We start from the raw sequence: 57,671 nt of genomic DNA, 5'->3' as shown, positions 1-57,671 counted from the left end.
ACGCTGAAATTATGCTGAAACTCAAAGAAAGGCAAGAGAAGAGGGGGAGTTAAGGGAGCAGCCGACTTTTCACGGGATCTGGAAAACCCCTCTCCAAACCTCTCCCCTACAAGGAGAGAGGCTTTGATTTCTCCCCCTTCCCTTGTAGGGAAGGGGGCTGGGGGGTTAGGTTTTCCGTTGGCTTTTCCACATGACGTGAAAACTCAGGATTGCTTCCCCGTCAGTAGGCTTCCACTCTGACGTACATAGATCAAAGATAAATAAAGTAAAGTCACAGATCGCAACGGCTTAAAAAGAATTTCTTTCCAAAAGGGGTAGGCTAAAAAATAAATTATTAGTACACTAATGTTTAGTTTAACTAATATTGCGCTTATCTAATTAGAATCGATCGCAACCAGCCATTTTGCGGAAGATGCGATGTCTAAAGACAAGCTAGTATGTGTCTGTGCTTCCCCTTTCCCCCAGATTGTTGATATGCGCTGTTTAGCTCCTGTTCAGACGATAAAGCCTTCGTCTTTGGCTGCTGAAACTGTTCCTCGTTTTCAGAGCATTATTCAAAGAGGGCAGTTTTCGCTACTTATATTAACTCTAGCTTACTTGTGTAGTGCCTGTAATGCTTCCGAAGCCCAATCAAGTGGCAAAGAAGCAGGAAAAAAACGAGCCGTGCCAGTGGTGGTTGCTACTGCGACTCAAAAAACGATTCCAATACAGCTATCGGCGACGGGAACGGTGGAATCATATTCTACGGTATCTGTCAAGTCTCAGGTGGGCGGTCAGCTTACTGGTGTCTATTTTCAGCAAGGACAGAACGTTAAAAAAGGAGACTTGTTATTTAAAATTGATTCTCGCCCTCTACAAGCTGCGCTGATGCAAGCTAATGCTGCCAAAGCGAAAGATTTAGCCCAGGTGAAACAGGCACAGGCAAATGTCCTCAAAGCGATCGCTCAAGTGAACCAGGCAAAAGCGAATGTAGTCAAGGATAAAGCCCAGGCAACAAATGCAGATGCACAAGCGCAACGTTATAGTAGTTTGCTCAAGCAAGGGGCAATCAGTAAAGAACAGGCCGAACAGTATCAAACCAGTGCTGATGCTCAACAGGCGACAGTGAATGCAGATCGAGGTGCAGTAGCAAATGCTCAAGCAGCAGTGGCGGCAGCCCAAGCAGATGTCCAAAATGCTCAGGCAGTAGTAGCATCAGATGAAGCTGCGATCGACAATGCCAAAGTTCAGCTTTCTTATAGTTCTATTTACTCCCCAATTGCTGGACGCACAGGTAGCTTGAAGCTAAATCAAGGGAACTTGGTACAGGCGAATGCTACCGATCCGCTGATTACAATCAGCCAAATTCGCCCGATTTACGTCAACTTTTCTATTCCCCAGCGATTGCTGCCAGATATCAAGAAATACAGTGCAAATAACGGCAAGTTAGAAGTCGATGCTTTACCTCCTAAAGATGCAGGGCATCCGGTACGGGGTGAACTCACCTTTGTTGATAGTGGAGTCAATACCCAAACAGGCACAATTCAACTTAAAGGTACTTTTGCCAACGCTGATGAGCGCCTGTTTCCGGGGCAGTTTGTCAATGTAGTACTCAAACTCAGCGAAGAACCAAATGCCATTACTGTTCCTTCTCAGGCAGTACAGAGTGGACAAAAGGGGCAGTTTGTGTATGTAGTTAAACCTGACAAAACAGCAGAAATGCGTTTAATTACCGTCGGCGACACCGTTGGGAATGAAACGGTAATTAAGCAAGGCTTGAAACCTGGCGAGCAAGTAGTTACTGATGGACAATTCAACCTCGTACCTGGTGCCACAGTCCAAGTGAAACCGGAAGTGGGAAGCAGGGGGGCAGAGGGGCATGAGGGCAGAGGGGCAGGGGAGCAGAGGGGCAGAGGTGATGGAAAAGATGACCAATGACAAATGACAAATGACCAACTACTAAGATGAACATTTCCGAGCTATTTATCCGGCGTCCAATCATGACGACTCTAGTTATGGTTGGCATTTTGATATTTGGGCTGATCGCTTACCAACAGCTACCCGTTAGCGACTTACCCAATGTAGATTATCCAACACTCCAGGTAACAGCTAATCTGCCCGGAGCTAGTCCCGAAACGATGGCTGCCTCAGTTGCAACTCCCTTAGAGCAGCAGTTTTCTAGCATCGCGGGAGTGAGTTCGATGAACTCTACCAGTTCTTTGGGTAGTGCGCAGATTACGCTGCAATTTGACCTAAATCGGGATATAGACGGGGCAGCCCAAGATGTGCAATCTGCTATTTCTAAGGCAGCGAAGCAGTTGCCTACGAATATGCCTAATCCGCCATCTTATCGAAAGGTAAATCCGGCGGATCAACCAGTGCTTTATATCTCCCTGAATTCGTCTATTCTGCCCCTGTCAACTGTAGACAAGTATGCTGAGACATTGCTGGCACAACGTCTATCAATGGTAGATGGGGTGGCGCAAGTGCAGGTTTTTGGTTCTCAAAAGTATGCGGTACGAATTCAGCTTGACCCCGAATCACTTAGTGTAAAGGGAATAGGAATTGATGAAGTAGCAACTGCGATCGCTAACGGAAATGTCAATCTACCTACTGGGACACTTTACGGTAAGCAGCAGAATTCTACCATCCAAGCCAACGGTCAACTCAACGATGCCGCCAGCTATCGTTCTCTAAATGTGGCTTATCAAAACGGCGCACCAGTGCAGTTAGGTGAACTAGGTCAAGTTCTGGACAGTGTGGAAAATGATAAGATTGCAAGTTGGTATTTTCCTGTTAAGAAGGAGAGTAGGGGAGCAGGGGAGAAGTCGCAATCTAAAGTCCAAAATTCTGGCGTGCGGGCGATCGTTTTGGCAATTCAGCGGCAACCGGGAACTAATACTGTTCAAGTCGTGGATGCAATCAAGAAACTATTACCCACCTTTCGGACACAGATTCCGGCGGCTGTGAACATGGATATTCTCTACGATCGCTCCCAGTCAATTCGCGAGTCGGTGGATGATGTACAATTCACGCTGTTACTCACTATCGCTCTGGTGGTGTTGGTAATCTTTCTGTTTCTCCGCAATATCTCTGCAACAGTCATTCCCAGTTTGGCAGTGCCGCTTTCGATCATAGCGACTTTTGGGGTTATGCTGTTGCTAGGCTTCTCCCTCGATAACCTATCGCTGATGGCGTTGACTCTTTCAGTCGGTTTCGTAGTTGATGATGCCGTAGTCATGCTGGAGAATATTGTCCGCCACATGGAAATGGGTGAAAGCCGTATGGAAGCAGCCCTAAATGGTTCTAAAGAAATTGGTTTCACAATTTTATCTATGACCATTTCTTTAGTAGCAGTATTTATCCCGATACTTTTCATGGAAGGCATTCTGGGGCGACTGTTCCGCGAGTTTGCTGTGACTATTAGCGTTGCAATCTTGGTATCTGGCGTAATTTCCCTCAGCTTAACGCCAATGCTGTGTTCCAGATTCTTGAGTCCACCTCATCATGAGGAAGAGAGTGAGGGAGTAGGGGAGCAGGGGAGCGTAGGAGTATGGGAGCAGATGAGTATGGAAGAAATTCTTAATTCTCAGTCTCCAGTCTCTAATTCCTTATCCCCAGAGGAGGCTCCACCTTCTCCAGCCCCTAGTCTTCAGTCCCGAATCAAAAATTTCAACCGTCGTCTTTATAACTTTTCAGAAAATATTTTTAATGTGATATTGGGCGGATACGATTGGAGTCTGAAGAAATCACTCAAGTATCACCGCACAACGATGGTGATTTCGGGAGCGATTCTTGTAGCGACAGTGTATCTATTTATCATTGTGCCTAAAGGGTTTGTTCCCAACGCAGATGTCGGACAAATTACGGCAACTACTCAGGCATCAGAAGATATATCCTTTGATGAGATGGTAAAACATCAACAGGCTGTAGCTGCGATCGCTTATCGCGATCCGAATGTCGATTCTATCAACTCTAGTGTCGGGGCTGGCGGGCCAAATGCTTCTGCTAACGCAGGACGACTTTTAATTGAACTCAAGCCTCGCCATAAGCGCCGTCTCAGCGCTGATGAAGTTGTCCAGGAACTCCGACCGAAGTTATCAGTTGTGCCTGGAATTAAGGTATTCTTACAAAATCCCCCAGCCATCAATGTGGGTGGACAACAGACAAAAGCGCAGTATCAATTTACTTTACAAACTCCCAATATTCAGGAACTTTACCAGTATGCTCCAGCTTTAGAAGAGAAATTGCGATCGCTCTCAGATTTACAAGATGTCAACAGCGATTTGCAAATCAAGAACCCCCAAGTCAAAGTAGACATCAACCGTAACCAAGCTTCGGCTCTAGGTTTAACCGCAAATCAAATCGAAACTGCCCTGAGTAATGCTTATGGCACTCGCCAAGTTTCTACCATCTACGCCCCCGATAGCCAATACCAAGTAATTATGGGCGTGGAACCAAAATATCAGCAAAATGCCAACGCCCTAGATTTACTCTCAGTTCGTGCCCCTAGTGGACAACTTGTACCTCTTAACGCTGTCGCAACCTTGAGCAAAGATGTGGGGCCGCTGACTATAAACCACAAAGGGCAACTAGCATCTGTCACCTTCTCCTTTAACCTCAAGCCAGGAGTTTCACTGGGTAACGTCACTGGGAAAATTGAGCAACTCGCCCGTCAAACACTGCCGCCTACTATTAGTACAGCTTTCCAAGGTTCGGCGCAAGCATTCCAATCTTCAATTCAGGGTTTAGGATTGCTACTACTAGTGGCTATTTTGGTGATTTATATCGTGTTGGGGATTCTCTACGAGAACTTCATTCACCCGCTAACAATCCTTTCTAGCTTACCCTCTGCTGGATTTGGGGCAATACTAACCCTGTTGCTGTTTCAAGTTGACTTGAATATTTACGCCTTCGTCGGCATTATCCTGCTAGTTGGGATTGTGAAGAAAAACGGGATCATGATGGTTGACTTTGCGATTATTGCTCGTCAAAACGGTAAAACGCCTTATGAAGCTATCTATGAAGCCTGCTTAGTGAGATTCCGTCCAATTATGATGACGACAATGGCAGCACTTATGGGTACGCTACCCATCGCCCTTGGTTTAGGAGCCGGAGCAGATACACGCCGTCCTCTTGGTTTAGCTGTAGTTGGGGGGTTAGTGTTCTCGCAGTTTCTCACACTTTATTTGACGCCCGTTTTCTACACCTACATGGAGTCTTGGCAAACCAAGCTGAAAAAACGCAACTGGCGCAAACAGCCAATTTGAAACTCCCCCGACTGAACAAATAACGCTTGGTTCATTTGTTCAGTCGTGTTTCAACGATTCATATCAAGTTCGGGTGATTACTTATAATAAAACTTATCAATGTAGGTTGGGTTGAACGGCAGTGAAACCCAACATGAACAAGGATCAAGCGTTGGGTTTCGTTCCTCAACCCAACCTACAGATATTATAAGTATTTAACCGAACCTGATATCATTCTGGGGAAAATAGAATTTTTTTATTAAGCCTTTATTAAATATTTGCTTAACTGTCTTAATTGTCTTATCTGTCCTTGCATTTGCATTATGAAAGTCAGAATATAACATCAAGTATTCCAGTATCAATAAAAACACACAAAAAGTAGGATTATGAAGAATACAATTATTAAGTTAGTAGCTGTAGCTACTCTCGTTTTCTCTCTTGTCTTTTCGTGGGCCCCAACCCCTGCTTTTGCTTTTAATTTCAGCAGTTTGAATACGCTGATGGCAATAAATAGCGATGAGACTGTAGATAATACGATTTACAGAGTTGTAGTAAATCATGAGGAGCAGTATTCAATATGGCCAGCTGAGCGAGAGAATCCCCTTGGTTGGCGGGATGCTGGCAAAACTGGCTCAAAAGCAGAATGTCTGGCTTACATCGAAGAAGTTTGGACTGATATGAGACCACTTAGCCTTCGCAAGAAAATGGAAGAAGCTGCTCGTAACCAGTCTTAGCGCATTTCCTAGCTAGTTCTATCCTTACAACCCATTTACAAACTAACAAAAGCTCCCTATAAGTTATTCTAAAACTGTAGGGGGCTTTTGATATAGGCAGAAGTTGCTACAGACTGTGCAAAACACCGAAACGTGAAGGCAAAAGTTGCTACAGGCTGCGCAAAACACCGAAACGTGAAGGCAGAAGCTGCTACAGGCTGCGCAAAACACCGAAACGTGAAGGCAGAAGTTCTTACAGGGAAGACGGAACCTGCTACAGGCTGCGCGAAACACCGAAACGTGAAGGCAGAAGTTCTTGCAGGGAAGACGGAACCTGCTACAGGCTGCGCGAAACACCGAAACGTGAAGGCAGAAGTTAATTTTTAACTTGCTTAACTTTACTATAATTGCGATCGCCTGGGTTGGGTGCTTGGTGCGATCGCGAGGATCAAAAAAGTCGGGGAGCTTCTTTGTCACAATTGATTTAAGATTGCGATATCAGTTTTGCTTTGAGGAATAAAACCATGACTCAAGCCTTACGCAAACTAGTTACATTCGATGAATTTGTTGCTCAATACCCAGACAACCCACAACGACATTATGAACTTCATGATGGAGTAGTTGTTGAGATGGCACAACCCACAGGCGACCATGAAGAGGTTACAGGATTTTTGGTCAGAAAACTGAGTGTAGAATTTGACCGCTTAAATCTTCCCTATCTCATCCCAAAAACAGTATTCGTCAAACCACTTGAAAACGAATCAGCTTATTCACCAGATGTCCTTATACTAAATCAGCCTAATTTAGTAAATGAACCTTTATGGAAAAAAGTATCGACTGTAAGCCAAGCTACATCCATTCCTTTAGTGGTGGAGGTAGTGAGTACTAATTGGCGTGATGATTACCACAAAAAATATGCTGACTATGAACAAATGGGAATTCCTGAATATTGGATTGTGGACTATGCCGCATTGGGCGGTAGGGAATTCATTGGCAAGCCAAAACAACCTACTATCTTAATTTGCTGTTTGGAAGAAGGTGAGTATCTAATTAATAAATTTCGAGGTAATGACCGTATCCAATCACCAACTTTCCCAGAATTGAATTTAACCGCAGAACAAATTTTTTGCGCTAGTGTGGTCAGCTAAATTTCAAGTCTCTATTAAAATTACATTAAAATTCAAGACTCACAAAAGAACACACGCGCAGCTGTTTACGCCAATCCACTTAAAATTATGTCTAATGACGCAATTATTCAATCTGAATTATTAGAACACAAAGCTGATAAAGAGCAAAATATCTGTAAAATTCTCAGTGTACAAGAATTAAGTCTTCTAAACGATCGCTCCAATAGCAAAGGACTAGTTCAACTGATTTTACACCTTACAGTCATGGGTTGCAGTGGCTACTTATGGGCAACAAACTTGGGTAATTGGTCAGTGGCTATACCAGCACTGTTAATCTACGGCTTCAGTCTGGCTGCGATGTTTGCACCGATGCATGAATGCGTTCACAGAACGGCTTTCGCTAACAATCGTTTGAATGATTTTGTAGCTTGGTTTTCCGGCTTACTTTCATTTTATAACAGCACATTTTTTCGCCGCTATCATAAATGGCATCACCGTTACACTCGTGTTCCTGACAAAGATCCAGAATTGACCGATCCCAAACCGAGCAATCTGGGCAAATACTTATTGATAATTAGCGGTTTACCGTGGTGGTGGGGTAAAATAAGCGGGCATTTTCAAGTTGCGACTGGTCAATTTGACAATTTTCCATTTGTGCCAGAAGCAGCACGAGTCGAAGTTATTCATTCTACACGTTGGCAACTAGGTATTTATGCAGGTGCGATCGCTCTTTCAATTGTAGCTAATCAGCCTTGGTTTATCCTCTATTGGCTGCTTCCCCTACTTGTCGGTCAGCCGATTCTCCGGTTTATTCTGCTAGCAGAACATACAGGTTGCACTCTTGATGCAAATCTGCTCACCAATACCCGCACGACGCTCACACTCTGGCCTGTACGATTTTTTATGTGGAATATGCCATTTCATGCAGAGCATCATTTGTATGCATCAATTCCGTTCCACGCGCTACCAAAAGCACATCAGCAATTGAGCAAACACTTTACTCACATTGAACCTGGCTATCTAAAAGTCAACTGGAATATCTTAACTAATCCGTAATTCGTAATTGGGCATTGCTTATTTCTCCTTGTCCCCCACTCTCTACTCCCCATTCCCTTTAATTTTAATTTGCTCTAAACTCGACCTGAACGCACCTTTATCAGATCATGAAGAATGATTAAGAAAAACGAGTATAGACAAACATGATAAAAATGCTAGCTGAAAACTTGATGGGAATTGAGACAAGCTTACAAATTAATTGGGTTTGGCTAAATGCCAGCTTAGAGTTTGCTAGTTGGGCACTCTTCTCACTTTTACTTGCTGAGATATTGAGAGATAGTTACCATGCTTTGTGTCACCAAGTCAATTGGCTTGCTAAATGGCACAACAAGCACCACATGGCTTATCGCCGGGATTTATCGATAGTTTCCCTAAAAATTTACCAAGAATCCCAGCTTTATCACGACATTTTAGAATCGAGTCTATTGCTGGTGGTATTGGTAGTCGTTGCTTTAATTGTCCAGCAAATGGGGTTATGGCTGGGCGTAGCTTATGGTTGTACCTTTTTGTATGGCGCGTCTGTGCGATATTTTCAGGGAAAAATTGATACGGATTACAACCACCTACCCGGCCCTTTAGAGACAATACCATCTATTTGGTGGGTGAATCGGTCTTACCATTGGCGGCATCATTTTGATGATGTCAACGCTTACTACAGTGGTGTCTTTCCTCTAGTGGATAAAATTCTGGGTACAGGACTGTCTCTCAAAGGTAAAACCATCGCTTTAACCGGAGCATCAGGAGCGTTGGGGCAAGCGTTGGCGGCTGAACTTGTCAAGAATAATGCTAAAGTCGTGGCATTAACCACTAATCCAGAAAAATTAGTCGAGCAAGTTGGGGTAAAGGTGGTTTCCTGGCAGTTGGGCAACGAAGCCAATCTGAAGGAGAGTTTAGAGAAAGTAGATATTTTAATTATCAATCACGGAGTCAATGTCTACGCCAGCCGTACATCGGAAGCTATCAATTCCTCTTATGAAGTGAATACCTTTTCAGCATTGCGGTTGATAGATATATTTTTGACAACTGTAACAGGCCCACAAGCAAAAGCAACGAAGGAAATTTGGGTAAACACTTCTGAGGCTGAAGTTTCTCCAGCACTGAGTCCGCTTTATGAACTCAGCAAAAGAGCGCTAGGAGATATTGTTACACTCAAGCGTTTGGATAGGGATTGTGTAATTCGCAAGTTAATTCTTGGCCCGTTTAAGAGTCAACTGAATCCTTATGGAGTGATGTCTGCACAGCAAGTTGCTCGTGCGATCTTATTTTTGGCACGGCGCGACTTCCGAAATATTATTGTGGCAATAAATCCTCTCACCTATCTGCTGTTTCCCTTAAAGGAAACTAGTACGTCACTATACTATCGAGTCTTCAGCCGGACAGCTAAAAGTGAACAGGACTTACGCAAACAATAGTCGAAAAGAATGATTTTGAGGTAGTAGTTTTTCAAGTTTAAATTGATAGATAAGCAAGTTTGTAGTAAGGACTTTAATCCTTATTTTCTAAGCCTGAAGTGCTTACTACAAACCCTCAAAAGTGAAAGTGAGTGCCTTAGCCTTGCAATAGTTTTGACAAGCAAGGGCGCAGGCGATCGCTAAATTAAAACAGAATTTGGATAAACTTGAGCAAGCGATCGTTTTTTAATAGCCATCATCCTAACTCCACCATTAGGAGCAAGGGTAAATCCACGTCGTTGCAGTTTAATAGGTTTATTTTCTACTAAGGTAAGTTGATAATTGGATAAAACTGTTGCGAGGACTAATTTGATTTCTAACTGAGCCAGGGCATATCCTAAACAGCGCCGAATTCCACCACCAAAAGGAATAAATTCCCAAGGGGAATACTGGCGTTTTAAAAAACGTTCGGGATTAAATTGTTGAGGATTAGGATATAAGTCTTCCCGGTGATGCAGAAGGTAGATACTTGGCATTAAAGTTGTATCAGGAGGAAACTCATATCCTGCAATATTTATGGATGATTTGGTAATCCGTGGGAAAAGCACTGGCAGGACTGGATACATCCGCAGGGTTTCTTGGCAAACTGCGCTTAAGTAAGGAAGTTGGGCAATTTCCATTGGGTTTGGATTTTCTCCCAAGCTGTCGAGTTCCTGCTGCAATTTTAAGAGAACATCTGGATTTTGGTGAATTTGATAGAAAGCCCACGCTAGGGTTGTTGCTGTAGTTTCATGTCCAGCAAATAAAATTGTGATCAATTCATCTTTTAATTCATCGTCGGTCATTGCTTGCCCATTTTCATCCCGTGCTGCCATCATCAAACTCAGAACATCACCTTGGCTCTGATTGTTCTTTGTTCTTTTCTCTGCAATTTCTGCTTGAAGTAGCTCATAAATATGGCTTTGTCTACTTTTCATCTGTCCCCAAGGAGTCCATTTTCCCCAATCTTGTTGTAAGAATGGCAAAAATAGCATACTGGAGCGCAAAGGAGAATCAGTCATATCCAACCAACTAGTAAGTAGAGGTAAAATTAGTTGATAGCGTTCCCCTTCACTTAAACCAAAGACAATTTGTAAAATGACTTCTAGACTAACTTTCTGCATAGCAGAACGAGCCACAAAAGGTTGATTGATTTGCCATTGGCTGGCGATTTGCTCAGTAATTAAGCAGATTTGTTGAGCATAAGTCTGTAGCCTTTCTCCATGAAAGGGGGGCATTAATAATTTTCGTTCTCGTCGATGGCGGGCACCATCTATTAACATGAGAGAATTTCGCCCAATCAAAGGTTCTGCAATTTTATTACCACGACCAATATCAAATTTAGAATCTTGACTGAAAATTTCTTGAATGGCTTGGGGATGGCTAATAATTACATAAGAACCGAGTCCACTCAGTTGCATGGAAAAAATATCTCCATATTTTTGACTATACTTTTGCTGAAATCCAATCGGATCGGCAATCCACCCGATCAATTGCCACCACGAAGGACTAGTAATGTAATTGGGTAATTGACTAAGCATAATATTTACCTGTGATTTCACTTCATAATCTCAAACAAATACACCCATTATCCCTGAGTAACCGTATTTAGGGACTGGCTCATGACCGCATTTATTAAGCTATCTAGCAAGCGATCGCGTGATAAAAATGTCAGTTCTTTTCCATACAACATTTCTTGTACAATCACGTAGGATGCCAGCGAACCAAAAAAAATATGAGCCATTGCTTCTGGGTCGTTGATTCCTAATTCTGGATGAGATGCGAAATACTGACTTAGGATTTGCCGACCGCGTAGCACAACGGTTTGGGTATAAAGTTTGGCTAGTTCTGGAAAGTTTTGTGACTCGGTGATAATCAAACGCAACAATGCCAAATAATCGGGATTATCAGCGACTTCGGTTAAATAAATTTCAGCAATTTGACGCAAAAAAATCGCTGGTTCATCATGTAATTTTTCGGTGCAAAAAATACTTTGAAAACAAGCGATAGTCAACCGTTCTATCAACGCTTTAAACAGCCCTTCTTTATCTTGAAAGTGACTGTATATTGTTTGCTTAGATACTCCAGCCGCCGCACTAACACGATCCATACTTGTTCTAGCGTAACCCTCCTTCAAAAATACCTGTATAGCTCCTTGCAATATTTTCTCCTGCTTGGGAGCGATCGCAGGTAAAGGATTTTCTAGTTGAAAAGTAGGGTCTATGGGCATGAAGAGTAAACTTTTTTACGTAATATCTTGTATTATCATACTAGACAGTCTAGTATATGACACTGAATTCAAAATTTTCAATTTACCAAATATTTTTCAAAATCCAGGGTGATACCATGACTCAGACTATCCCAACATCCCCGGAAAATCTCAAAGATGCAGTATCAAAGCAGAAAAGCCGCAAGAAACCGATCCTTTTAACGATTGGGGTGCTGTTAGTGGCTGGTGGTATTGGCTACGCGGTGTGGCGCTCTCAACCGCAAGTATCGGCAAATATACTGCAAGTTAGTGGACGGATTGAGGGTTATGAAACCGAGATTGGGATCAAGCGTTCTGGAAGAATTGAGACAATTGCCGTGCGTGAAGGGGCAGCAGTTAAAAAGGGGCAAGAGTTAATTAAGTTAGACGACACAGACGATCAATTACTGCAACAACAACTACTTGGTACTCAAGCGAGAGTGACATCTGCTAGATATGATGAACAGCAGGCAATTTCAGATGTAGAGCGAGTCACTAGAGAAATTCAAGAAATTAACAGCCAAATTAACGAAGCTAAACTTAATTTGCAGCAGTCTCAAGGGGATACCCAAGGAAGAATTGAGCAGGCACAGGCAAATGTAGCAGCAGCTAGAGCCACATTAGTGCAAGCACAAGCGCAAGTTAAACAAGCAGCAGCAGAAGTTAATTTAGCAAAAATCAACCGCGATCGCTATGCCCAATTGGTAAAAGAAGGGGCGGTAAATCAACAACAATTCGATCAAGCCCAAACTACTCTAGATACCGCAATCGCAACCCTAGAAGCACGACAGGCAGCAGTGAATGCCGAACGCCAGCAATTAAAGGCGACATCAGGAGCGTTAACTCAAGTTAATACTACAGGTTTCAATCCTGACATTCGCAACGCCCAGTTAACAGCTTTAGTCAGAAAGCAGCAACAAAGTTATGCTCAACTTAAATCTGCACAGGCAAAAGTCAACTCTGCCCGTGCCAAAGTCAAAGATGCCCAAGCATCAAATCAGCAAATCCTCACCCAGATTGCAGACTCCAAAAAAGATGTAAATGTAGTTAGTCCTTTAGATGGAGTAGTGACAGCCCGGAATGTCGAACCAGGTGCAATAGTTAGCAATCAGACTAATATTTTGACAATTGTTGACCCCAAAACAGTGTATTTTAGAGGTTTTATTCCCGAAGGCGATATTGGCAGAGTGCGTCTAGGACAAACAACAAAAATCTTCATTGATTCTGCACCGGGGAAACCATTAGAAGGTAAAGTAATTGCCATCGATCCACAAGCTTCATTTACACCAGAGAATATTTACTTTCAAAAAGATCGAGTCAGACAAGTAGTAGGAATTCGGATTAAAGTTCAAAACCCTGATAGCTGCTTTAACCCCGAAAAACCTTATAGGGAATCAGATTTACCGTGCGCCAAAATGGGGATGCCAGCAGATGCCGAAATTAGTTTGAAGGCAGGGGGCAGGGGGCAGGGGGCAGAGGAGCAGGGGAGTAGAGGAGCAGGGGAGCAGAGGGGCATACTTCTCTACGAGAGGCTGCGCCAACGACTGCGCTCAGTAACCGGGGGAGCAGGGGGGGAGGATAGCGCAGTGGTAGCGAGTCCGCGAACAGTGGCAGGAGGTAGAAGGGAATGAAACAGCAAATTACTACTTTCTCTCGAAACTTACCGCTATCATCTAGTTTGCCAACCACAGCAATTGAAGTTCGCGGTTTGCACAAGCACTATGGAAACTTAGCTGCTGTGCGGGGAATTGATTTGAGTGTCTACAAAGGTGAAATGTTTGGATTGATTGGCCCTGATGGTGCGGGGAAAACTAGTACATTTCACATTTTGGGTGGTGTGATGGAAGCAACGGCGGGGGAGGTGCAAATATTGAATCAACCTACACGAGATGCCCGATTAATCACAGGTTATCTTACTCAACAGTTTTCGCTGTATTTGGATTTGAGTATTGATGAAAACTTGCGTTATGCAGCAGGGTTGCGGCAAGTAGCAGATGATTTGTTAAGGGAACGCCGCCATAAATATTTAAAATTAATGAATTTAGAGCGATTTGGCGATCGCTTAGTGGGACAACTTTCTGGTGGGATGAAACAAAAACTGGCGCTGTGTTGTGCTTTAGTTTCGCAACCAGAAGTATTGTTACTAGATGAACCTACCACAGGTGTCGATCCAGTTTCCCGGCGGGAGTTTTGGGATGTGCTGGGGGAATTATCAGCCGAGGGGATGACAATTGTAGTTGCGACACCATACTTAGACGAAGCTGAACGCTGTCACCGCGTGGCTTTGATGTACAGTGGGCAAATTCATGAAATTGGTACACCCAAAGAGTTACGGGCTAACTTAGGCTTGCATCGTTTGGAAGTGCGAACACCCAACCTGGAAGCGACAGAAGAAATACTCTCCCAGGCTACTCAGAAAAATATAGTAGATGTGCAAACTTTTGGCGATCGCTTGGATGTCCTCGTTGAAGATATAAATTCCGGCGAAACCCAAGTCCGCGAACTACTGCAACAACATCACTTACCTTCTCCCAGTATCGAACATGGCGAACCCACATTAGAAAACGTCTTTGTCACGCGCCTGCGACAACAAGGTTCCGCGCCGCAGTTTTTTCCATTTCCTCGTTATCGGAAGAGGGGAGCAGGGGAGCAGGGGAGCAGGGGAGCAGAGGGAGTATTTAATACTCAGCACTCAGCGCTAGCGATATATGCTCGCAACCTCAGCCGTGTTTTTGGCAAGTTCCAAGCCGTTAAAGATGTCAACGTCGAAGTGCGCTATGGGGAAATCTTTGGGTTGTTAGGTGCTAATGGTGCTGGAAAAACCACCACCATTAAGATGCTGTGTGGATTACTAGAAGCAAGTGGCGGTGAAATTTCCTTGGGTGGTGAAACCGGAAATCTGCGTAGTGCAGACTTACGGCGACGCATTGGTTACATGAGTCAAAAATTCACTCTTTACGACGATTTAACTATTCTGCAAAATCTCGAATTTTATAGCGGCGTTTACGGCGTACCTCACAAACTCCGACGGGAAAAAATTGATTGGGTAATCGCTACCTGTGGCTTAGAAGGACAAGCAAACATGATTACAGGGCAGCTACCAGGTGGTTGGAAACAGCGAGTTGCTTTCGGTGCTTGCGTAATGCACGAACCAGATATTTTATTTTTAGACGAACCAACATCAGGAGTAGATCCGTTGGCGCGTCGCCAGTTTTGGAAGTTGATTAATGACTTCGCCCGCAACGGTACAGCCATTTTAGTGACAACGCACTATTTAGAAGAAGCTGAACAGTGCAACCGGATGAGTTTTATGGTTGCAGGAGAAACCGTTGCCGAAGGTTCACCCAGTTCTGTCAAAGCATCGCAACCGGGACAACTAATAGAAATTATGGTCAATCAAAACCAAGTAGCCTCCAAGATACTCAAACAACACTTCGAGTCTTGGCGCGTCTCGATTTTCGCTGATAGTTTACATGTTGTTCTCGATCGTCCCGAACAGGAAATAAATCAACTAGCTCAACTTTTAAAATCTAATCAAATTACCATCACTTCTTTACGTCCGATTCCTTTTTCTTTAGAAGATGCCTTTATTGGTATAGTACAGCGATCGCAAGAATAGAAAAAGAGTATGCAGCAAATTATCCTCCCAAAACCTCTGCGTTACTCTGCGCTAACCTCCGCGTTCCTCTGCGTTTAAAAACACTCTGATTTTTGCCAAAGCCGTACTTAATATATATGAAACGAATTATTGCTCAATGTGTAAAAGAAATAGCTCAATTCCGCCGCGATCGCCTGACGTTGGCACTAGCTTTTTTATTGCCATTCATAACTTTAATAATTTTTGGCTTTGCCATTAGATTGGAAAGTAAAGATATTCCCTTAATTGTGCAAGATTTCAACCGCACAAATTTAAGTAACAGCTATATTGAAAGACTGTATGCTACCAATCAATTTGTGCCTAAAAAATGGTCTGGTGGCAATCCCACACGCGATGCTATAGATAAGGGAATTGCCAAAGTCGCAGTCATTATTCCACCGGAATTTAGCCGTGATATTCAAGCAGGTAGAAGTACAAATGTGCAAGTATTAATCGATGCCACTGATGTTAACAATGCCCGTGTAATTAGAAATAGTATTCAGAGAGTGACAAACTTTTTCATGCAAGAGCATGGATTGCTACCTACTACTAATAGGATTACAGCACGAATGCGCCTATGGTTTAATCCTGGGAGATTAGAATCGCTGTATATTGTGCCAGGAACTTACGGAGTTGTACTGTGGATTTTTCCTTCATTGCTTGCTGCGATCGCAATGGTACGGGAAAAAGAAAAAGGGACAATTTTACAAGTCTACGCTTCTAGTATTAGTGCCACTGAGCTATTACTTGGTAAAGGATTAGCATACCTATTAATTGCCATCGTCGAGGCATTAGTAGTTATGATATTAGGCTCAATTATTTTCCAAGTCGGCATAGTTAACAACCCCATAACATTAATATTTGGCACTTTACTATTTCTGACAGATAGCGTTTTTTTTGGGTTGCTTTTAGGAGTCCGTAGTAGTAACCAAAATGCTGCTGTTCAAGGCGTTTCCCTCGTAGGCTTTATCACATCATTATTACTCTCAGGTTTTATTTATCCTCTCAACAATATTCCTTTCCCCTTATCACTACTACCTAACATAATTCCGGCGCGTTATTACATCGATATCACTCGTGATGCCTTCGTGCGTGGTACAGGATTTGGCGGAGTTTGGTTTGATTTGCTCATGCTTGCAGCTTTGGGATTAGTGTTTTTCAACGTATCACGCCGAGTTTTAAGCCGAATGCAATTATCAAATTAATCTATCTAGCTTTTGTACGGTTTAATAAAAAGGAATTTTATGAAACTTATTCAGCGATTATTTGATAGTCCATTTTGGGCATTAATGCGGAAAGAAATTAATCAAATTCTCCGCAATAAGCAATTAATTGTTTTGTTAGTTGTCCCGCCAACAGTCCAATTATTGCTGTATGGCTTCATCCTCAATCCCGACGTTCATAACTTACGATTAGGTGTCATTGACTATGCCAACGTCAGCGCTAGTCGAGAGTTAGTTTCAGCCATGACATCAAATCGAATTTTCACCTTAGAATCTGTACCAAGCAGTGAAAAAGCATTGAGTCGTCAGGTAGAAGAAGGAAAATTAGATGTCGGGGTAGTAATTCCTCCCGATTTTCCGCGTCAACTGGCACAAAAATCAGCAGAAATTCAAGTATTTATCGATGCTGTAAATGCTAATACAGCCGGGATTGCCGGAAATTATATGAATCAAATTATCCAGCAATATAATCTACAATTAGCCCAAGGTAAATTAAATCCCCCAGTTGCACCTGAAGTTGTATTCCTTTACAATCCCGGACTGACAAGTAGTTGGTTTTTTGTCCCAGGAGTTATGGGTTTAGTTTTAACATTAATTGGCACATTAGTATCAGCAATTACTGTTGTTCGAGAAAAAGATACCGGAACTTTAGAACAATTATTAATGACTCCAGCTGCTAACTGGCAAATATTACTATCAAAAATCGTCCCTCTAGCATTTTTATTGATGGGAGATGTTTTATTAGCTATTACTTTAGCAACAGTAATATTTCATGTACCATTTCGAGGTAATTTTCTGCTATTTTTGGCTCTATCAAGTATGTATGTATTTGTCGGGATTAGCTTGGGTATTATGTTGGCGACTGTGAGTAGTTCGCAACAACAGGTAGTTTTGACATCTTTCTTTATTAATTTACCAATGGTACAAACTTCTGGAGCGATCGCACCCATTGAAGCCATGCCACCTTTGTTTCAAACCCTATCGCTACTCAATCCCCTGCGCCATTATATTGCGATCGTTCGAGGTATTTTGCTCAAAGGTGTTGGCTTAGATGTATTGTGGATGAATGTTTTGGCTTTAGTCGCTTTTGCTGTTGTGTTATTAACTATTAGTGTTAGTAAGTTTCGCAGTCAGTTAAGCTAAAAGACAGGCTAACTTGAAAAGAGTTTATATCATGTCCGGCTAATAGTTATGATTACCAAATCTATGCAGAAAGCCCAAAAACCCTCCCTTCTGCACCTCTATAGTCTTAATGATATAGCAATCCTAAATCATTTGTGAAAAATTAGATCCCCGACTTCTCGAAGAAGTCGGGGATCTGGACACCGCGCATTTTCACAAATCAAATAGGATTGCTATAAGTCTTTAACCAGACATGATATCACAGGTCATTTTTAGGAATTTCCTCACGAAATTCTATGACCAATTGCATAGTTTCCACTACTAAATCGCGTAAATCTCGATTGAGCGCTACAGAGCCTTGAGACCCAAACCAACGGTCAAAAATAGTGACATATCGCTGATTACCATTGACGAATCCTTGCATGAACTTAACCAGAGAATAGTTGACTGTATCCAAGAATTTAGAGTTATTTTCTGGCACCATGCAAGCGATACCTTCTCGTGAATAGGGGCGATCGGGTACGATCGCAAAAGCATCTGGATTTTTTTGCTGTTGCAGCCATCCCTCTAAAAGAATGCTATCGGATGAGAAAGCATCAATAGTATCTTTTTCCAAAGCTGCGTATCCCTCTGCCCTAGTTTTAAAATATATCAGTTTAGCTTTGGGTTGTACACGAGCGATCGCTTGCTCATTTGTGGTTCCTGCCAGCACACCAATTCGCTTACCAATAAGTGATTCAGGAGAACCTAGATTACTTCCTTTCTTAACTAATAATTGGGTTCCAGTCGCACCGTAGCTGACAGAAAAATCTACTTTTTTATCTCGCTTCCATGTAAAACTACTAGCATCACAGACAATATCAACTTCTTGATTAACTATTTTAGGAATCCGCTCAGATGGGCTAAGACCAACTAATTGCAGTTTAATTTTTTTCCCTGTTTCTTTTTCTAATTGCTCTTTAATCAGAGTCAGCATGTCTACAGAATAGCCATTTAACTTTCCTTGACTATCCACATAGGCAAAAGGTAGCGCATCTCTACTAGTACCAGCTGTTAATACTCCTGTTCTGGCGACTTTTTTCATTACAGTCTCAGCAGCTACCACATTAGACATGAGCGTTGCAAACATGAGACTTAAAATAGGAATAGCAATTTTTTCATACATAAGCTTTAAGAGTAGGTAATTTTTTGAAAAAATCAAATCTGATTTACAGCGTATTTCTGGTACAAGCGATCGCACTAGTACAGCATGGCGTAAATAAACATACCATTCCAAACGGCGCAAGAAGCTCGGAATATAATTCTTTTAACTTTTGACTTCCGCCTTGCGGTACTAGGCTCAGGCTGGAGAGTTTCACCATCTTCAAGACGCTACGCGATAGTGCAAAGCACTCGCCAAAGGCGATGTCTACGCAAAACTACATAATTCGGTAAAATTGGGTAAAGCAATTTTTGCGCTCGTTAAACAAAGGTATCAGCAAACCCATGCAACTGAAACTCAGTGCATCTCGACTTCCCTTCGCCTCCCTGTTGTTAATCGCCCCCTTTTTCCTATGGGGGACGGCAATGGTAGCCATGAAAGGAGTCATACCCCATACCACACCGCTATTCATGGCAGGTGTGCGTCTGATACCAGCAGGGATGTTAATTCTGATTGCAGCAGCATTTATGGGTAAACCCCAGCCGAAGGGTTGGGTTGCATGGCTGTGGATTGCCTTATTTGCCCTAGTAGATGGAACACTGTTTCAAGGCTTTTTGGCGGAGGGATTAGTCAGAACTAGTGCCGGATTAGGGTCTGTGATGATTGACTCGCAACCTTTGGCTGTTGCCTTGCTGTCGTTGTGGCTATTCCAAGAACACATTGGTTTTTGGGGATGGCTGGGGCTAGGCTTGGGAGTCACGGGCATTAGTTTAATTGGCTTACCTGATGAGTGGATTTTACATTTTTTCAACTCAGGCGCGAATATGACAATGGGCAACTGGCAAGATTTGTTTGCTAGTGGCGAGTGGTTAATGCTGTTAGCAGCATTATCAATGGCAGTGGGAACAGTGTTGATTCGGTTTGTATGCCGACATGCTGACCCTGTAAGCGCTACAGGATGGCACATGATTTTGGGCGGATTGCCACTATGGGGAGTTTCATCAGTTGTTGAATCCCAGCAGTGGGAGAATCTGGGAGGAGCTGATTTCATCGCCTTGGGTTATGCTACCGTATTTGGCAGTGCGATCGCTTATGGGTTATTCTTCTACTTTGCCTCTAGTGGCAGTCTTACGAGTCTTAGTTCTCTCACCTTTCTGACACCCGTCTTTGCGCTACTATTCGGCAATCTTTTCCTCTCAGAAGTCCTCAGTCCGTTGCAGTGGGTAGGAGTATTTCTCACTTTAATCAGCATCTATCTCATTAACCAACGTGATACTTTAGGAGGACAAAACGACACAGTTACCGTCGGCGAGATAGCTAATATACAGCAACCAGTTTTAGAAGCATCTGCTAAAAAATTGAACCCCATAAGCCTAGCGGTTAGAGAATCGAAGCCAGAAATTTTACCTTAACTTGTTAAAATAATTCTTAATTAGTAATTGAGTAGGAGATGAGGGAGAAATCAATTCAAAATTTAAAATTAAACAACTTCTGCCTCCTTTTTCCTAATGCCCCATGCCCACTTGCCCTGAGCGAAGTCGAAGGGATGCCCCATTTTCAATTAAAAATGACAGTTAACATTTGGTCGTCTAGAATCTATTGTGGTATCGAAGATTTGAAAAGCACGTTCAGGCTGGAACTTGCAATATGAGGCTATGCCGTTCCTCAATTCTGATATTTACCTGTTTGTCTTGCGTGGGTTTTTACCCAAATCGCTCAAGCGCAGCCACACCTAACCTAGCACCTGAAATTTTAGAACTTGCACAAGCTAGTTCGACAATTACTGCTAGCCCGGCTGTTTTGAGATATGGTAGTCGAAAATCAGATGTGCAGAGACTACAAACCCAATTAACGCAGTTGGGATACTACAGGGGCGTAGTAGATGGACAGTATAACGCTAGTACGGAAATCGCTGTAGCTAAATTCCAGAAAGTAAAAGGTTTAAAATTAGATGGGATTGCTGGCCCGGCGACTCAGGAGAAACTGCAAGTAGCAATAGAGGCTAAAAAGCAGTTTGTCACCTCTCCAAAAGTTACCTCTCCAAAAGTTACCCCCCCAATAGTTACCTCTATTGCTCAGACTTCTGCAAATCCCAAAGCATCCGAGAGAGGTTTTATCTGGTGGTTACTATTTGCCATTGGAGTTTTAGGATGTAGTGGCGCACTTTTTTTTCTACTGAGGTCATTTCAGAAGGGAAAGCAAGTGCAAAAGTCCGAAATATCAGAGCCTAAAAGTTTGAGTGAAGCTAACAAAGAACCGATTACACCACCTTTCCTGGAGACTGTCACTACTCTACAAACCCCTCCACCAACATTTTCCACACAATTATTGCTACCAGAAAAAACTTCTCGTCTTGCTAAACTCAATATCGTGGAGGAATTAATTCAAGATTTACGCAGTTCTGACCCAACCAAGCGGCGCAAGGCTATTTGGGATTTGGGTCAGCAGGGAGATTCACGGGCAATTCAACATCTGGTTGACCTGATAATTGATGCTGATTCTCAAGAAAGCAGCTTAATCTTGGCAGCTTTGTCAGAAATTGGCATCCGCACACTCAAACCAATGAACCGTGCTTTAGCAATTTCAATTCAAGATGAAAGTCCACAAGTGCGGCAAAATGCGATCCGTGACCTGACGCGCGTTTATGACATGATGGGTCAAATGAGTCAGATGTTGCACCATGCGCTACAAGACCCAGATGCCGATGTGCAAGCAACAGCACGATATGCTTTAACTCAGATGAATCGAATACGAATACGTGACTTGCCGGAGCAACAGAGTCTACAGGAAGATTCAGACAATGATTCACAACATTGACACTCCCCCGCTAACCGCCAAGCGGTGTAGCGGGAGATTCTGGTTTCACGGAAACTGAATCTGCTATCAGCTTAAAAGTATTTCAACTGGATTTGGATATTGGTATCTGGCCCTGCCACTAAAAATGCTGCTTCGCTAAATTTGGGCGCTCTTGTGCGAATTTCTGGGTTGCTGGAAAATCCAAAACCTTCGCTTGGTATACCAAAAATATTGCTATTGAGAGTGCGGTCATTATTTTGATCGTGGAAGACAGCAACGGCGTAACTACCTGCTTTCAAGTTATCAAAGGTAATTGGTAAGGGATTTTCAGTAATCTTGGTACACTGCTTTTGTAAGACGCGATCGCGATCGCTAGGAAATCCTTCACTGCTAGCAAATATACTGGCACAGACTTGTCCTTGTTTATTCTTCAAGCCATCAATTTCCACGGTGAGTTTGCCGTTAAAATTTGCTTTGGCACTAAATGACCATGCCAAATTTCCCATCACTGCCAATAGCAGCATACTAACTCTTAAGCCTTTAAGCATAAAATTTTCACAAGGTAAAATGCGATCGCTAAATTATTGAAGGAGTCAGGGAGCAGGATAGCGCAGCGTTTTTCTTCAGGGGGAGACACTACGCGAACTGTAGGCTTGTCTGCGTCACGCTATGCGAGCTTGCTTCCCTGTAAGGGTACGCCAACGGCATAGCTTTTCTACCATATGCTACCGACGAGGAGCGTCGGGCAATTTTCCTCCTGCCTCCTGCCTTTCTTGATAAAGCACTAATCAGACAAAAAGTAGGAGGTATAAAACCCCCTACTTCTCTCTGCTTGGATAGAGAATTTTGCGGAATCAGTTCAATCTACTAACGGTGTCTTGGTAGCTCATATCAAGAATATGCCAGAGGATGAACCAAAGAAATATTTCCCCTAAAGTCTCCCAATTGAGCCTTGTTCATCAGAAAATCCAGTTGCATCACCTTCTTTGAGAAATCCACTGTAGGCTTCCATACCGTGTTCGCCGATATCCAAACCTTCTAATTCCTCTTCTTTGGATACTCTAATACCTAAAGTCGCTTTTAGTGCCAACCAAAAAATACTACTGAGTAAAACAGTGAAGCCACCTACTGAGAGAACGCCCAGCAACTGAACACCGAACTGTCCAAAGCCACCACCTGAAAATAAACCTTTTTCTGGGCCAAGTGTATACCAAGTAAAAACACCAGGGCCAACAGACCATAGACCAACTGCTAGGGTTCCCCAGATACCACAAACTAAGTGAACTGAGGTAGCTCCCACTGGGTCATCAATGCCAAGCTTGTCAAAGAATGTTACAGAGAAAACTACTAGTACTCCAGCAATGAAGCCAATTACTAAAGAACTAACGATACCTACGTAAGCACAAGATGCTGTAATCCCAACCAAGCCAGCCAAAATACCATTGATAATCATTGACAGGTCTGGTTTACCTAAGTACAACCAAGCTGTGATGGTGGCGGCAATTCCACCGGCAGCAGCAGCCATGTTAGTGGTTAGAGCAATATGACTGATTGCACCAGGATCGGCAGCCATTACAGAACCTGGGTTGAAACCAAACCAGCCCAACCACAGAATCAAACAGCCCAAGGTAGCAATACTCATGTTGTGACCGGGCATTGCTACAACTTGCTTGTCTTGATATTTACCAAGACGGGGCCCAAGAAATGCTGCCCCCATCAAAGCTGCCCAGCCGCCTACAGAGTGAACCACTGTACAACCGGCAAAATCCCAAAAGCCTCTGTCTGCTAGCCAACCACCACCCCAAATCCAATGTCCGGTAATGGGATAGGCAATGCCTACGAGTAAGAGGCTGAAAATTAGGAAGTCAATAAACTTAATCCGTTCGGCTACTGCACCAGAAACGATTGTTGCTGCTGTTCCAGCAAACACTAGCTGGAATAAAAACTTAGCTGCTAAAGGTACACCAGCCCAATTAAGGGCACTGAAGATCCCTTTATAAGCGTCTGCTGTGGCGGGACTGTTATCTGCTCCTTTTAAGAAAAACCCATTCAATCCAATGAAGTCATTGCCATCACCGAACATTAAGCCAAAACCGATGACCCAAAAGGCAATGGTAGACAGAGCAAATACAATCAAGTTTTTGGAAAGAACATTGACAGCATTTTTCTGGCGACAGAAGCCAGTTTCTAGCATACCAAAACCAGCGTTCATGAAGAACACTAAAAAAGCAGCGATCGCAACCCACAGGGTGTCAATAGCAATTTTGAGTTCTGCTGTCGTTGGCCCTGCGGCTGGAGCTTGGGCAACTGCGGCATAACCCCAACCCAACACAATCAGACAAGCGATAGGTAAACAAGCTTGCCAACTAGGAGAAAGTCGCTTAATCAGATTAAATAGCTTGACGTTGGAGTTGGATTGTGAATTGACAGCATAATTTCTTGCAGACAAATGCCTCTTTTTTGTTTTCGATTTTTGTTTGTACATGAATTTAAGCGTCATCCTCTAAAACCATCCTCAAAAAAAGAAAAAAACAGGTTAATCAGAAAAAACTGTTGTCCGAAGTTAGATCCAGTGGTTTTTGATATTTTTCTTTTAGACCACTTGTTTAAAAACCAGAAACTCAAATAACCTTAGTAGGAGTTTAAGAAACTATTGGCACATTTGTAAATATTTTTTATAGTTCTTCGTAAGAAATTTATGATGTATTTTCTGAAATAGTCAAGTCTTCTTCACTTAATCTTTAATCTTTGAAAAAAGTTGGCTGAGAAAGTGCCCAAAATTGTCTTGAATAATGTCAATAAAAAATCAGGTAGAAAGTAGCAATGAATCTGTGAAATATACATTATGACTACCGTAAAATGGCTTTTTTCAGCGAAAAGTGTGATTATTGGCTCTATTCACTATCGAGAACACCGATTCCTGGAGTCTGAGTCTGATTTTTGTCTTCTTCTGCAATAAATTGCTCGATTGTATAAACATCAGGCCATACTGACGCGCCGTGTTCGTAGGCATCGATCCCAATGCGATCGGCTTCGGGAGCGACACTTAAGCGTCCCAGCGCTTTTAGACCAGCCGACGGTGAAAACTGCGATCGCTACTACACCTAAAATTTGTATACCTCATAAATCAAAGCCGCCACCTAAAAATAACCCTGCCTTTTTGTTAAGGGTTACTTCTGCTTGACCTAAAAAGCCAACACAGAAACCATGAAACTAGTTCCTGATTTTACTTTGGTAAACTTATGCCTCAACGGATAAATTTGACTGATTGTCTATTTAGTCAAACCAAAAAACTGTATTATAAAATACAGTTTTTTGGTTTTGGTGATGAAATATAACTCATTGATGCAACAAAAAAGCAACTATATCTTTTCTAGCTAGATATTTCCGACATCATCATCAATTGGACAATTATGGATGTTGTTAACTTTTTATACAAAGAGTTAATTATTTGTGACTTTAAAGGTATGTCAATTTATCACTACACTCAAAGTTTTGTATTAAAAGCAACGCAGATTTTCCACTCTTATCCTGAGATGGCAGCTTGGTCGAGCTATTTATACAAGATACAGCGTTTTGCAACTACATGACTGACATCGAATTGTTACAACAAGGCTAACAAACCTAATTTCCTGAAAAAAACCGGGTTTAGAGTGCCTTTAATATGGGAAACTTGGCAATATTCCCTATAAATCAGATTTAAGATGAGTAACACAATTTCGGATATTGCAGTCAAGACCATCAACGGTGAAGATAAGCAATTAAACGACTACACTGGTCAGGTACTCTTAATTGTAAATGTGGCTTCCTTCTGTGGTTATACTTCTCAATACGAGGGGTTAGAAAAGTTGAACCAAAAGTATGGAGAAGCAGGTTTACGTATTTTGGGGTTCCCTTGTAACGATTTTGGAGCGCAGGAACCAGGAAGCAATGAGGAAATTGTGCAATTCTGCACGAGTAAATATAGTGTTACCTTTGAACTATTCGATAAAGTTCATGCCAAAGGCTCACAGCAGCATCCACTTTATGAGCGACTTACTAAAGCTGTTGAGCCAACGGGAACTGTTGCTTGGAACTTTGAAAAATTTTTAGTTAATAAGCAAGGTGAAGTGGTAGCTCGATTTAATAGTAGTGTCCAGCCAAATTCACCAGAGCTAATTGCCACAATTGAGAAGGAATTAGCAAAATAGTCATTAGATAAAAAGTTCTGTACTATTAATGATTGACTGTTAGCTCTGGACTGTTAAAATTATTTACTTCTAGAGAATTAATTGAGAAAATCGTCTCAATGAGTAGTTTAATTTATTTGTGTCTAATTTGTCATGAACGTTGCAATCATTGGTTGTGGTTATGTTGGTTATAAAGTTGCTCAATATTGGCAGCAAGATATGAATTTTGTTGTCAGTGTAACCACAACTTCGCCTGAGCGTGTCCCTGCCCTACAATCAGTATCTCAAAGAGTTGTAGTTACCTGTGGTAATGACATAGATAGTCTAAAATCAGTTTTGCATAATCAAGATGTTGTACTTTTGAGTGTTGGGGCAAAAAATAGCGAAGTTTATGAAGAAGCTTACCTACAAACTGCCCAAACTTTAGTTTCGTGCTTACAACAGATTAAGAGTGTAAAACAATTAATATACACAGGTAGTTATGCAGTATATGGTGACAGAAATGGTGTATGGGTAGATGAAGAAACACCGCTTGCGCCTCCTAATTTAAATGCCCAAATTCTCCGAAAAACAGAAGAGGTGTTACTATCAGCATCTAGTGAAAATCTCCGTGTTTGTATTTTCCGCTTAGGAGGGATTTATGGAACTGGTAGAGAACTGTTGAAAATATTTGGTAGATATTCTGGTACAACCCGTCCGGGCAATGGTGAAGATACCACAAATTGGGTTCATCTAGATGATATTGTTGGTGCGATAGAATTTGCCCGTCACCGTCGTTTGCAAGGAATTTACAATCTGGTAGATGATGCACATCTCACCAGCCGAGAATTGCTAGATAGCTTATTTGAAAAACATAATTTACCCAAAGTAGAATGGGATACATCTATCAAGAATACTCGGCCATATAATGCTTGGGTATCGAATGAAAAGCTCAAAGAAGCTGGATACCAGTTGATTCATCCACAGATAATTTTTTAGCAAGTATTAAAAACTAGGAATTATGCAACCATCTGCTGTAGCTAACACAACTAATCTGACAGCATCTCCTAGCCAGTTTTACAGTTGGCAGAATTATCGTTGCGCCTACGAAGTTCATCAACCAATTAATACAACATCTGAAGGCGTTCCCTTACTGTTAATTCATCCGATTGGCGTGGGATTGTCGCGGCGATTTTGGCAACGATTTTGTCGCGAGTGGTATAATTCAGGTCAACGTAATTCAATTTACAACCCTGATTTACTAGGATGTGGTGAAAGTGAAATGCCCCGTATAGCTTACACTCCTAGTGATTGGGCAGAACAGTTGCAGTTCTTTTTACAAACAGTAGTCCAAAAACCTGTTATTCTAGTAGTGCAAGGTGCTTTATTGCCAGTTGCTATCCAATTAGTCCAAAAGGAATCAAATTTAATTGCCGGACTGGTACTTTCTGGGCCGCCAACGTGGGCTTTGATGACAACTAAACCACCAGAATGGCAGGAAAAATTCCTTTGGAATGTGTTAGATTCGCCTTTTGGTAGTGCTTTTTATCGCTATGCACGCACCCCAAAATTTTTACGTTCTTTTTCGATTCGTCAACTCTTTGCTTCTGAAAGCGCTGTGGATGCAGAGTGGTTAAATACATTGCTTGCAGGTGCAGAAAATCCTGCTACTCGCCATGCAGTGTTTTCTTTTTTAGCAGGGTTTTGGCGAGATGATTATACTAGTTTGATTGCCTCGATTCAGCAACCAACATTAGCGGTTATGGGCGAAACTGCATCGAGTATTAGCCAAGACAATAAAAAAGAAACGCCAGACGAACGCTTGGCTCACTATCTTGCTTGTTTGCCTGAAAGTCAAGGTATGAAAATAAACGGACGTAATGTTTTACCCTATGAATCAACCGCTGAGTTTGTAGCAGCGATCGCGACCTTCATTAATAAAGTCTTTTAGCTGATTGATAGTTACATTGTACCAGTTCTCCCATGATAGGTTATGACTGGAATTGATTACTAAAGGCAAGCAAAATTATGTTACCCAATCATCGAGGACAAAGAGTACCCAATGTCACTTTTCATACTCGCAAGGACAACCAGTGGGTAGATGTGACAACCGATCAGTTATTTGCTAATAAGACAGTAGTTGTCTTCTCTTTACCGGGTGCTTATACTCCGACTTGTTCATCCACTCATCTCCCTGGATACAACGAATTGGCCCCGGTTTTCAAACAAAATGGTGTCGATGAGATTATCTGTATTTCTGTTAATGATGCCTTTGTGATGAACGAATGGGCAAAGGATCAAGAGGCAGAAAATATCACACTAATTCCTGATGGAAATGGTGAATTTACTGAAGGCATGGGTCTATTGGTAGATAAATCAGACCTGGGGTTTGGGAAGCGATCGTGGCGGTATTCTATGCTGGTTAGAGATGGTGTAATTAACCAGATGTTTATTGAACCAGAAGAGCCAGGAGATCCCTTTAAGGTATCGGATGCTGAGACAATGCTCAGATACATCAACCCCCAAGCAGTAAAGCCCGAAGTAGTTTCTCTGTTTGCGAAAGTGGGTTGTCCCTTCTGTGCCCGTGCTAAGGCAATGCTCAAGGAACATGGCATCAACTACGAAGAAATTACCTTGGGTAAGGATATCACCACGCGATCTTTACGAGCAGTTGCAGGTGCGACAACAGTTCCCCAAGTATTTATCGATGGTAAATTAATTGGTGGTTCTGAGGCATTAGAAGCCTACTTCGCTGCTAAATAGGTTTCAGAAATATGTAGGTTGGGTTGAGGAACGAAACCCAAGATTTAGTAGGGTTTGTTGGGTTTCGCTATTGCTCAACCCAACCTACGAATATTCTTAAACCTAGCAGTATTAAGTAGAGTTGCACAGCCATCAACTGTTTCAACTTTAGGTGAAAGTCATGATATTTTTGACTGTAGCCTGATTTTTGAGAATTGAAAACCACAAATCCCCGACTTCTCGAAGAAATCGGGGATTTTGTTTTTCGCCAGCAGTTAACAAATCTTCAGATCGATAGATGTATTTTTGTCCAGCTATTCACTAATGATCGGATAAAATTGATTCGGATTAAATTTACATTTATTTAAAAGATAATATGTTTGCCAGAATTCGCCGAATTTTGAATCAATTTTTTAGTAATTCAAGAACAATAAACAACGAACCACTGAATAAAGTCAGTTTAATTGTCATTATTATAATTGATATTTTTATCTTAATTAATGTTTTTACCGGACTCGATGATATTAGTAGATGGCATATCAGTCCGACTGAGGCTTACCCATGTTATTCAGAGTGGCAAAATTACCGGACAAAAACTACTAAAGATAAAGACTATGAAATTGTTAGACTTTCATTGCCATCTTACACCAACAATCAACTCAATTTTCGGCGGAACTATCAACAAGCCGAAGCAGGACATCTGGGTAAGGTTTCTCAAACTTGTTTGCAATATGCCGATTACAAAGATAAGATTAACAATCCTGAAAAGCAGCAAATTATTAGAACTATCGATCAAAAACAAGCAAAAATTAGTAGACTTCAACAAACCAATGGCACTATTAAATCTCAGTATGACTCAACGCTATTAGAAAAAATAGCCGGTCAAGGTCGCGAACAATCAATTAATCAAGTTAGTGCCGAAAAAGCTAAACAGGCATTAGAAGAAAATAATCGCCAAATTTCTACTCTTCAACAAGAAAATTCTACTCTTAAAAATGAACTACTTGCCAAACCGGAAAGTATTAGTTTTATAACATTTATTAAAGATGATAATCGATTCCAAGAAGTTGACAAAGGCTATCAGCAGGCATCATTTTGGTATCCAAGTATTCAGCTTGGTTTTCAGTCTCTCTTTCTTTTACCACTGATTCTCATTGCTTTATTAGTTCATAAATTTGCCCAAAGAAGAGGATATGGACTCGTCTCGCTAATTAGCTGGCATTTGCTAGTTATCTTTTTTATCCCATTAATCGTTAAAATATTTGAATTTCTGCAAATAGGTGCAATATTTAAATTTTTATTTGATATAGTCAGTGCCATTTTTGGCGGTTTACTTTTCCTGATAAATTATGTTTATATCTTGCTGATTCCAGTTATTGGTTTTGGAATTATCCAGTTTTTTCAAAAGTTTGTCTTTAACGCTAAAGTTCAAGCAGCTAGCAGAGTTCAAAAATCAAGATGTGTCAATTGTGCCAAGAAAATTCGACATCTTGATACTTACTGTCCACACTGCGGTTATTATCAGTACATTGAATGCCATAACTGTCATAATCTTACTTATAAGCATTTGTCGTACTGTAAACATTGTGGAACTTCTCAAGTTTCCAGTAGTTTGTAATTCGTGAAGTCATCGATCGCCCTTTAAATTTAGACATGGAAAAAGAGAAACAAATCAATAAAGAGAGTCAATCGCCGCTTGATTTTCTGAAAAACCTGTTGATTGCTCGTTGGCGATCGCTCTTACTCCTTTTGATCGGAGTCTATTTACCTTTGCAGATATTTGAAATCCTGACAGTGAGGATATGGGAGAATCAAGCGGGCTTTCCGTGGGATGTGCCGATTCTGTTAGCAGTTCATTCTACAGCAAACCCACAGTTAGATGTTTTAGCTGTCACCCTAGCTACAATTGGGTTGCCTTGGACGGCGATTCTAATTTTGGGGGCGATCGCACTAATATTACTACTTCAAAAACGCTGGCGATCGCTAGCTTATTTACTCACCGCCTCAGCAGGAAGCGTCATCATCAACCGCACAGCAAAGCAATTAATGCATCGAGTGCGTCCACAATTGTGGCAATCCATTGCACCTGAGTCTAGTTTTGCATTTCCCAGCGCTCATGCGATGACGAGTGTAACGCTGGTAGCAATTTTGCTGTTCTTAACTTGGGCTACCTCTTGGCGCTGGTTAGTTCTCATATTTGGCAGCTTATACATCATCGCGATTGCGTGGTGTCGTCTCTATCTGGGAGTTCATTTTCCTAGTGACATTCTCGCAGGTTGGATGGTTGCATTAGGTTGGACAATTGGTGTCAGTCTGATTATCAAACCCTATAGAACTATAGCCAAATCCGTAGATGGCGAAGGTACTAAAGATGAAACTACCTTACTACCAGAAGAAATAAAGTCGATAAATGAGGAGTAATATCAGCCCTCACCCTAAATCCCTCTCCCAAAGGAGAGGGACTTTGAAATTGCCTCTCCTTCTCGCAATTTTGGGAGAAGCAGGGTGGATAGGAGTACAGGGGCGATCGCCTCTACGGATCAACGCTCGTATCCGTGCTTGCAGTTCTTCTAAATCTAAAGGTTTGATCAGATAATCGTCTGCACCTGCATCAAGTCCCTGAATCCGCTCTCTACTACCGTCTTTCGCCGTCATCAGCAGAATCGGAGTGAAGCAACCACCAGAACGCAATCGCTGACACAATGTAATTCCGTCCAGTTTCGGTAATCCGACATCTATTAGTAATAGGTCATCGTTTGTACTTTGCGTGTATTCCCAACCCATTTGTCCGTCTTGTACGACATCAACAACATAATGTTGCTTAGTCAGAGACTTCAACAAGACACTTGCTAAAATTTCTTCATCTTCGATTAGCAAGATTCTCATACACCCGTCCAAAATATAATTTGCTACTTCACCCAAAAAAATAGTACAGTAGGTGACTATTTTTCTACAAGAAAGAAATATAAGAATTTAGCAAGTCTTCTTATTTCGGTTACATTGAATTCACCTTATACCTAACAGTCTGGCAAGCCAACAATGATTGGTGAGGACTGGGGAAAGGGGAAAGGGAAAAGGGTAAGGGATTTAAACCCTTTCCCCACCAAGTTCCCTTGGCGTACTACTAGTACTCTGTCAACCCAAAAATGCGCTTGTGAGGGCGGGGGTAAAGGGGAAAACCTTTCCCCATTCCCCTTTACCCTTTACCCCGCTTTCGTCACGAAAGCGAACTACTAGCTATTAACTTCTCGCTCTAAAAAATGGTTCCTTCCAAACGAGTTTATTTATTATTGGTTTTAGGTATTGCGATCGCCCCGATCCTATGCTTATTTCTTACCATTAGAGCAACCATCGCCATCGCTGTGCTATTTGATGCCATTATTCTCGGACTGATGGTTGTAGATGGTTTGCGGGTGCGGCGTTCTCGCGTGCAAATTACCCGCGAATTACCGTCACGATTATCCATTGGGCGGGATAATCCCGTAGTGCTAAAGGTGACATCTCCCAATACCGACGCCCAAATTGAAATCCGCGACTATTACCCAACAGGATTTGGCGTGTCTGCACCTGCACTCAGCGCCATTATTCCCAGTAACAGCACTGAGGAATTGACGTATACCGTCCACCCGACACAACGGGGAGAGTTTCCTTGGGGAAATATTCAAGTCCGACAGATGGGGCTTTGGGGATTAGCTTGGGATGATTGGCAAATTCCTCAAAGTCTGCCAGTGAAAGTTTATCCTGATTTAGTGGGATTGCGATCGCTCACAATTCGTCTGACATTGCAATCATCTGGATCGATGCGCCAATCTCGCAAAACTGGTATTGGTACAGAGTTTGCCGAATTGCGAAACTATCGCACTGGTGATGATTTGCGGTTTATTGATTGGAAAGCTACTGCCCGTCGGGTTGGGGCTTATGGTAATGCCATGCCACTGGTGAGGGTTCTAGAACCAGAACAGGAACAAACATTACTGATTTTACTCGATCGCGGACGGCTAATGACGGCAAAAGTACAGAATTTGCAGCGATTTGACTGGGGATTGAATGCAACTTTATCCTTAGCTTTAGCAGGTTTACATCGAGGCGATCGCGTGGGTGTTGGTGTATTTGACCGCCAAATGCATACGTGGATTCCCCCAGAACGCGGCCAACATCATTTGAATCAGCTAATCGATCGCTTAACTCCAATTCAACCAGTGTTATTTGAATCTGATTATTTGGGGGCGGTAACAAATGTTTTGCAGCGACAAACTCGCAGGGCGCTTGTAGTAGTGATTACCGATTTAGTTGATGTCACTGCCTCTACAGAACTCTTAGCTGCACTCTCCAAGTTAGCACCCCGCTACCTTCCATTTTGCGTGACTTTGCGAGATCCACAAGTTGATCGTCTAGCACACACTTTTACAGACAATGTTGCAACTGCCTATACCCGTGCAGTAGCACTAGATTTATTAATGCAACGACAAGTAGCTTATGCCCAACTGAAACAAAAAGGTGTATTGGTGCTAGATGCACCAGCAAATCAAATTGCCGATCAGTTAGTTGAGCGATATCTGCAACTCAAAGCGCGAAATCAACTTTAGTAATTGTCACTTTAAGTTGTGTATTTTTATTCAATTATTTAGCGGAGGTATAAACTTTGCTTAAAATTATCCAGGTAGAGACTGATGAACATAAACTTCAGATACAAGAGGTATTTTGGGAATATTTTAATGAGACTAAGGTGATGTTCAGCAATCAATTCGGCATCAATTTAAATGCTCATACATTCTTTGAGCAATAATCGAGCCAACTGGATTTTTATGGAATTAGTTTTAAAATGATCGATATCCGTTGTGAAACTCTGTCAGACTACACAGCAATAGCTGAGGTTAATACACTAGCCTTTGGGCAAGAAAACGAGGCTAAACTTGTAGAGAAAATTCGCAATTCTGACCGTTATATTTCAGAACTTTCTCTAGTCGCAGAGGTTGAAAATATTGTAGTCGGTCATATTTTATTCAGCTACATTGACTTGGTGGGTGAAGAAACACTCCAGGTACTTGGTTTAGCGCCTTTGGCAGTTCGTCCACAATTTCAAAGACAAGGAATTGGCAGCGCACTAATAAAAGCAGGGTTAGAACTAGCAGAAGCAAAAAAAGAAGCCATAGTAATTGTACTAGGTCATCCCCACTTCTATACTCTCTTTGGTTTTCAGCCTTCTGTTGTTTATGAAATCGAATCTCCTTTTCCAGTACCAGAGGAATTTTTCATGGTGAAAGCACTACAAAGTTATCAAAAGCAGTATAAAGGCAAGGTTGTTTATCCGGCTGCTTTTGATGAAGTATAATATTATTCCCATGTGAAGTTTAGTTAAAGCAAGAGACGCATGAATCATCGTCAAGACGAAAGACTATTGTAGAGACGGCGATTTATCGCGTCTTTGTGTAATAAATTAGATTTTTCAAACAGCCTATGAGTTAAGAGCGTTTAAAATTACTGGTGCTGAAATTACACCTTTGTCCTCTAACGCAGCTGCAACCCGTAAAATTAATGCTTCATTATATGGTGCTGCAATCAGTTGCACACCTAAAGGTAAGGCATTTTGGCACTGAATTGGTACTGATAAAACGGGTAAACCAATAAAAGATAATGGCTGAGTAAATAGCCCTAAATGAGGACGGACAAGAATTTCTTCGCCATCCAAAATCATAGTTTGTTGACCAATTAATGGTGCAGAAATTGGTGTCGTTGGGGCAAGAATGACATCGACATTTTGAAAAACTTCCCGAACGCGATCGCGATACCATCTTCTAAATCGTTGTGCTTGGATATACCAGCTACTAGGAATTAACGCCCCAGCCAAAAAGCGATCGCGTGTTGCTGGATCAAAATCTTCAGGACACAATCGCAATTTTTCCAAATGCAGATTTGCACCCTCGCTAGCTGTAATCACAAAGGCTGCTGCACGGGCGCGGTCTGCTTCTGGTATGATTACGTATTTAGTGACTTCTATTGCATCAGCTACTTTTTGCACTGCTGCTAAAGCTGCTGGTTCTGCACCTTTGGTAAAATAATCAGCTGCAATGGCAATTCTAATATCAGAAATATCTTGTTTGAGTTGTGGTAAACATAATTCAGGTGGACGCTTTGTACAAATGGGATCGCGATCGTCTTCTCCCTGAAGCACATCAAACACCGTAGCGATATCCTGCACCGAACGCGCAAAAGGGCCAACATGGTCAAAACTACTAGAAAATAAAGCTACCCCAGTACGAGATAATCTTCCATAAGTTGGCTTGAAACCAAAAACGCCACACAACGCCGCCGGAACGCGAATTGAACCATTAGTATCAGAACCCAATGTCAGCGGTACTAACCCAGCCGCAACCGCCGCCGCCGAACCACCCGATGAACCACCAGCAACTCGCTGTAAATCATGGGGGTTATGAGTAGCACCGTAATGAGAGTTTTCTGTTACAAACCCATAAGCGTACTCATCCATATTCAAAGCACCAAGCAAAACAGCACCCGCTTGTTTTAGCTTCGCGACTGCGGTTGCATCTTGACTAGCTTCTGGGTTTACTGCATTGATTTTCGATCCCGCCAGAGTCGTAAAACCAGCGATATCGAAGAGATTTTTCACCGCAAAAGGCACACCAGCAAGCACTCCAGGATGATTACCTTGAGCAATTTCCCTATCAATCAGTGCTGCATCTGTTAAAGCTGTCTCAGCAGTGATAGTCGTAAAACAGTTGAATAGATGATTCCGCGTTGCGATTCGTGCTAACGCAGCTTTCGTAACCTCCACTGCGCTAACTTTACCTTCGCGTACAGCAGTTGATATTGTTATGGCATCGGCTGAATCAAAGTTCATGCTGAAATATTAAAAGATAGCGCGTTTAGCTTTTTGAGTAATAGCAGTCAGCAATAGTTTTTGCTTCAGTAAAACATCAAGATAGCTATTCTGAGTTTTCACGTCATGTGGAAAAGCCAACGGAAAACCTAACCCCCCAGCCCCCTTCCCTACAAGGGAAGGGGGAGAAATCAAAGCCTCTCTCCTTGTAGGGGAGAGGTTTGGAGAGGGGTTTTCCAGATCCCGTGAAAAGTCAGGATAGCTATTCTTGAAACAATTATGGTTCAAAAACTGGTGCAACTTCGATTTCCTCTGGTAAAGGGAAAGAATTTACCAGATTAGCGATCGCCATAATTCTCTCAAAATTTGCCACCACACCATCTCGATACTCATCTGTTAACTGCAAATCCAACAACAACCCCATCAGATCGACATACTCACCCACATCAAACCCTTCTCTTCTCATCTTTCTTCCTTTGCGGTAGCTTGCGGCAAGCCGTTCGCGTAGCGTCTCGTAGAGAAGCGTCTACGTTATCTTAAACTTTAGCGAACCACAGAGGAGCGGAGGATGCAGAGAGGAGTGAGAAATTATATTAATTTGGTTTTCCATAGTAGACTCCTTTGCCGTCGGTGCCAATGAAGACTAGCCCAAATTGCTGTTTGCTAGCTTCCATCACGTTCGGGACATTGCCAATGGGATTTAGAGGATTAGAGATATTTGTCCATGTTTGCCCTCGATCCAAAGAACGGAAAATTCCTTTTCCCATACCAATGACTTTGCCATATAAATATAGTGCTGGAATTTTACTTCCTGTTTGTGGCTTGCCAAAAGCAAATAAATTAGCTTTCTCCACATTAGCTATTTTGGCAAACTTCGCACCACCGTTTGTTGAACGATAAAGCCCATTAGAATCAAGACTTATCCAAACTTCGTTACTCACTCCCGGAACTGTTTTGAGCATAGACCAATCTTCGCTAGGAAGTGTTGAGTTGACAACACTGAAGTATGCGGCTCCATCCTTACTGCGGTAGACTTTGCCATCGTTATAGTAGTAAAAAATATTGCCATTTACTTTGTCTGATGCCAATGGTTGACCCCAGTACCACGGCCCTTTGGGCCCATTGGGTAAACCTAATACTCCACTCCAAGAAGCTCCACCGTTAGTTGTACGTATAGGTTGTTTCTCGCTGGCGATCGCTACAAACAAACTTGGATTAGTTGCAGACATAGCTACCCGGAGTGGCATAATGTTCTGTGGAAATGAGGAAAAGTTCTTCCAGGTATGTCCGCCATCTGTGGAAGTTCCTCCTGTAAAGGTATTGAACCCTCGATGTCCGCCAACGCGTACCATACGTAAAGGATCTTTTTCACTGTACGCAATGCTGTATGTTTCTTGATACCAAGGGCCGTTACTACCGCCTAATTGAGTAGATGGGTAAGTATTTAATTTCTGGCCATGGTTAAAGCCTTCTACATCAGCCACACCGCTTAACAATAGTGAGCCTTTTGGAGGTGAGATCAGTTCAAAAGCAACTGTTTCCTCATGTCCTTTTTCATAGTTAGACCAGGTAGGCTTGTTAGCATTGATATTGTCTGCCTGCCAGGTTCCGAACCAGTCTGTTAACCAAATTTTGCCCGCAATATTTGGGTCAAATTCAATCGCTGAGGCCGCAGAAGCAAAATACCAGTTTGGCCACCAAGGTACTTGAGGATTCAATGAATGGGTTTTCTGTTGCCATGTACTTCCACCATCGGTAGATTGAAAGACTCTAGAGTAATTAGTACTTTCATGGTATTGGTCATAAGTAACTAAAACGTGATTAGAGTTCTTGGGATCTACAGAAAGCCCATTAAATGAAATAGTTTTGATGTTAGTCGGCGTAATATTCCTCCAAGCCCCATTGGCATATTTGCTAACTCCTGAAGTGTGCGTTACATACAGTACTCCATTGCTATTAAGCGCCATTCGATTTGCTTTTGATGGGCTTCCGGCTATTCTGCTCCAGGTAACACCTGTATCGGTAGACTGATATATCCCGTCTCCATAGGCATTTGCATAAACCAAGCCAGAATTCTTTTTGCTAAACAAAATTCCTGTAATACCAATGTATGCATTGGGTTTTCCAGAAAAAGAACTTACTTTTTTCCATGTTTGACCAGCATTTACCGACTTCCATAGCCCATCCAAACGTGAACCAAAGAAGATGATATTAGTATTAAATGGATTAACTCCCAGCCTTTCCCCCGTCCATCGCTTAGTTTCGTTGCCACCCATTGGCAAATCTATGTTCAGTTTGTTCCAGGTTTGACCTTTATTGGTCGATTTGAAGATTGTTCCTAAGCCAGCCTTAGTATATTTGCCTGCTGCAATATAGACAACATTTGGATTGTTAGGGTCAAGCGCTAATCCTTCTCCGCCGTAGTAGTTACTTTTATCAGAACCAAAGTGATCTGTTAATGGAATCCATCTCTTCTCTAGCGAATTCCAACGATAGAAGCCACCGATATCGGTTCTAATGTAGGCTAAATTCTTCTCTAAAGGATGCAGATAAATATTGGTAACATAGCCTCCTCCCCCTATGGAGACATGATTCCATTGATACCCAGATGTTGTGCTGCGACTAGGTTCAACGGTTGTAAGTGCTACGGTCGTAGCTAGAGTGAGCATAGAAAAGCGGATTATTTTCCTTAAAGGAATATGGAACAAGCGAATGCTCATAATAGTCTCATTTGTAAAGGAATGAAGACAGAGATAATACTTAGCAAATAAGACTAAGCAGTATAAAATTAAGTGAAAATGCGGTATGCATTCTCCCCTAAGTTGAAAGGTGACGTAATGTTTTCCAATAGATGATAGTTGATATAAATGTTTTGGCAAAATAAAAATACTTTGTCAATATTTTTTATAAAGTTTATGTATAATTTGTTATAACTACTTAAAAAAGCGTGCAACCAATTACAAGTAGTTTTATGGTTACTTATTAACAGATATTGTTACTAAAAGTTATATTTTTATACTGAGAGAGCAAGAAGAAGTTTCCTTGCTTGTTGCAGCACCGACATTGATTTGGGATGAAAATGGAGCTAGACGACTTGCATAAAAATATTTAGAAGTTTGTGTAAAACGGAGACGCTACGCAAACAGTACTGGACTCAATATAGTTCAGTTAAGCAAAGCGCAACCCAACAAAGTTCTGCAAATGTTGGGTTTCGTTAACCCAAGCGTATTGATATAGCAATCCTAAACGAGTTGTGAAAAATATAGATAAGGAAACGAACCGCGAAGAACGCATTTGCGTAGCGTCTCGTAAGAGTTGGACGCAAAGGGAAGAAAAAAGAAAGAGATATGTAATTTTCACAAATGATTTAGGACTGCTATAAATAATGTATGTTTCAGCATCCAAAAATTAAAGCATCAAATGAATAAGCACCAGGGTCAATTTTAATGATTAGATAATATCGGTAGGCAGAAAACTTCTGCGATTGCTTTGATTACCACACAGGATCTCCCACTAATTGATTATGAATTCTGTATCTTCTTCAAGATACTCCAGAAACTCTTCTATTAATTGATAGTAATTGTTCGTAATTCTTTGGTGTATCAATATCGATATCTCCTCGTGGAAACGGAATAGAAAAGACTTCATTGAGGTTATTAGTAATAACTTTCTTTGCTCCTGAAGTTTCTTTTAAAGCGGTAAGTTCTGAAAAAAATGTCTGATTAAATAGAGCAGGTACACCTAATGTATCGCCATATTCACAAGCAATAATCGATTTTTTTGTCGAATAATATGCATCAACAAGTTGATTGATAATTTCGGGAGAAACAAATGGCTGGTCGCAAAGTGTAATAACTACTGCTTCTATTTTTTGCGGAAGATTATTTAACAATTCAATACCACTCTTGATTGAAGTACTCATTCCACAAGCCCAATCCAAGTTTTTAACTACTTTAACGGGAAGTTGTTTAATTTGGGGATGGATCTGTTCTGCATTGGCTCCAAGTACTACTACCACAGGTTGACAAACTGAAGCGATCGCAATTTCTGTAATATATTGTAAAAAACTACGCCCTTGGTAAAGCAATAGTTGTTTCGGTGTACCCATGCGTGTAGATGCACCAGCAGCAAGAATCATAATGGCTATGGTTGATTTATCGTTGTCTATAGCAGTCATAAAAACTATGTGGTAAGTAGCAAGTTTGAATTGCTTTCATAACATTGGTGAATTGGTTGATTGCGATTTCTTAAAAAATTACCATTGCGGTTTGTTAGCACTGCTTGAATTTCTGCAATAATAGCGATCGCTATTTCTTCAGGTGTATCTGCTCCAATGTCAATCCCAACAGGGCCATGCAATCTTTTTAATTGTTCAGTAGTATACCTTATTCCTTGCAGAGATAAATCTTCAAGTAATTTTTCAGTACGCAGCTTTGGCCCTAAAACCCCTATGTAGGGTGCAGGAGATGGCAGCAGCATTTTCAAAATTTCCAAGTCGTCAAGGTAATTATGCGTCATGACCACAGCAACTGTGTGGGCATCTATAAATACCTGTTTTTGTACAATTTCTCGCCGAGTCAAAATCACATCACAAGCTATTGGAAATCGCGCTTTAGTTGCCTCATTAGCTCGACAATCGACCACAGTAACGTCCCAACCTAATGCTTGAGCAAACTGTGCTACGGGTATAGCGTCATAACCTGCACCAAATATTACTAAAGGCGTGGGTGGTTGGATGACTTCAATAAAAACTTCTGCACTGCCTAAAGGTAACTGATAGTTTTTTATACTAGACTTTTGATTAGTAAAAGCTGTTTGAGTATCTAATTGCAGAGATTGAATTAAATTTGGATCTTTGATGTCAGCGATCGTTTTACCATCAGGATACAGCAGTAAGCGCGACCCAAGTTTCACATCTACTTCGCCTTCAAAGGCAAAGACTGTAGCAATAATACCCAAATGTTTTTTATGAAAGCACTCTTGCATAAAAGCGATCGCATTTGGTGAATTTTCTTTTTCAAGACGTTCGATGAGAACTTGCACTGTCCCATTGCACCCCAAACCAAAGCCCCAAAGAATATCTTCTGAGGCGGTGTTATCATAAGTAATAACAATTGGTTCGCCGTCCGACATTCGTTGTTGAGTATGCTCAAATACGTCATTTTCCAAGCAACCAGCGCTGATTGTTCCAATCATCCGACCTGTATCTGTCATCAACATTTTGGCACCCGGTCGGCGATAGGTTGAACCTTGAGTTTTGACTACAGTAGCAAGAAAAGTAATTTCACCATTTTTTTGACTTGATTGGAAGCCTTCTAAAATTGCTTGTAACTCGTTCATTTGATTGCTGATTTTTCTGTTTCTAGCAGTTTATAAACTTGAGTAGGCAGTGACTGTGCCATTGTCCATCGCTGCTAGTGTCAAACACTCCTTAGATTTGCTGCCCTTTTACGATTACAGTATATACGTTAGATTGAGGTGCGCTCGCGGTGTTCTGCTATCCAAGATAAGCGAAAACACCACTAAAATCATGCCCCACAGGATAGTTGTCAACTTTCGTCATTTATCTATCACAAGAGTTAGCACGGAATACTGATTTTCCCCATATCACAGTTTTGGCAGAGTACTTTAAACTTATTCCAAAAAGGTGAAACCCTAATGAGTGATTCTGGTTTATACCAATGAAAACTCAGTAAATCTCAGCAAGAAAGGTTAAAAATTTAATTTTAATTGTAGAGCTTGACACTTTCTACTTTAAAATATGAATCAAATTTCATATGAATTGCTATTTATTTGCGATCGCAGCAGTTGTTAATCTTCGCTAAACACGAGATCGTTCGCTGCAAAGTAACTTCGGAAACAAGAAAAATCTATTCCTTTAAAGGCAATGAAATGAAAAATAGCAGCAAGAAGCAGGTTGACTGCGTAGAAAAGCTGAAGGTACTGGCAGATGAAACTCGTCTAGCAGTATTAGAACTTCTGATCGACAGTCCCAAACACGTCGGAGAAATGAATGCAATTTTGGGCTTGGAACAAAGCTTGCTCTCCCATCATTTACAAGTTCTGCGTCGCTCCCAGTTGGTTGTGCGATCGCGTAATGGTAAAGCAATTCTCTACCGCCTGGCTCCAGAGGTGGAAGTAACTACTGGCAAAGCTTTGAACCTTGGCTGTTGTGTCCTCTGTTTTAATTAAAAAACCCGAATTCGGGTTGAAAAGTAACTAATGAAAAATTCTCAAATTTTACCTCTGGCGATTGGGTTGGCTACCTGCATTTGGTTACAAGGCTGTTCATCAGCGAATCGAGATGCAAATAATCCAAATCAGCTTCAGGGAAAACTAGTACTTACTGGCTCCAGTACAATTGCACCGTTAGCGGCTGAAATTGGCAAGCGTTTTGAATCTCAGCATCCAGGTGCGCGAGTTGATGTGCAATCAGGAGGGTCTTCGCGTGGGGTTTCTGATGCTCGTCAAGGTGTCGCTAATGTTGGCATGGTTTCCCGTGCCTTGTTGAAGCCAGAAGAAAACGATTTAAAAGCATTTTCTATCGCTCGTGATGGAGTGACGGTAATTCTTTACAAAGACAATCCAGTAAAATCGCTCAACGACAAGCAAGTTGTAGATATTTACACAGGCAAGGTGACGAACTGGAAACAAGTGGGAGGTACAGATGGAGCGATTACAGTTGTTAACAAAGCCGAAGGACGTTCCACTTTAGAATTATTTACCCATTATTTCAAACTGAAAAATACAGATATCAAAGCCCAAGTAGTAATTGGTGACAATCAGCAGGGAATTAAGACAGTTGCAGGAAACCCCAATGCCATTGGTTATGTATCTATCGGATCGGCAGAAAATAGTGCAGCCAATGGAGTAGCTATTAAGCTGCTATCTGTAAATGAGATAGCTGCAACAACAGCCAACGTCCAGAATGGGACTTTTCCGATTTCTCGTCCACTTAACTTAGTAACCAAAACCCAACCTCAAGGATTGACAAAAGCATTTCTTGATTTCGCGCAATCACAACAGGTAAATGACATTGTTCAAAAGCAAAACTTTGTCGTCGTCTCTAAATGACTTTTGGTTAATTTGGATACTGCGTTTTTTAGCGGCGATCGCCGGAGCGATCGCACTTTTAATTATCGGCTTTTTGATTCTGGAGTCTCTACCAGTCCTCAATCATGTTGGAATAACACGTTTTTTTACAGACTCTTCCTGGAACCCAACCGCCGGATTATATAATCTCTTACCGATGTTATTGGGTACATTTTTGGCAATGGTTGGCTCAGTAGCGATCGCGACACCTGTAGGAATTCTATCTGCGGTTTTTTGTCAATTCTACGCCCCACCAGTAATGGCGCGGTTATACCGTCGCTTAATTGAACTATTAGCAGGAATTCCTTCTGTAGTATATGGTTTTTGGGGATTGGTGGTGCTGGTTCCCATGATTGGTAGGATACATCCACCTGGGCCAAGTTTACTCGCGGGTATTGCCATTCTCACGGTGATGATTTTGCCAACAATAGCGCTTGTAGCCGATGCTAGTTTCGCGAAAGTCCCAACTTCTTACCTTCAAGGAGCAGCAGCTTTAGGATTATCCCGTTGGGCAACTATCTCTAGAGTCGTGCTTCCTGCTGCCAAATCTGGATTATTCACAGGCTTAATTTTAGAAACAGGTCGAGCAGTTGGCGAAACAATGGCTATTTTGATGGTGTGTGGCAATGTAGTCCAAATGCCAAAAAGTATATTTGACCCCATCCGCACGTTGACGGCTAATATTGCTCTGGAAATGGCTTATGCCACAGGAGATCACCGTTCGGCGTTGTTTGTTAGCGGTTTAGTCTTGATGGGAATGATTGTGCTGTTAGTTGCGGTTGCGGAAGTCATCAGCCAAGGAAAAATATATGGGTGAACCTGTTGTAAGTCCTAAAGATTGGTTGCTAACAATCATTGTTTGGACAACTGCTGCCCTAGTTACTGGTATCTTCCTTTGGATACTCAGTGATATCCTTTGGCATGGGATAGGACACTTGACGTGGAAATTTCTGACAACTGAACCAGAAAATGCTGGCAGAGAAGGGGGAATTGCCAGCATTCTTGTTTCCACTTTTCTGATTATGGCAGTGTGTATGGCAGTTTCTATCCCCATTGGTGTTGGTACAGCCGTTTTACTGGCAGAATTCACCCCCGTGGATAGTTGGTTTGCTGGGTTGGTGCGGCGTAGTTTAGATGTACTGGCAGGAGTTCCCTCTATAGTCTTTGGGTTGTTTGGCAACGTTTTCTTTTGTCAAGTTTTGGGGCTGGGATTTTCTATTTTGTCGGGAGGATTGACTTTGGGGTGTATGGTGCTACCAATTTTAATTCGCTCTACAGAAGAAGGATTTCGCGCTGTTCCCAATGAGTATAGATTAGGAGCCGCAGCCCTTGGTTTTTCCCGTACGACAACGTTATTTCAACTGTTGTTACCTGCTGCTGTCCCTGGTTTGGTTGTGGGATTGGTGCTGGGTATTGGTCGAGCGATCGCAGAGACGGCGGCTTTAATTTTTACTAGTGGTTACGTAGATAGAATGCCAGAATCACTGCTAGATTCCGGGCGTGCCCTCTCGATTCATATTTTTGATTTATCAATGAACGTCTCTGGCGGAGATGCCAATGCTTACGCCTCAGCATTAGTCTTGCTGGTATCACTGCTGGTGATTAATGGTACAGCAGCATGGATTGCAGATAATTGGTTGCACAGGAGAATTTTTTCTGGATGAAATCAGCAAATATCGCTACTGGAATTGTTAAACCGTTGATTGAAACGGAGAACTTAACTCTGCAATACGGTCAAAAAACCGCATTTGCTAATGTCAATTTGAGTGTGAATCTGGGGGAAATTTTAGCATTGGTGGGGCCTTCTGGTTGTGGAAAAACTAGCTTTTTGAGTTGCTTAAATCGGTTGACAGACATGATTCCCCAGTGTCGAGTCCAAGGGCGAATTCGCATAGGTAGTTTAGAAGTGCTAAATACCAAAACGAATGCGAACGCGTTGCGGCGGCAAGTTGGGATGATTTTCCAAAAGCCTAATCCTTTTCCTTTATCAATTTGGAAAAATCTGGAATTACCTTTGCGAGAACATGGTATTCGTAAAGAACAAATCGATGCGATCGTCGAGACAAGCCTGAAAGATGTTGGACTTTGGGATGAAGTCAAAGACCGACTGCAAACTTCTGCCTTAGCACTTTCTGGCGGACAACAGCAAAGGTTGTGCATAGCTAGAGCCTTGGCTTTGCAACCAGAAATCCTGTTATTGGATGAACCTTGTAGCGCCCTCGATCCAATTGCCAGTGGAATAGTTGAAGACTTAATTACTAGTTTGCGTCAGCGTTATACCTTGCTGATTGTGACGCATAACTTAGCACAAGCCAAGCGCATCGCGGATCGAGTTGCTCTGTTTTGGGTGCAGTCAGGTGTTGGGCAATTGATTGAGTCAGGTTCAGTAGAGCAAATTTTTGAGTACCCCCAACATCCCTTAACAGCAGCTTATGTCACGGGTGCAAGGGGTTGATTTGAAAAATATAGAAATAGACAAACGAATGAAATCATTGCCCCTCCGCTTCTTGGTGAGAGAAGTTATGAACCAAGCTATCTCTGTTGTAAGGGACTTGCGTGAAAATAAAGTACCAATAAACCGAGTTTCGACACTATTAACCCGCATATCCCTAACTTCAAATGGCGATCGCCATTGCGCTACTTGCTAATTAGTATCGTCTTACGGTTTTGTAATTGCATCGGTCTGTTATGTTAATACATCTGTCTGTTATGCCAATACATTGACCTGTTATGTTAATACATCGGTCTGTTATGCCAATACATCGGTCTGTTATGCCAATACATTTGTCTGTTATGCCAATACATTGACCTGTTATGTTAATACATCTGTCTGTTATGCCAATACATCGGTCTGTTATGGGACTCCCAAATAAAAAAATATACAACTATTTATTGTGGGGTGGGCGTCTTTCCATTGGTGTCAACTTAACGCTAAACATCACGTCCGCCAGGGATTGTAAATCCCTGTCTCATAGCTAAAGTCCTCTGAAGAGGACTAAAGAGCGCGAAAACTTTCAGTCTACTTGAGTAGACTTGAGCAATTAGTCTCTTAATTAGGGACTTCCAGAAAATAAATTATCCAATTTACTCAGATAATATTTTTCTTTCTCCCCCTGCCCCCTGCCCCCTGCTCCCCTGCCTAGACAGCGATGGGATATTTTTTTATTTGGAAGTCCCTTATATTCCCTGGCGGGTGAACAACACCTAATCAGTACGCTATTTTTGGCTTAAGTTGACACCAATGGCGACACGATAGCCCATAGTTCAAGGCGCTCATGTTGCCCACTCCACAAGATTAGATAATTTATTTCTTGGAAGTCCCTATCTTAAACTATCCTTTTTAACCTTGCCCGATCTAAAAATTTTATCTTACTGATATTTTTTTGTTGTAATGGGTACATTAAATATACAACTTACTAAGTATGCATGTATGCCTCCCCAAAATACAACAAACCGTTTGCGCCCTCAACTGATTAGTCAAGATATTGACTCATTCCACGGTTTACAAACCGTCAGCACCTACAACACAACTCGTGCTGATGCCTCAACTGCTAATTTACAGGAAGCTTATCAGGCAATGTTAATTTTTCAGCAAACTGAAACCGAGAAACTAGCTTTATACCGTGCGGCTGCTGATGCTGCCCGATTAGCAGAGTGGGAATTTCATAATGCTGTATTAGCGATGAAAGAAGTTGTGCGCGGGCAATATGGCTCAGATAGCGATCAAGCCCAAGCTGTGGGATTGAAAAAAAAATCAGACCGCAAGCGTCCTTCGCGGAAAAAGACAGTTGCGATGGCGTAACCGCCCGCTGGAAGCGATCGCAAGTTAATCAACTTGTTTAAGTTTAAAAATTAGCGATCGCCTCGCCATATCTACAGCAGTTTGTCTAAAGTAATTGGCAAATCGCGCACACGCTTACCTGTGGCATGATAGACTGCATTAGCGATCGCTGCCGCAGCGCCAGTAATGCCAATTTCACCAATTCCTTTGACACCAAGCGGGTTGATATGTGGATCGTCTTCATCCACAAACAACACCTCAATATCAGGAACGTCTGCATTCACTGGTACGTGATATTCACCTAAATCATGGTTGACAACGCGTCCTCGGTTCGGGTCTGTTAGCGTGTGTTCCATTAACGCCATGCCGATGCCATAAATAATCCCACCGATCATTTGACTGTTGGCTGTTTTAGCGTTGAGGATGTGTCCCACGCCAAAAGTTCCTACCCACCGGGTTACTCGCACTTCACCCAAATCAGGCTCAACGCGCACTTCGGCAAACTGCGCTCCAAATGAGTGCATTGAGAACTTCTTTTGTTCCTCTCCAGGCTTGGCATCTGCACGCGCTTCGAGCATTTTCTTTCCATGTCGTGCCAAGATTGCCTGATATGTTTCGCTTGCAGACGATTTATTTTTTAAGAAAAAGCTGCCATCTCGCGCAATTACATCCTCAGCCTTTGAACCATAAAGCGGCGATTTTTGATCGGCAAGTGCTAGTTGCAAAAGCTGACTGCGTGCTTGATTTCCCGCTAAATGTACGGCTGAACTGACACTGGCAGCAGTTTGGGAACCACCAGAAATAGGGGTTTGTGGCATCTTGGTATCGCCTAGTTCAAACCGGACTTTGTTAACTGGTAAACCAAGTGCTTCGGCTGCAACTTGAGTCATGACAGTATAAGTTCCCGTACCAATATCTTGCGAACCGCTCAGGACAACGGCTGTACCGTCTGCCATAATTTGAGCGATCGCTGATGCTGGGGAACGGTTGGTAGGATAAGTAGCTGTCGCCATACCCCAACCAATTAAATAATTACCGTCGCGCATTGAACGAGGCTGAGGATTGCGCTTTTGCCAGCCAAATTTTTCTGCTCCCAATTTGTAACACTCTTTCAGTGACTTGCTCGACCAAGGGAGTTTTTTACTAGGATCGACTTCAGCATAGTTACGCAGACGCAGTTCTACCGGATCGATGTTGAGCGCATAAGCCAGTTCGTCCATTGCCGATTCTAAAGCAAACGACCCAGAAGCTTCACCTGGGGCCCGCATATAAGTTGGTGTTCCTTGATCGAGCTGAACCAGACGGTGGCTAGTTTCGATATTTGGACAAGCGTACATCATCCGGGCGCTTTTACCAACAGGTTCGATAAATTCATCGAAAGTTGAAGTCTGGGAAGTGCCGGCGTGTCGCAAAGCAGTCAATTTGCCATCGCGGGTTGCACCGAGAGAAACCTGTTGAATTGTCTCCGGTCGAAAGCCCACAGGCCCATACATCTGTATCCGTCCCAAAACTAATTTCACGGGGCGATTAACTTGCTTTGCGGCGATCGCCGCTAGCGGTACATGCGACCAAGCCGACCCTTTGCAACCGAAGCCACCGCCCACATAGTAAGACATAATGCGGACTTTCTCAGGCTTAATTCCTAATACCTCCGCAACTTTTTTTTGAGTCGAAAAAATTCCCTGAGTTGCGTCATACAGCAGCAGTTCATCGCCTTGCCAAACTGCTGTTGTGGCATGAGGCTCCATTGGATTGTGATTTTCCACTGGGGTAGTATAAGTTTGCTCGACGCGGACAGCCGCCGCCGCTAGTCCCTGGTTGACATTGCCATGCGCTAAATCGGGCGGCTCGTCTCCAGGGATTTTACCTTTAGGCAAGTATGCTTTAGTGAGATTCTCCCGCATATTAATAGTTGGTTTCTCTTCGTCATAGCGAACTTGTACGAGTGAGGCAGCATACATCGCTCGTTCAAAAGTATCGGCAACGACGACACCAATGTGCTGACCGCTATACAGCACAATGTTATCTTGCAGGACTTGCACTTTATGACCGCCGCCCTTTTCTCCAAAAGCTTTGGGCGCGTTAAGGTGGGTAATTACTGCTAGCACACCCGGTACTTTTTCCGCCGCCTTGGTATCGATTTGAGCAATCTTCCCTTTAGCGATCGCACTTTGAATTGTCACGCCATAAGTCATTTTTGCGACCGGAAACTCAGCCGCGTAACGTGCGCCACCAGTCACCTTAAGCCGTCCATCAACTCGATTTAGCGGTTTGCCGACAACTATATTTTTATCCCCAGTATTCATGCCATCCCTCCCACCGTTGTCAGCGCCTTAACAATTGTGCGTTTAGCCAGTTCGACCTTAAAGCCGTTGTATTTTTGAGGTTTAGCACCGGCGATCGCCGCCAACGCTGCTGCTTGAAATGTTGCTTGGTTTGCCGGCTTGTTCAGAAGCACTTTTTCCGCTTCAAAGGCGCGCCAAGGCTTTGTACCAACGCCACCAAGGGCAATGCGTGCCGAGCGAATAATGCCATTTTGAATATCTAATGCCGCCGCAACCGATGTCATCGCAAAAGCATAGGAGGCGCGATCACGGACTTTTAAATAGTGCGATCGCTTTGCGAAGTTTAAAGCAGGTAAATCAACAGCAACAATTAACTCTCCGTGTTCTAGAACCGTCTCCCTTTCTGGCGTATTACCCGGTACGAGATGAAAATCTACCAGCGGAATACTGCGCTCTCCCTTCGGCCCGCGTGTTTGCACAACGGCATCGAGTGCAATCATTGCCACCGCCATATCAGAAGGATGGGTGGCAATACAGCGATCGCTACCGCCAAGAATCGCATGAATGCGGTTATAACCCTCGATTGCCGGACAACCTGAACCAGGAACGCGTTTATTGCAGGGGAAGGCGGTGTCGCGGAAGTAGTAACAACGGGTACGTTGCAGTAAATTGCCGCCCACACTTGCCATATTTCGCAGTTGCGGCGATGCCCCAGACAGCAACGCCTCCGACAGCACCGGGTAACGCTCTTGAATTATCGGATTATAAGCAACATCGCTATTGCTTGCCATTGCTCCAATCCGCACGCCGTTACCCTGTACTTCTATCTTGGTTAGCGGTAGTGGGTTAATGTCAACTAACTGTTTTGGCGTTTGTACATTCAGCTTCATCAAATCAATTAAGCTTGTACCCCCTGCCAAGTAAGCAGCTTGCACCTCTGGAGTCACCAAAGCCACGGCATTCTCTGCTTGTCCGGCTTTTTTATAGCTAAATGGCTGCATCTTTTTTTCCCTCTAAGACATCGCGGACAGCAGCCACGATATTTGGATAAGCCCCACAACGGCAGATATTGCCGCTCATCAGTTCGCGAATGTCGGCATCCGACTTGGCGTGTCCCTCATTCACCAAACCCACCGCCGAACAAATCTGCCCTGGCGTGCAGTAGCCGCACTGAAACGCATCACGGGCAAGAAACGCGGCTTGCATCGGGTGCAGATTGTTTCCCTGCTCCAACCCTTCAATAGTTGTGATTTTTGCATCGGTGTGCATAATTGCAAATGTCAGGCACGAATTAATCCGTTGCCCATCAACCAGCACCGTGCAAGCACCACACTGACCATGATCGCAACCTTTTTTAGTACCAATTAGTCCGAGATATTCTCGAAGTGCATCAAGTAAGGTAACACGCGGTTCAATTTGCAAATTATGTAGTGTTCCGTTCACTTGCAGCGTCACCTTCACAGTTTCAGAAGTGGAAGTTGCCAGCATTGGAGTAGTTTTTTTTACTTGAGTTTCTGCTACAGCTTTCTCTACAAAATTAGCGATCGTTGCCGCTACTGTACTGAAGACCATCAATTGACCCAACTTGCGGCGTCTTAAGACAAACCTCATTTGTTCGCTCCATTCTGTTTTTGTTAAAAATATTGAGTAATTATCTCTACTAAAATAATTGATAAAAAACCATACTTTCTTCCAAGTATTTTCTCTACAAAGACATTGTTAATAGAATACAATTTCATTTTGTTATGTCTCTCTATCAGAAGGTTTATGTCATAAGTATTATCTTGAATTATCAAAATAGAATTAATATCAAGTCCGGGTAATTAGTTATGATTTCCCCAGTCATTGCACCCATCCCGTCCCTAAATCAGTTGTAAATTCGCACAGAAACAGACAAAGCCAAAACACGCATTGGTCTGATAGGCTTCGCACTAATTGCCCTACTGTCACATTCTCATTCTCCAAAAAGCGATACTTTCTCTAGTGCGAGCGGTATGATTGGGGAATTTGAGTTTACGACCATTTATCAACACTGATGCCTTCATGGGCAATTTCTAAGGTTTCAACTGCTACCTCATTAGAAGTCGCATTTAAGTCTGGCCCTGACCAAGTTACAGGCCAGCAATCTGTTAAATTCCAGCGAATTTTTTCTGTGCCTTTTTCATCTAACATCACGATAGATATATCTTTTTTGTAGTCAGTAACCCCTTTCATTGTGTCTTGTCGCCACTTCCATAGTTCTTGATTATTAGTAGTGCCTCGTTTGAGGGTGATATTGTTGTAGGTTACTAAACCTGACAGTTTTCTTACGGTTGGCGGATCGGTTCCTTCTCGATACTCGGCGGGAGTTTGGGTGGAGTTGAGTCCACTGCATTCTCGAAAACCAGCATGAATAATGCCATTCCATTCAACATAAAAGCGATAGGTTAAATATGGATCTGGTTTGTGGGGGGCTTTAACATCTGGCATGGTGAATTTTCTTGTTGTGAATATAGGAGAGGGGCAAGGAGAAAACTATATTGCATAGTAGCCGAAAGCGCTGTAAAATCACAACCAAACACTTTTAAAACAATCTCTAAGCTGCCAAGCACAATAAAAAGGAGAACAAGAATATTGTTCCCCTACGAATGCTTTATATTCCATGCCATTGAAAGCGGCTATAAGTTTTTAGCGATCGCAAATCAGTTTTCATCTCGCCCGTGAACTTGAGCAGGTGGACTGGTTGCTTCAACAGCAGTAAATAGTTCTAGAATTTTATAGGTGTGGCTAGCTCCTTTTGGTACTATCCAAGAACTCCCAGGTTCTAGTAAAATCGTTTGCCCTTCAATATGTAATTCAGCACGACCATTGATTACATAACCAACAGTTTCATATTCGCGTGCTGTTGGCTCCTTAGATTCGTTCGGTTGTTCATTTTCCCACAGACGCATGGAAATATTTTTGCCAGATGCAAGATATTTTTGACCAAGTTGGCCTTTTGGAGAATGACTAGAGTCTACTTTGCTAACAGTTGTATCAGACATATTTTTTGCCTCTTTATAGTTTTAACTTTGGTCATGGGGAATGGAACATTAAGCATTAGACCTCTTGCAAAAATATATTTTTGCACTCTTAGGGAAAAGGGAAAAGGTTAAAGGGAAAGTATTTTGAGTTTTTTTACCCTTTTCCCCCGCCCCTTATCCCCAGAGGGGGCCCCACCTTCCCCTTTACCCCGACTTTTGCAAGAAGTCTATTGATTACTATCCTCTGCTCCCCTGCTTCCCATTACGGTTTGAGTACAACTTTGATACAGTTATCTTTTTTGTCCTTAAAAATTTCGTAGCCGTGGGGCGCTTGTTCTAAAGGTAAACTGTGAGTGATGATAAATGTTGGATCGATATCACCGTTTTGGATGTGTTCTAGCAAAGGTTTTAGATACTTGTGGACGTGTGTTTGTCCCATTTTCAAGGTTAGGCCCTTGTTCATCGCAGCACCCATCGGCACTTTATCTACAAAGCCACCATATACACCCGGAATTGATACGTGACCACCTTTGCGACAAGAGACAATTACTTGTCGTAATGCCGTTGGACGGTCTGTTTCTAAACGTACTGCTTGCTTTACCTGATCGTACATCGCCATAAAATCTGTGCCATGTGCTTCCATTCCCACTGCATCAATGCAAGCATCGGGGCCACGACCACCAGTCATTTCTTTGAGTGCTTCGCCTACATCTACTTCTTCGTAGTTGAGAACTTCAGCTTTGCCGTATTCTTTAGCCATTTGCAGACGTTCGGGAATGCGATCAAAGGCGATTACCCGTTCAGCACCTAGCATATATGCGCTTCTGATGGCGAATTGCCCGACAGGGCCACAACCCCAAACGGCAACAATATCACCGGGTTGGATGTTGCAGTTCTCAGCTGCCATATAGCCTGTGGGGAAAATGTCTGTTAAAAATAGTACTTGCTCATCCGTTAAACCATCAGGTATTTTGAACAAGCCGACATCAGCAAAGGGCACTCGTGCATACTCTGCTTGACCACCAGCGTAACCGCCGAATAAATGAGAGTAGCCAAATAGACCGGATGGTGAATAGCCCATTTGCTTTTCTACTAACCAAGCATTGGGGTTAGAGTTATCGCACAACGACCATAAATCCCGATTGCAAAAAAAGCAGTTACCGCAGGAGATGGTGAAGGGAACAACGACGCGATCGCCTATATTCACATTTTTAACTGCACTTCCAAGTTCTACAACTTCCCCCATGAATTCATGACCAAGGATATCACCCTTTTCCATTGAGGGGATGTAGCCATTGTAAATATGCAAATCAGAACCACAAATTGCCGTGGAAGTAATTTTAATAATGGCATCACGCGGATTAAGAATTGTGGGGTCAGGAACCGTTTCTACCCGCACATCATTTGCTCCATGCCAGCAAACTGCTTTCATAATTATTTAGTCCTTAGTTATAATTTCTAAAGCATTCATATCAAGATGAATACTAAACTTAACTTGATTTTGAGACGCGATAACTATCGCGTCTCAGTAACCGCTAAAAAGTTATTCAACAATATATGAGTCAACAATCTCCACCCAAATGTTGTTAACCGCGTCTAGCTGCTAACCTCAGTTAGTTGCTAGAAGGAGTGCGATAATAACCTTCTCTACTTTTAGTAAGTGATGAAGTTTCATCTCCGGTTCTGTTTGAAGTAGGATCAAAAAACTCTTTTGTTGCTTCAGGAGTTTTTTCATCCAAGTTTAACTTTTCGCGGATATTATCAACAGTGCTTTTGATTGGGTTTTGTGATTTTTGGGTATTATTGATTTGGGTATCGTTTCTAATTTCACCTTGCTCATTTGGTGTTCCTTTGTAATAAGTACCCTCTGGAGTTTTAACGTCAGCCAGTGCTATGTTAGTGTAGCTAAAAGCTTGACCCAATAAGAACATAAATCCTACGAGGAAAACTACAACGATTTGAGAAATGCGAATATTCCGCAGCCATGAAATTACTCGATTCATAAAAAACCTCAATTGCATTATGTTGGGTGTACAATTCAAAACCTTAAATGACTATTCACCATTCAGGTTTAAGAATAACTTTGATAGAGTTATCCTTTTTTTGTTGAAAAATGTGATGGTCTTCTATACCAACAGCATCGATGCAAGCATCGGAGCCATAGCCACCAGTTATCTGTTTCAACACTTCGCCAGCATTAACTTCTTCGTAAGTTAATCACTTTTGCTTTGGCAAACTTTTTCGCCATTTTCAGGCATTTGGGAAAGCGATCGCTATTAATCGCTTTTGCGGCGCTAATCATCGCAACTACTTGCGTCCACTTGATTGACCTTCGGTGGTGGCAATTTCACCTGCTTCCATTAGCATCTTGAAGCGACGCAATTCATCACCAATCTGCTGTTCTGCTTCTTCACCAAAAAGTTTAGCTACGGTAGCTGCTAATGCTCCACCTGGTGGGTTATACTCCAAGACAATCTTTACTTCTGTGCCGCGACCGCCTGGTGCTTCTTTAAAGCGGACAAAACCAGAATTATCAACGTCTGCACCTTCTACAGAAGCCCAAGAAATAAACTCATTTTCCCGGTCTTCGAGAATATCTGCATCCCATTCCACGCTGTTACCCAAGGGTGCATTGGCAATCCAATGAGAACGTTTTTCGTTATACACCTTTACTGACTTGAGATGCTTCATAAAGGTGGGCAAATTCTCAAAGTTATGCCAAAAACGATACAATTCTTCTGCTGATTTATTAATTGTTACCGTCTTTTCAACTTTAATGGGTTGGTTTATCCCGATTGCTTCCTGTGCTTGCTGGATTGTGCTTTGTTTCGTTGCACCTTGATAAATCAAACCACCACCAGCCAAAGCCGTCAGCGCTCCCCGCAAAGAACCTTGTTTTAAACCCATCAGCACCATAGCACCGCCACCGATGAGAGATGCCCAACGCTCTACTTCACTAGCTTCACCCTGACTATTAGTAAGTTTATCGCCTGATGTCGAAGTCACTTTTTTTCTCTCCATTACATACAGTAGATAACTCCAAAAATTAAATATGCGTTATCCAGAAACCTTGTAGAGACGTAGTACTACTACCTCTTTAATTCTTTTTCATCAGATGTCTAGTAAAATAACCAAAACGCAAATACTTACGAGACATTAAGCATGGCTTGGTTCTCCATAGAGTATGCACCTCTGTGATTGGTTACATTGATATAGCTGCGCCTGTAGTCGGCTTAGGAGGCTGAACCTGAGCGCTTATCCGCGCTCGATACAACTCTACTAATTGCTGTTCGGATTTCAATAAATCCTGGTAAATTTCTTTGAAAATAGCAGTTGCTACTGGGTCGGTAAACATCGCAGACAAATTGCCAATATCGCCGATACCAGTTTGCACATCACCTAAAGCAGAACGTAACTGATATATATCATCACTTCCAGTTAAGGCAGTTTTCACCTTGGCATACTGATTCGCAATATTTGCACCTAAAGAAGGTTTTTCGCCCAATAACTGAAGATAGGTTTCCAGTTTTTGAATGTGGCGCTGTTTATTAGTAATTATTTCTTGAAAGACTGAATTAACTTCGCTATCTGATTCCTTTTCCAAGTAATTTTCAAATGCTTCGAGTGAATAACGTTCACCAGTCAGGGCAGTATTTAAACCTTTGCTAATATCGCCTTTAGTTGAACCACCCCAAGCATCAGCTAGTTTCCACCATTCAGCACTTGTGTCTTTCTCATTTGGCAATGCAGCATCTTTGCCACCATAACCCAAACGGCTCAAAATAGCTGTGGTGAAAATTGCCAAGTCTCCAGGTTCGCGAGATGTAATCAAATTCCCGTCAACTACCAATGGCTCATCTAAATAATTTGCACCGGCGTTAGTTATATCCTTGGCAATAGCGCTAAACCCAGTGACTTGTTTGCCTTCGAGCAAGTCGCCTTCAATCAAAACTTGTGGCCCGTGACAAACAGCAGCGACTAATTTTCCTTGTTGGATAGCCTCTTGTACGAAACGTACTGTATTAAGGTTCCGTCGCATTTTGTCAGGAGCCATACCGCCGGGAATCACGACTGCATCAAATTCGGCTGCGATCGCCTCTGTTGTAGTACCATCGGCTTGTATGCTAACTTTGCCTTGTTTACCCTTATATTTTTCATTCATTCGGGAACCAAGGACTACTACCTCCATTCCTGCTTGTTTGAATCCATTATATGGAACTGTAAATTCTGCATCCTCTACTGCTTGTTCAATGAGGATAGCAACTTTTTTCTTACCAGAGTGATTGTTATGTTCAGTCATAAATGGTGTTACGTTTTTATTTCTCTAGTCTTTAACTAGTTACAACAATATTTGTCGATGAAGACAGTTAAACAGTCAAACTTTTAACTAGATAAATTATTTTGAATTACTTATCCGCATTATCTGCCTCCGTTACTCAAATAATTTTGATTGTTCCATTGTTTAGCATTTAAGCAATTAGAAATTATGAATACTAATCTAAAATACTAAACTTAACAAATTGTTAGTGTTTGCTTATTTTCGCCGGACAAAAAATAGTTATGAGTTAAAAGTTCGCTAATGAATAATTTCGGTTGGATAACTTCTAACTCATAACTTCAACTACAAGTTCCTTGACCATGAATTCATAGCTACAATCTTATGGCGCGATCGCTAGTTTAGCGTCGTACCCAGGGGATAGATTATTTTATAAGTTATACACCTCTAGTTAGACAAATTGCTGACAAGAAAACGTTATTGTGAAAATGCAGAAAAGGGCTAGTATCATGGCAGAAAAAAATCATAATGACAAAATTAAAAGTAATGATTTGCCACAAGAGATTACCGAATCCTACGGTACTGGTGTAAAAGACTTGCCAGGATACAATATTGGCGGACGCTCCATGCAGGATGAAAGAGACGAGTACACAGAAACTAGTCCGAAACTGACTGGTGGGGATGTTGATGCTTATTGGCAAGATGCAGATGCAGTTGGAGATGAAGCTGTTGGTGGTAGTACTTCCACTCCCGATCAAAATGTCACAGAGGACTTAGAAGCCGCAGTAGGGCTAAAAATGGCTGATTCTGAGTTTCTGCATACCAACGATATTTTAGAGGATCGTGATGGCGATCGCTGGGAGTTAGATCCAAAGTCTTCTGAAGATTATCAAGACCGATGAGAATAATTACCAATGACAAGAAGCAACCAAATTAGCCACTATCTCAACTAGTTCTTCTGGAGCGATGGGTTTAGATATATGAGTGTCAAAGCCAGCTTCCAAGGCACGGATACGAGCCTCACTATCAGCAAAGGCTGTTAAAGCAATAGCCGGGACTCGTCCACAATTATTTGGTTTAAGCGCCCGGAATTTGGAGATGAAAGTGTAGCCATCCTCCCCAGGCAACCCGATATCACTAATTAAAACATCGGGTTGCAATTCAGACAATACATTACGTGCATCTGCTGCTGATATCACTGCTATAACTGTTGCTCCATCCATTTCCAAGACAGTAGTGATAAAAAAGCGAGTATCATCATCATCCTCAACTACCAAGATATCTAAACCAGTAAGAGTTCCAGAAGTTTGCATAATAAATGACATTTTATCTATCCTTACTTGCTATATTTGTAATTCGTAATTAAGAGTAGAGAGCAAGCAGTGATTACAACTACGAATTACGTTAGCGAGTCAGCAAGCGTCATTATCAATTACGAATTATTATGACTTTTACACCCATTAGAGCTTCTTTTAGAGCAGATTTTAGATTTCCAAAAGTAGATTGATATGCTCGGAGTGTTGATGAGATACCGAAGCAGGCTCTTTTAACAAGAAATGATTTAACACCATAATTTCAAACATATAGCTTGATGGTTACTACTCCTTTATCTATTTTCCTACTGGAAGACCACTTCGCACAAATGAAATTCAAGCGTCGTTAGAAAAGTCCTTACTTATCTCGATTTTCAGCATAATTCAGAATTCAGGTGGTCGCCGAGCCTGTCCTGAGCGTAGCCGTTGGCGTGGTCACTGAGCGTAGCCGTTGGCGTGGTCACTGAGCGTAG

General features: G+C 42.2%; 51 protein-coding genes (1 of these 51 running past the window's edge). 29 read left to right on the top strand and 22 right to left on the bottom strand.

The features are described from left to right. The 7 genes from RMX69_RS16810 to RMX69_RS16780 form a co-directional block, all read left to right on the top strand. Positions 1-53: the 3' portion of an MFS transporter gene (locus tag RMX69_RS16810; RefSeq protein WP_322638137.1), read on the top strand. Its footprint begins 1,399 nt before the window's first position; the window shows 53 of its 1,452 coding nt (coding positions 1,400-1,452); its start codon lies beyond the left edge, outside the window; the stop codon is at positions 51-53. A gap of 364 nt (positions 54-417) precedes the next feature. Then, complete coding sequence (locus tag RMX69_RS16805) at positions 418-1,917, top strand: efflux RND transporter periplasmic adaptor subunit (protein ID WP_322638136.1); 1,500 nt, start codon at positions 418-420, stop codon at positions 1,915-1,917. Between the two features lie 26 nt (positions 1,918-1,943). After that, entirely contained in the window at positions 1,944-5,249 is a 3,306-nt protein-coding gene (locus RMX69_RS16800; protein ID WP_322638135.1) for an efflux RND transporter permease subunit, read from the top strand. A 479-nt stretch (positions 5,250-5,728) separates the two neighbouring features. Then, a complete protein-coding gene (locus tag RMX69_RS16795; RefSeq protein WP_322638168.1) occupies positions 5,729-5,962 on the top strand; it encodes an MbtH family protein in 234 nt (77 codons plus the stop codon). A 503-nt stretch (positions 5,963-6,465) separates the two neighbouring features. After that, on the top strand, positions 6,466-7,089 hold the full coding sequence (locus tag RMX69_RS16790; RefSeq protein WP_322638134.1) for a Uma2 family endonuclease: 624 nt from the start codon (positions 6,466-6,468) through the stop codon (positions 7,087-7,089). A gap of 87 nt (positions 7,090-7,176) precedes the next feature. After that, the gene (locus RMX69_RS16785) at positions 7,177-8,124 is read left to right on the top strand and encodes a fatty acid desaturase family protein (RefSeq protein WP_322638133.1); all 948 of its coding nucleotides are present in this window, start codon (positions 7,177-7,179) and stop codon (positions 8,122-8,124) included. A gap of 143 nt (positions 8,125-8,267) precedes the next feature. Then, positions 8,268-9,536 (top strand): bifunctional sterol desaturase/short chain dehydrogenase, encoded by a 1,269-nt coding sequence (locus tag RMX69_RS16780; protein WP_322638132.1) that lies wholly within the window; start codon positions 8,268-8,270, stop codon positions 9,534-9,536. A 179-nt stretch (positions 9,537-9,715) separates the two neighbouring features. On the opposite strand, the gene RMX69_RS16775 is transcribed toward RMX69_RS16780, so the two are convergent. Next, entirely contained in the window at positions 9,716-11,095 is a 1,380-nt protein-coding gene (locus tag RMX69_RS16775) for a cytochrome P450 (RefSeq protein ID WP_322638131.1), read from the bottom strand. Between the two features lie 47 nt (positions 11,096-11,142). Next, entirely contained in the window at positions 11,143-11,784 is a 642-nt protein-coding gene (locus RMX69_RS16770; protein WP_322638130.1) for a TetR/AcrR family transcriptional regulator, read from the bottom strand. Positions 11,785-11,900: 116 nt separating this feature from the next. On the opposite strand from RMX69_RS16770, the gene RMX69_RS16765 reads away from it, so the two are divergent. The 4 genes from RMX69_RS16765 (at position 11,901) to RMX69_RS16750 (ending at position 17,805) form a co-directional block, all read left to right on the top strand. Continuing rightward, on the top strand, positions 11,901-13,433 hold the full coding sequence (locus RMX69_RS16765) for an HlyD family secretion protein (protein WP_322638129.1): 1,533 nt from the start codon (positions 11,901-11,903) through the stop codon (positions 13,431-13,433). Continuing rightward, positions 13,430-15,421 (top strand): ATP-binding cassette domain-containing protein, encoded by a 1,992-nt coding sequence (locus RMX69_RS16760; RefSeq protein ID WP_322638128.1) that lies wholly within the window; start codon positions 13,430-13,432, stop codon positions 15,419-15,421. Before RMX69_RS16765 ends, RMX69_RS16760 begins: the two co-directional genes overlap by 4 nt. 116 nt (positions 15,422-15,537) lie before the next feature. Beyond that, the gene (locus RMX69_RS16755; protein ID WP_322638127.1) at positions 15,538-16,644 is read left to right on the top strand and encodes an ABC transporter permease; all 1,107 of its coding nucleotides are present in this window, start codon (positions 15,538-15,540) and stop codon (positions 16,642-16,644) included. A gap of 39 nt (positions 16,645-16,683) precedes the next feature. Next, positions 16,684-17,805 (top strand): ABC transporter permease, encoded by a 1,122-nt coding sequence (locus RMX69_RS16750; RefSeq protein ID WP_289798167.1) that lies wholly within the window; start codon positions 16,684-16,686, stop codon positions 17,803-17,805. Positions 17,806-18,043: 238 nt separating this feature from the next. Here RMX69_RS16750 and RMX69_RS16745 read toward each other — a convergent pair whose 3' ends face one another. Continuing rightward, positions 18,044-18,949, bottom strand: a complete 906-nt coding sequence (locus tag RMX69_RS16745) for an amino acid ABC transporter substrate-binding protein (protein WP_289800055.1) — start codon at positions 18,947-18,949, stop codon at positions 18,044-18,046. Between the two features lie 320 nt (positions 18,950-19,269). Between RMX69_RS16745 and RMX69_RS16740 the strand changes: the two genes are divergently transcribed. Continuing rightward, entirely contained in the window at positions 19,270-20,337 is a 1,068-nt protein-coding gene (locus tag RMX69_RS16740) for a DMT family transporter (RefSeq protein ID WP_322638126.1), read from the top strand. A gap of 235 nt (positions 20,338-20,572) precedes the next feature. Beyond that, positions 20,573-21,742 (top strand): peptidoglycan-binding protein, encoded by a 1,170-nt coding sequence (locus tag RMX69_RS16735; RefSeq protein ID WP_322638125.1) that lies wholly within the window; start codon positions 20,573-20,575, stop codon positions 21,740-21,742. A 71-nt stretch (positions 21,743-21,813) separates the two neighbouring features. Here the strand turns inward: RMX69_RS16735 and RMX69_RS16730 are convergent, their stop codons facing one another. Together RMX69_RS16730 and RMX69_RS16725 are read right to left on the bottom strand one after the other, a co-directional pair. After that, entirely contained in the window at positions 21,814-22,269 is a 456-nt protein-coding gene (locus tag RMX69_RS16730; protein ID WP_289798164.1) for a DUF2141 domain-containing protein, read from the bottom strand. Between the two features lie 383 nt (positions 22,270-22,652). Continuing rightward, positions 22,653-24,206, bottom strand: a complete 1,554-nt coding sequence (locus RMX69_RS16725; protein WP_322638124.1) for an ammonium transporter — start codon at positions 24,204-24,206, stop codon at positions 22,653-22,655. 483 nt (positions 24,207-24,689) lie between these two features. On the opposite strand from RMX69_RS16725, the gene RMX69_RS16720 reads away from it, so the two are divergent. The 7 genes from RMX69_RS16720 to RMX69_RS16690 all read left to right on the top strand — a co-directional run bounded on the left by RMX69_RS16720 (position 24,690) and on the right by RMX69_RS16690 (position 31,032). Then, positions 24,690-24,905 carry a hypothetical protein gene (locus tag RMX69_RS16720; RefSeq protein ID WP_322638123.1) on the top strand — a complete coding sequence of 72 codons (216 nt, stop codon included), beginning with the start codon at positions 24,690-24,692 and terminating at the stop codon, positions 24,903-24,905. 520 nt (positions 24,906-25,425) lie between these two features. Continuing rightward, positions 25,426-25,911 (top strand): glutathione peroxidase, encoded by a 486-nt coding sequence (locus RMX69_RS16715; RefSeq protein WP_289798162.1) that lies wholly within the window; start codon positions 25,426-25,428, stop codon positions 25,909-25,911. 132 nt (positions 25,912-26,043) lie between these two features. Then, the gene (locus tag RMX69_RS16710; RefSeq protein ID WP_322638122.1) at positions 26,044-26,868 is read left to right on the top strand and encodes an SDR family oxidoreductase; all 825 of its coding nucleotides are present in this window, start codon (positions 26,044-26,046) and stop codon (positions 26,866-26,868) included. Positions 26,869-26,890: 22 nt separating this feature from the next. Next, positions 26,891-27,820, top strand: a complete 930-nt coding sequence (locus RMX69_RS16705; RefSeq protein WP_322638121.1) for an alpha/beta hydrolase — start codon at positions 26,891-26,893, stop codon at positions 27,818-27,820. Between the two features lie 77 nt (positions 27,821-27,897). Then, complete coding sequence (locus RMX69_RS16700; protein ID WP_289798159.1) at positions 27,898-28,632, top strand: glutathione peroxidase; 735 nt, start codon at positions 27,898-27,900, stop codon at positions 28,630-28,632. A gap of 355 nt (positions 28,633-28,987) precedes the next feature. Further along, a complete protein-coding gene (locus tag RMX69_RS16695; protein ID WP_322638120.1) occupies positions 28,988-30,229 on the top strand; it encodes a hypothetical protein in 1,242 nt (413 codons plus the stop codon). A 35-nt stretch (positions 30,230-30,264) separates the two neighbouring features. Further along, positions 30,265-31,032, top strand: coding sequence for a phosphatase PAP2 family protein (locus RMX69_RS16690; RefSeq protein ID WP_322638119.1), 768 nt, complete (start codon positions 30,265-30,267; stop codon positions 31,030-31,032). Positions 31,033-31,041: 9 nt separating this feature from the next. On the opposite strand, the gene RMX69_RS16685 is transcribed toward RMX69_RS16690, so the two are convergent. Then, complete coding sequence (locus tag RMX69_RS16685; protein ID WP_322638118.1) at positions 31,042-31,497, bottom strand: response regulator transcription factor; 456 nt, start codon at positions 31,495-31,497, stop codon at positions 31,042-31,044. A gap of 374 nt (positions 31,498-31,871) precedes the next feature. Between RMX69_RS16685 and RMX69_RS16680 the strand changes: the two genes are divergently transcribed. Both RMX69_RS16680 and RMX69_RS16675 read left to right on the top strand, forming a co-directional pair. Next, the gene (locus RMX69_RS16680; RefSeq protein WP_322638117.1) at positions 31,872-33,197 is read left to right on the top strand and encodes a DUF58 domain-containing protein; all 1,326 of its coding nucleotides are present in this window, start codon (positions 31,872-31,874) and stop codon (positions 33,195-33,197) included. A gap of 236 nt (positions 33,198-33,433) precedes the next feature. Next, entirely contained in the window at positions 33,434-33,943 is a 510-nt protein-coding gene (locus RMX69_RS16675) for a GNAT family N-acetyltransferase (RefSeq protein ID WP_289798153.1), read from the top strand. A 123-nt stretch (positions 33,944-34,066) separates the two neighbouring features. On the opposite strand, the gene RMX69_RS16670 is transcribed toward RMX69_RS16675, so the two are convergent. The 5 genes from RMX69_RS16670 to RMX69_RS16650 all read right to left on the bottom strand — a co-directional run bounded on the left by RMX69_RS16670 (position 34,067) and on the right by RMX69_RS16650 (position 40,789). Beyond that, entirely contained in the window at positions 34,067-35,470 is a 1,404-nt protein-coding gene (locus RMX69_RS16670; RefSeq protein WP_322638116.1) for an AtzE family amidohydrolase, read from the bottom strand. A gap of 256 nt (positions 35,471-35,726) precedes the next feature. Then, positions 35,727-35,915: a DUF4089 domain-containing protein gene (locus tag RMX69_RS16665; protein WP_322638115.1), complete on the bottom strand. Its 189-nt coding sequence runs from the start codon at positions 35,913-35,915 to the stop codon at positions 35,727-35,729. 127 nt (positions 35,916-36,042) lie between these two features. Next, positions 36,043-38,118: a hypothetical protein gene (locus RMX69_RS16660; RefSeq protein WP_322638114.1), complete on the bottom strand. Its 2,076-nt coding sequence runs from the start codon at positions 38,116-38,118 to the stop codon at positions 36,043-36,045. A gap of 872 nt (positions 38,119-38,990) precedes the next feature. Continuing rightward, entirely contained in the window at positions 38,991-39,626 is a 636-nt protein-coding gene (locus RMX69_RS16655) for a nucleotidyltransferase family protein (protein WP_322638113.1), read from the bottom strand. A gap of 5 nt (positions 39,627-39,631) precedes the next feature. Further along, positions 39,632-40,789 (bottom strand): XdhC family protein, encoded by a 1,158-nt coding sequence (locus RMX69_RS16650; RefSeq protein ID WP_322638112.1) that lies wholly within the window; start codon positions 40,787-40,789, stop codon positions 39,632-39,634. A gap of 552 nt (positions 40,790-41,341) precedes the next feature. Here RMX69_RS16650 and RMX69_RS16645 point away from each other — a divergent pair. The 6 genes from RMX69_RS16645 (at position 41,342) to RMX69_RS16620 (ending at position 46,343) form a co-directional block, all read left to right on the top strand. Continuing rightward, positions 41,342-41,641 carry a metalloregulator ArsR/SmtB family transcription factor gene (locus RMX69_RS16645; RefSeq protein WP_322638111.1) on the top strand — a complete coding sequence of 100 codons (300 nt, stop codon included), beginning with the start codon at positions 41,342-41,344 and terminating at the stop codon, positions 41,639-41,641. 30 nt (positions 41,642-41,671) lie between these two features. Then, entirely contained in the window at positions 41,672-42,523 is an 852-nt protein-coding gene (locus RMX69_RS16640) for a phosphate ABC transporter substrate-binding protein (RefSeq protein ID WP_322638110.1), read from the top strand. Further along, the gene (gene pstC / locus RMX69_RS16635; protein ID WP_322638109.1) at positions 42,480-43,358 is read left to right on the top strand and encodes a phosphate ABC transporter permease subunit PstC; all 879 of its coding nucleotides are present in this window, start codon (positions 42,480-42,482) and stop codon (positions 43,356-43,358) included. Before RMX69_RS16640 ends, pstC begins: the two co-directional genes overlap by 44 nt. After that, positions 43,351-44,205 (top strand): phosphate ABC transporter permease PstA, encoded by an 855-nt coding sequence (gene pstA / locus RMX69_RS16630; RefSeq protein ID WP_322638108.1) that lies wholly within the window; start codon positions 43,351-43,353, stop codon positions 44,203-44,205. The genes pstC and pstA overlap by 8 nt, the downstream gene beginning before the upstream one ends. Next, complete coding sequence (locus RMX69_RS16625; RefSeq protein WP_322638107.1) at positions 44,202-44,996, top strand: phosphate ABC transporter ATP-binding protein; 795 nt, start codon at positions 44,202-44,204, stop codon at positions 44,994-44,996. The genes pstA and RMX69_RS16625 overlap by 4 nt, the downstream gene beginning before the upstream one ends. Before the next feature lie 975 nt (positions 44,997-45,971). Beyond that, positions 45,972-46,343 carry a hypothetical protein gene (locus RMX69_RS16620; RefSeq protein ID WP_322638106.1) on the top strand — a complete coding sequence of 124 codons (372 nt, stop codon included), beginning with the start codon at positions 45,972-45,974 and terminating at the stop codon, positions 46,341-46,343. Between the two features lie 71 nt (positions 46,344-46,414). On the opposite strand, the gene RMX69_RS16615 is transcribed toward RMX69_RS16620, so the two are convergent. The 10 genes from RMX69_RS16615 to RMX69_RS16570 form a co-directional block, all read right to left on the bottom strand. Beyond that, a complete protein-coding gene (locus tag RMX69_RS16615; protein WP_322638105.1) occupies positions 46,415-48,628 on the bottom strand; it encodes a xanthine dehydrogenase family protein molybdopterin-binding subunit in 2,214 nt (737 codons plus the stop codon). After that, positions 48,625-49,608 carry a xanthine dehydrogenase family protein subunit M gene (locus RMX69_RS16610; protein WP_322638104.1) on the bottom strand — a complete coding sequence of 328 codons (984 nt, stop codon included), beginning with the start codon at positions 49,606-49,608 and terminating at the stop codon, positions 48,625-48,627. The genes RMX69_RS16615 and RMX69_RS16610 overlap by 4 nt, the downstream gene beginning before the upstream one ends. Further along, the gene (locus RMX69_RS16605) at positions 49,595-50,218 is read right to left on the bottom strand and encodes a (2Fe-2S)-binding protein (protein WP_322638103.1); all 624 of its coding nucleotides are present in this window, start codon (positions 50,216-50,218) and stop codon (positions 49,595-49,597) included. The genes RMX69_RS16610 and RMX69_RS16605 overlap by 14 nt, the downstream gene beginning before the upstream one ends. A gap of 402 nt (positions 50,219-50,620) precedes the next feature. After that, entirely contained in the window at positions 50,621-51,076 is a 456-nt protein-coding gene (locus RMX69_RS16600) for a phage tail protein (RefSeq protein WP_322638102.1), read from the bottom strand. Positions 51,077-51,288: 212 nt separating this feature from the next. After that, positions 51,289-51,630: a cupin domain-containing protein gene (locus RMX69_RS16595; RefSeq protein WP_322638101.1), complete on the bottom strand. Its 342-nt coding sequence runs from the start codon at positions 51,628-51,630 to the stop codon at positions 51,289-51,291. Between the two features lie 241 nt (positions 51,631-51,871). Next, on the bottom strand, positions 51,872-53,041 hold the full coding sequence (locus RMX69_RS16590) for a zinc-dependent alcohol dehydrogenase (RefSeq protein ID WP_289798133.1): 1,170 nt from the start codon (positions 53,039-53,041) through the stop codon (positions 51,872-51,874). A gap of 181 nt (positions 53,042-53,222) precedes the next feature. Further along, positions 53,223-53,612, bottom strand: a complete 390-nt coding sequence (locus RMX69_RS16585) for a hypothetical protein (protein ID WP_322638100.1) — start codon at positions 53,610-53,612, stop codon at positions 53,223-53,225. 55 nt (positions 53,613-53,667) lie between these two features. After that, on the bottom strand, positions 53,668-53,796 hold the full coding sequence (locus tag RMX69_RS16580) for a hypothetical protein (protein WP_322638099.1): 129 nt from the start codon (positions 53,794-53,796) through the stop codon (positions 53,668-53,670). Between the two features lie 120 nt (positions 53,797-53,916). After that, on the bottom strand, positions 53,917-54,615 hold the full coding sequence (locus RMX69_RS16575; protein WP_322638098.1) for an SRPBCC family protein: 699 nt from the start codon (positions 54,613-54,615) through the stop codon (positions 53,917-53,919). A gap of 196 nt (positions 54,616-54,811) precedes the next feature. Beyond that, positions 54,812-55,909 (bottom strand): DJ-1/PfpI/YhbO family deglycase/protease, encoded by a 1,098-nt coding sequence (locus RMX69_RS16570; protein WP_322638097.1) that lies wholly within the window; start codon positions 55,907-55,909, stop codon positions 54,812-54,814. A gap of 485 nt (positions 55,910-56,394) precedes the next feature. Here RMX69_RS16570 and RMX69_RS16565 point away from each other — a divergent pair, with 485 nt between their 5' ends. After that, on the top strand, positions 56,395-56,787 hold the full coding sequence (locus RMX69_RS16565) for a DUF6335 family protein (protein ID WP_322638096.1): 393 nt from the start codon (positions 56,395-56,397) through the stop codon (positions 56,785-56,787). Between the two features lie 6 nt (positions 56,788-56,793). Here RMX69_RS16565 and RMX69_RS16560 read toward each other — a convergent pair whose 3' ends face one another. Next, a complete protein-coding gene (locus tag RMX69_RS16560; protein ID WP_322638095.1) occupies positions 56,794-57,210 on the bottom strand; it encodes a response regulator in 417 nt (138 codons plus the stop codon). Positions 57,211-57,671 lie beyond the last annotated feature (461 nt).

This window comes from Nostoc sp. EspVER01 (assembly GCF_034530635.1).
Lineage (GTDB): Bacteria > Cyanobacteriota > Cyanobacteriia > Cyanobacteriales > Nostocaceae > Nostoc.
This window is presented reverse-complemented; position numbering and strand designations above follow the sequence as displayed.

Coding starts and splice junctions, on each gene's coding strand:
- RMX69_RS16805 (WP_322638136.1), top strand. CDS start 418: ATGTCTAAAGACAAGCTAGTATGTGTCTGTGCTTCCCCTTTCCCCCAG.
- RMX69_RS16800 (WP_322638135.1), top strand. CDS start 1,944: ATGAACATTTCCGAGCTATTTATCCGGCGTCCAATCATGACGACTCTA.
- RMX69_RS16795 (WP_322638168.1), top strand. CDS start 5,729: ATGGCAATAAATAGCGATGAGACTGTAGATAATACGATTTACAGAGTT.
- RMX69_RS16790 (WP_322638134.1), top strand. CDS start 6,466: ATGACTCAAGCCTTACGCAAACTAGTTACATTCGATGAATTTGTTGCT.
- RMX69_RS16785 (WP_322638133.1), top strand. CDS start 7,177: ATGTCTAATGACGCAATTATTCAATCTGAATTATTAGAACACAAAGCT.
- RMX69_RS16780 (WP_322638132.1), top strand. CDS start 8,268: ATGATAAAAATGCTAGCTGAAAACTTGATGGGAATTGAGACAAGCTTA.
- RMX69_RS16775 (WP_322638131.1), bottom strand. CDS start 11,095: ATGCTTAGTCAATTACCCAATTACATTACTAGTCCTTCGTGGTGGCAA.
- RMX69_RS16770 (WP_322638130.1), bottom strand. CDS start 11,784: ATGCCCATAGACCCTACTTTTCAACTAGAAAATCCTTTACCTGCGATC.
- RMX69_RS16765 (WP_322638129.1), top strand. CDS start 11,901: ATGACTCAGACTATCCCAACATCCCCGGAAAATCTCAAAGATGCAGTA.
- RMX69_RS16760 (WP_322638128.1), top strand. CDS start 13,430: ATGAAACAGCAAATTACTACTTTCTCTCGAAACTTACCGCTATCATCT.
- RMX69_RS16755 (WP_322638127.1), top strand. CDS start 15,538: ATGAAACGAATTATTGCTCAATGTGTAAAAGAAATAGCTCAATTCCGC.
- RMX69_RS16750 (WP_289798167.1), top strand. CDS start 16,684: ATGAAACTTATTCAGCGATTATTTGATAGTCCATTTTGGGCATTAATG.
- RMX69_RS16745 (WP_289800055.1), bottom strand. CDS start 18,949: ATGTATGAAAAAATTGCTATTCCTATTTTAAGTCTCATGTTTGCAACG.
- RMX69_RS16740 (WP_322638126.1), top strand. CDS start 19,270: ATGCAACTGAAACTCAGTGCATCTCGACTTCCCTTCGCCTCCCTGTTG.
- RMX69_RS16735 (WP_322638125.1), top strand. CDS start 20,573: ATGAGGCTATGCCGTTCCTCAATTCTGATATTTACCTGTTTGTCTTGC.
- RMX69_RS16730 (WP_289798164.1), bottom strand. CDS start 22,269: ATGCTTAAAGGCTTAAGAGTTAGTATGCTGCTATTGGCAGTGATGGGA.
- RMX69_RS16725 (WP_322638124.1), bottom strand. CDS start 24,206: ATGTACAAACAAAAATCGAAAACAAAAAAGAGGCATTTGTCTGCAAGA.
- RMX69_RS16715 (WP_289798162.1), top strand. CDS start 25,426: ATGAGTAACACAATTTCGGATATTGCAGTCAAGACCATCAACGGTGAA.
- RMX69_RS16710 (WP_322638122.1), top strand. CDS start 26,044: ATGAACGTTGCAATCATTGGTTGTGGTTATGTTGGTTATAAAGTTGCT.
- RMX69_RS16705 (WP_322638121.1), top strand. CDS start 26,891: ATGCAACCATCTGCTGTAGCTAACACAACTAATCTGACAGCATCTCCT.
- RMX69_RS16700 (WP_289798159.1), top strand. CDS start 27,898: ATGTTACCCAATCATCGAGGACAAAGAGTACCCAATGTCACTTTTCAT.
- RMX69_RS16695 (WP_322638120.1), top strand. CDS start 28,988: ATGTTTGCCAGAATTCGCCGAATTTTGAATCAATTTTTTAGTAATTCA.
- RMX69_RS16690 (WP_322638119.1), top strand. CDS start 30,265: ATGGAAAAAGAGAAACAAATCAATAAAGAGAGTCAATCGCCGCTTGAT.
- RMX69_RS16685 (WP_322638118.1), bottom strand. CDS start 31,497: ATGAGAATCTTGCTAATCGAAGATGAAGAAATTTTAGCAAGTGTCTTG.
- RMX69_RS16680 (WP_322638117.1), top strand. CDS start 31,872: ATGGTTCCTTCCAAACGAGTTTATTTATTATTGGTTTTAGGTATTGCG.
- RMX69_RS16675 (WP_289798153.1), top strand. CDS start 33,434: ATGATCGATATCCGTTGTGAAACTCTGTCAGACTACACAGCAATAGCT.
- RMX69_RS16670 (WP_322638116.1), bottom strand. CDS start 35,470: ATGAACTTTGATTCAGCCGATGCCATAACAATATCAACTGCTGTACGC.
- RMX69_RS16665 (WP_322638115.1), bottom strand. CDS start 35,915: ATGAGAAGAGAAGGGTTTGATGTGGGTGAGTATGTCGATCTGATGGGG.
- RMX69_RS16660 (WP_322638114.1), bottom strand. CDS start 38,118: ATGCTCACTCTAGCTACGACCGTAGCACTTACAACCGTTGAACCTAGT.
- RMX69_RS16655 (WP_322638113.1), bottom strand. CDS start 39,626: ATGACTGCTATAGACAACGATAAATCAACCATAGCCATTATGATTCTT.
- RMX69_RS16650 (WP_322638112.1), bottom strand. CDS start 40,789: ATGAACGAGTTACAAGCAATTTTAGAAGGCTTCCAATCAAGTCAAAAA.
- RMX69_RS16645 (WP_322638111.1), top strand. CDS start 41,342: ATGAAAAATAGCAGCAAGAAGCAGGTTGACTGCGTAGAAAAGCTGAAG.
- RMX69_RS16640 (WP_322638110.1), top strand. CDS start 41,672: ATGAAAAATTCTCAAATTTTACCTCTGGCGATTGGGTTGGCTACCTGC.
- pstC (WP_322638109.1), top strand. CDS start 42,480: ATGACATTGTTCAAAAGCAAAACTTTGTCGTCGTCTCTAAATGACTTT.
- pstA (WP_322638108.1), top strand. CDS start 43,351: ATGGGTGAACCTGTTGTAAGTCCTAAAGATTGGTTGCTAACAATCATT.
- RMX69_RS16625 (WP_322638107.1), top strand. CDS start 44,202: ATGAAATCAGCAAATATCGCTACTGGAATTGTTAAACCGTTGATTGAA.
- RMX69_RS16620 (WP_322638106.1), top strand. CDS start 45,972: ATGCCTCCCCAAAATACAACAAACCGTTTGCGCCCTCAACTGATTAGT.
- RMX69_RS16615 (WP_322638105.1), bottom strand. CDS start 48,628: ATGAATACTGGGGATAAAAATATAGTTGTCGGCAAACCGCTAAATCGA.
- RMX69_RS16610 (WP_322638104.1), bottom strand. CDS start 49,608: ATGCAGCCATTTAGCTATAAAAAAGCCGGACAAGCAGAGAATGCCGTG.
- RMX69_RS16605 (WP_322638103.1), bottom strand. CDS start 50,218: ATGAGGTTTGTCTTAAGACGCCGCAAGTTGGGTCAATTGATGGTCTTC.
- RMX69_RS16600 (WP_322638102.1), bottom strand. CDS start 51,076: ATGCCAGATGTTAAAGCCCCCCACAAACCAGATCCATATTTAACCTAT.
- RMX69_RS16595 (WP_322638101.1), bottom strand. CDS start 51,630: ATGTCTGATACAACTGTTAGCAAAGTAGACTCTAGTCATTCTCCAAAA.
- RMX69_RS16590 (WP_289798133.1), bottom strand. CDS start 53,041: ATGAAAGCAGTTTGCTGGCATGGAGCAAATGATGTGCGGGTAGAAACG.
- RMX69_RS16585 (WP_322638100.1), bottom strand. CDS start 53,612: ATGAATCGAGTAATTTCATGGCTGCGGAATATTCGCATTTCTCAAATC.
- RMX69_RS16570 (WP_322638097.1), bottom strand. CDS start 55,909: ATGACTGAACATAACAATCACTCTGGTAAGAAAAAAGTTGCTATCCTC.
- RMX69_RS16565 (WP_322638096.1), top strand. CDS start 56,395: ATGGCAGAAAAAAATCATAATGACAAAATTAAAAGTAATGATTTGCCA.
- RMX69_RS16560 (WP_322638095.1), bottom strand. CDS start 57,210: ATGTCATTTATTATGCAAACTTCTGGAACTCTTACTGGTTTAGATATC.